A 56,647-nucleotide genomic window follows, 5' to 3' on the forward strand; every position below is an offset into this window, starting at 1 on the left:
CTGGGAGAGACGCGACGACATCCACGAAGCGTTCCTCGGCCTCGCCGTCTGCCTGATCACCCACCGTCACGTTCGACGCCTTTGTTAGGACCTCTAAGGCCTACCCGTCCGCGTCGGTCGTGGACGGACGCGGCACTCGGCCGGGCGCCGTCACAGCGCCACAGGAAATGGGAGCGGCACCACCAGGACAACGACGCACGCCCGGCCCAGGTCACGAAACAGTCGGTGCCCATGGGACTTTAGCCCTTACAGGGTGGTGGGAGGCACCTTGGACGCAAAGGCACTCCGCGGGGCGCTCGGCTGGGAGGACGACACCTGGCGCAGTACCTGGGCCAGGTCTCGGTGTATCCGGTCGGCTTCCCCGCGGACCTGGACGGGGATGTCGCCGCGTTCGGCGACGAGGCGGTCGTAGACGGGCGTCTGCTGGAACACGGTGGGGCGTTTCCCTTCAGCGGCGGTTCGGGACTGGCGCAGCATACGGGCCCGGTCGTGCCCCGGCTGGAGGCGGGCGGGTCAGGCCAGGAGGGCGGGAGCCGGCTGCACGTCGGGGGTTCGAACGGTTCGTCACACGCGGTGGCGGTACGCAGCCCCGATTCCCGCTGAGGTCCCGTCGCTGCCCGAGCCGATAGCGAAATGTCCGGAGCATCACCTTCGCCGATGGGGGGGCGACGCTGGGTCCGTCAGGTCCGCCCGGCCTGACGGACCGGGCGGGGCGGTTCGTGTCCGTTGGTTCCTACGCGGTGACCTCGCGGTAGATCTGGGCGCCGTTGACCATGTCGATGCCGACACCCGGCGTGTAGGCCCCGCGGGCCTCCTCGTCCCGGTCGTGGGGGAGGCGTGCGCGGTCGGCGCGGGCGAGCGCGGCTCGAAGGGCTGCGGCGTCGAGGTCGGTGCAGTAGGCGGGGGAGCCGGGCTCCATGCGCCAGGAGTCGGACAGCGGTCCCGCGTCGACGGCGTCGAAGCCGGTGTCATCGATCAGCTGCATCACCACCTTCTTGGCGGCCGTGTCGTCCCCGGCCGCGGGCAGGGCGATCCGGTCGGGGTGTCCCTGGGCTTGTCCCTTGGTGGCGAGGGTGAGGGAGAAGACGGTGTTCCACGCCTTGATGACGGGGCGGCCGATCTGCGTGCTGATCCAGGTGCTCTGGGCGGTGGTGTCGTCGAGGCCCTCGGCGACATATCCGCCGAGCGGATAGTAATTGGACATGTCGACGATGACCGTGGAGGCGGGTGCCTGGCGCAGGTCCCCGGCCAGCGTAGGGACGACCCCGAAGGGAACCGAGAGCACGATGACGTCGGCGTGCGCTACGGCGTCGGCGGTCGATGCTGCCGCGCGGGCGTGGAGTTCGTCGTTCAGCTCCTTCAGGGATTCCGGGCCGCGGGAGTTCGCCAGGGTGAGCGTGTGGCCGGCGCGCGAGAGTACACGGGCGAGCTCGCTTCCGATGTTCCCGGTTCCGATGACCGTGATGTCCATGGGTTCTCCTGTTCGTTTCGCCGGCCCGCTGGTGCCAGACCAGGCGGTGCCGCTTTCGGGCACCGGGCTTTGTGCGGGTCCCCGCTGCGGGAAACGGGCGTCGCCTCGCGAGGTGGCTCGGTCCAGCCCCGTGCAGTGGCGGAGTGCTTGTTCCGGGAACAGGGCTACGACGCCACCACGGTCGACCACATCGCTGAGCGGGCGGGCGTCTCCCAGCGGACCTTCTTCCGGTACGCCGGGACAAAGGAGGACCTGGTCCTGGGTGAGTTCGAACGGCAAGGCGAGCGCATGGTGGACGTCCTGCGGTCGCGTCCGGCAGCGGAAAATCCCTGGACATCCCTGCGCCACGCCTTCGAGGTGGTCGTCGCCTCTCGCGGCGAACCGTCCGATCGCGACCGGGCCAAGCTCATGTATTCGATCATCGAGTCCAGCCCAGCCCTGCGTGCCGCATACCTCGACCGGATGGACCTCATCCAGCGCGGGCTCGTCGACGTCCTTCTGGAGCGCTCCACCGGAACCGACAGCCGTGTCCTCGCCCGCGCTCTCGTCGGGGCCGCTTTCGCCGCCCTCAACGCCGTCATGGAAGCGTGCGACCCCGACAGCAACGGCCCGGACACCTTCGCCGCCGACCTCGACCACGTCCTGGCCCAACTGGAACCCACCAGCATCCGGAACTGACCCAGCGCCGACCGGGCCAAGGGGCATCACCAGCTCACGCCACCGCCAAAATCTCCGACCGGCCGGCGCACGGGGCCTTTTCCTTTCCGTATTTGCCGCATTGGGCGATCCGGCCTCGCGGGTCTATTACGACAAAAAGATTGCGCAGAGCAAGCACCACACCCAGGCCCTGCTCTGCCCCGCCGGACGGCTGGCCGACGTCTTGTTCCCGACGTTCCGCGACGGAACCTTCTACGAGCCGCAGCCGAGGGCCGCAGTCACCTGTCGGCGTACGCCTGAACGTGGATCAGCCCCGTACAGGTGAACGTGCTCAGTCGATGATGCGCTGACCCACGGGTTCTCGTCAGCCCGCAGTGGACGGCGACAGCGCCGGACGGCCGGGCACTTCTCATGCCACCTTGATGACAACCTTGCCCGAGGCGTGACCGTTCTCGACGGTGGCCAGGGCGGCCGGGGCGTCGGAGAGCGGATGGACGGCGGTGATCACGGGTGCGAGGAGCCCGTCGAGGGCCAGCCGGGCCGACCGCTCCAGGTTCTCGCGGTCGACGCGACGCTCGACGAAACGTCCACCGAGATCGGGCACGGACATGTCACCCACAGCGATGACGTTGCGGGCATCCTGGGCCAGCGGCGCGACCGTCCGCAGCGAGGTGCCGCCGACCAGGTCGACGATCCCGTCGAAGCCGTCCGGAACCAGCTCGCGTGCCGCGGCGGCGACGTCCTCGGCGGTGTAGTCGACGAACCGCACCCCGATGGCCTCGGCGTGCTCGCGCTTGGCGGTACTCCCGGTGCCGATCACGCGCAGCTCGCGGCCGATGGCCAGCCGGGCGACGGCGAGGCCGACCCCGCCCCCGACTCCGTTGACCAGGACCGTGGCACCGGCCGGGAGGCTGAGCTGGTCGAGCACGTCCACCGCGGTCGTCCCGGCTACTGGCAGCGTTGCCGCCACGGTCGCGGACAGACCCTCCGGGATGCGCGCGGTGTTCGGCGCGGACAGCACCGTCGTCTCGGCGTAGGTGCCGCCACCGGTGAGCGCGAAGCCGAAGACCGCGTCACCCACCTCAAGCCCGTTGACGTCCTCGCCCCGGGCGAGAACGGTTCCGGCTGCCTCCATGCCCAACACGCGAGGAAACGGACGCCCGCCGTCCAGCCCGTCGACCAGACCGGAGCGCAGAAGGTGGTCGAGGGGATTTACGCCGGCGACGTCGACCCGGATCAGCACCTCGCCGCGACCGGGGACAGGATCGGGACGATCGAAGTACTCCTGCACCTCGGGCCCGCCGTACCTGCCAAAACCCCATGCCTGCCCCATCTTCCGCCGCCTCTCGTACGACCGGCCCGGTGATTCCGGGCGCTGTCGCCATCCTCACCTCTGACATTGATGTGAGGGGCAACCGGCTGAGATGCAGATCACAGCATCAGGCCGACCGCGTCACCGGTTCCGGGGCCGGGGCCGGGGCCGGGGCCGTGGACAGCTTCGCCCGGTGTCGGCGGTTGCCCCTGATCAGCACGTCGAGTGCATCCCGGGTCTCGATCAGGTGCGCGATGTCGGCGTCGATCCGGTCGCGCTCGCGCATCATCGCCGTGAACGTCTCCTCGGCGACGCCCAAGTCACCCGGGACGTCCACACACGGCAGCACAGTCGCGATCACACTGCTGGACATACCCGCGTCGAACAGCTGTCGAATGAGTGACACGCGCTGGACCGCAGCATCGGAATAGTGACGCTGCCCTGCGCCGGAGCGTGAGCTGGTCAGCAGGCCCTGCTCTTCGTAGTACCGCAGTGAGCGCGGACTCACGCCCGTGCGCTTGGACAACTCGCCTATCCGCATCCCTGAGAGCCTACGCCTGCGTGCTACAGGTTCAGACCGCCGTCGAACCATGGGCGCTCGCGGACACCCCTGCAGCCGCAGAGGCGTCCTCCCGGTCCCACGACTGAGGGAGCGAACGCCACCAGGCAGGCGATCCTCGCCGCGGCTAGTACCCGCTTCACGAGCGACGGGTTCACCGCGGCCCCTTCCGGCGAGTCGCGGCCGACGCCGGCGTCGACGCGTCATTGGTGATGCAGTTCTTCCGGTCGAAGAACGAGTTGTTCGCTGCCGTGATGTCGGTTCCTGGAAAGGCACTGGAACGTTTCAGCGCTGCGTTCGCAGGGACGGACGATCACCTGGGGGAGCGCGTCGTCCGGGCCCCGGCCCGGACGAGTGGGAGACCGCCGCGGCCCGGTTCGGGCCGCACCCTCTGGTCGTCGAGGACGCCCACAAGGGGCACCAGCGGGCGAAGCCGGAGCGCTACGGCGACACGAGGAAGGCAGCGATGCAAGGCTCACCTTTCCTTGACGGGCAGGATCCACACCGCTCGTTCACTGCCAGGACGCGGCCGCCTTCGTGGGAGAAGTCGGATACGCCGAGCCGGCGGCGCATCCCGGAACGCTTGACCAGTGGCGGATCGACATGCGCCTCGACGGCCGGCACGACGAAAGCCGGCTCGAGCATTCCCAGACCAGCCTGACCAGCCTGGCGAGGAAGCGACCGCCATGCTCCTGCGCTGCATCGGCTGCGGAGTCCACCTGGGACGTTCGCCGCCACGGCGGAAGCGGCGTCACTTCACCGGGCTGCCGTCGGGGTGGGCGCCGTGCAGGCAGTGCGTGAGCACCCGGCGGCGCCCCAGGAGGTAGTCGCGGACGTACGGTGCCAGGAGGGCGCCGAGCAGGGGAGCGAGCAGGTAGACCCACAGGAACGTGTACTGGCCGGAGGCGAGCGCGGGGCCGAACTGGCGGGCGGGGTTGACGCTACCGCCGGTGAGCGTGCCCAGCAGGGCGATGGCGAGGCTGATGAGGAGGCCCACGAGGTAGGGGATGTAGCGCGCGAGCCGTGGAACTGAGAGGAACAGCCCCACGAGCAGCACGATGACGCCCATGGAGGCCGCCTCGGCCAACAGGAGCCACGCCGCCGACCAGCCCGGTGCGGGCTGCAGCGCCGCGTAGGCCACCGGCGGCCCGCTCACGGTACCGCCCCACAGACCCCGCGCCGCGAACACACCGAGCAGGGAGCCGGTGAGCTGGGCCGCGACGTACGGGGCCACCGACGTGCCCGGGAAGACCCCGAAACGCCACATCGCGAAGGAGATCGCCGGGTTCATGTGCCCGCCAGACCGCTTGCCGAGAGGACTGAGAATCAGCCCGGTGACGAGCAGGCCGACCGCCGCACCGACGACGAGCAGCTTCAGCCGGATGCCGGGGATCGCGTCGGACAGGGCGGACGGACCGACGACCCACCGCACGATGGTCGTCACGCCGAGCATCAGGAAGAAGGTCAGGAAGAACTCCTCGGAACTGTGCCGGACGAGCGAGAGGCGTGCGGTGGGGCCGTTCATGCGGTGCTCCAGATGCGCTGGGTCTGACGTCCCGGGATCACAGGACGAAGCAGGTGTCGAAGATCTCGGTGCGCGCTTCGGGGATGAATCCGCGCTGCGCGCGCCACTGGCGGTGCTGCTCGGATTCGGCGACGGCCTGGCCCAGGAGTTCGGCCTGGCGGCCGCCGGCGATGCTGGGCTTGGCGGTGGCCTGGTAGCCGCCGTAGTGGGCGACCGGGCTCCACTCCGGGCGGAGGGGAGGAAGCGCCTCGTCGAGGCCCTCGTACGCGCCGGCGGCGTAGACGATGCGGCCCCCGACGACCGTCAGCAGTGACTCGATGTGCGGGATGTCCTGCTCCGGCACGGTGAAGAAGTCGTCGGAGAGGACGGTCAGGTCGCCGTAGCAGCCGGGGCGCAGGACACCCTTGACGTCGCCCTCACCGGTCAGCTCGGCGCCGCCCCGGGTGTACATGGCCAGCGCCGTCTCACGGTCGACGAGGTTGGCCGGCGGGCGGATGGTCAGGTTGCCGACCGTCTTGCCGGAGACGAGCCAGTGCAGGGCGACCCAGGGGTTGTAGGAGGAGACGCGGGTGGCGTCCGTGCCGGCGCCCACGGTCAGGCCACGGTCCAGCATCGCCCGTACCGGTGGGGCCTGTTCGGCCGCCGTGGCGCCGTACCGCCGGACGAACGCCTCGCCCTGGAAGGACAGCCGGTTCTGGACGGACAGGGCCCCACCGAGCGCGGCGATGCGGTCCAGGCTCTGCGGGGAGACGGTCTCGGCGTGGTCGAACAGCCAACGGTTGCCGGCGGGGAAGAGTCCCTGCGCGGCGAGCTTCTCGAACACCGCGAGGTCGCGTCGGATCGTCTCGTCGTACGTGGCGTGGAGGCGAAAGCCCCAGCCGTTCTCGGTCAGCAGCCGCACCGCTTCCTCGAACTCACTTTCGTAGCTGCCCAGTTGTGGGCGAGGCTCGGTGAAGTTCTCGAAGTCGGCAGCCGCCCAGGTGAGGTTCTCACCGGCGCCGTTGAGGCGCAGCCACTCGTCGCCGTCGCCGGGCTTGATCATCTCGATCCAGCGCTTGAGGTCGGCTATCTCCTGACCGGCGGTCTGGGGGAAGAGGTGGTAGGCGATCCGCAGGGACAGCCTGCCCTCGTTGGCCAGCTCGGTGACCGTGCCGTAGTTCTCGGGGAAGTTCTGGAATCCGCCCGCGGCGTCGATGGCCGATGTCAGACCGAACCGGTTGAGTTCGCGCAGGAAGTGGACCGTTGAGGTCTTCCTGTCCTCTCCCTCCGGCAGCGGGCCCTTGGCCAGCGTCGAGTACAGGAGCATGGCGCTGGGGGCGGCCAGCAGCATGCCCGTCGGCTCACCGTCGCGGCCGCGGACGATCTGCCCGCCCTTGGGATCGGGGGAGTCCTTGGTGATTCCGGCGGCTTTGAGCGCGGCCCGATTGAGGATCGCGGACTGGTACAGGTGCAGCACGAACACGGGGGTGTCCGGTGCCGCCGCGTTCAGTTCCGCGACGGTCGGCAGCCGGCGTTCGGCGAACTGCTCGCCACTCCAGCCGCCCACCACGCGCACCCACTGCCCCCTGGGTGTACGGCCGGCCTGCTCGCGCAGCATCGAGAGTCCCTGCCGCAGCGTCGGAACACCGTCCCAGCGCAACTCGAGGACGTAGTTGAGACCACCGCGGATGACGTGCAGGTGTGAGTCGTTGAGACCGGGGACGATCCTGCGGCCGAGTGCGTCTACCACACGAGTGCGTGTGCCGATGAACGGTGTCATGTCGACGTCGTCACCGATGGCGGTGATACGGCCGTCCCGGATGGCGACGGCATCGGCCTGCGGACGGGCGGGGTCGGCGGTGTACACCTTGGCGTTGCGTACCACCAGGTCGGCGGCGACGCCGTCGACAGCGGTGGGGACGAGCCCACCGACGGGAATCGTAGACATGGGACATCTCCCGGAAAGTTGGTCAGGAAAGGGGTGGAATGGCGTGATGGCAGGTGCCGCTGCGCGAGCCGGCCCGCGGAGGAGGGGTGAACCGGCCCGATCACACGTTGCGGGGCTCTGCCTCGGGGGCGCGCCGCAGGACGAGCGCCGTGGCCATCACGCCCGAGCCGCTGAGCAGCAGGGGCCAGGCCAGCCCGTGGTGGAGGACGAGCCAGGCTCCCAGCAGAGCACCGAGGAGGACAGCGAGGACGGCCGTGACGCGGCGTCCGGCCCGTCGGTTGTCGCCGCCCGCCGGTGAGGAGTCGAAGGCCAGTCCGGTGACGGTGAGGGTGAGCACGGTCGTCGTCATGTCCGGCACTGCCAGCCTGCGCACGGTGCCGTTGCGTATACCCATCGCCACCGCAGTCAGGATGATCAGCGGGTAGCGCGCCTGGTGCGGGGCGGCGAAGGCCACCGCCGCGGCCGAGAGCAGCAGCACCGCCTCGAGGATCAGCGAGAGGCACAGCCAGCGGCGCTGGGGGAGTTCGCGCAGCGCCAGGTTCAGGCGTCCCGCGACGACCGCTCCGCCGCAGAACGCCGCGAGGGAGACCAGGGACGCGGCGAGTGAGAAGCCCGACGCCCCGGCCGCGGCGAATGCGATGATCACGACGTTGCCCGTCATGTTGGCCGTGAAGACGTGGCCGAGCCCGAGGTAACTGATCGCGTCGATGAGTCCGGTGACGACGGTCAGCGCGGTGAGAGAGACCGTCAGCCGGTCGCCGTGCGCCAGGGTTCGCCCGGGACCGCGGCTGTCGGGGGTGCTGCTCACAACGGGGTGCTCCTTCGTACGGTGCGGTGCCCTGTGTCCTTCGCCCCGGAGCGGGGCCGTGGACGAATCCGCACCCGGCGGCCGGGCCGGCGTGGTCGGCGGTCGCGGCCCTGGTCGGCGGGCCGGGGGCACCCTGTACTGCCCCCGGCCCGCCGGGTTCGGGTGGCTCAGCCGGCGGCGCCCTCGCCGAGGAAGCGCTGCGCGTAGACGAGGCCGAGGCCGTAGGCACCGTCGTGCGCCTTGACCGTCTCGACGACGGCGTCGTAGGTGTCGAAGCGGGCCCAGTCACGCTGCAGCTCCAGCAGGGCCGGGATCCAGTCGATGACGTCGGCGCCGGCCTTGGTCATGCGCTGCAGGGCGTGTTCGTGGGTCGCCGGGCTCAGACCACCGCAGGCGTCGGCGACGACGTAGACCTCGTAGCCCTGGGCCAGCGCGGACAGGGCCGGCAGCACGATGCACACCTCGGTCCACAGGCCGGCCAGGACGATCTTCTTGCGGCCCGTCGCCTTGACGGCCTCGATGACAGAGCTGTCCTCCCAGCAGTTCATCGTGGTGCGATCGATGACCGGTTCGTCGGGGAAGACCTCGGTGAGCTGGGGCAGCAGCGGACCGGAGAAGGTCTCCGACGCCACGGTCGTCAGGATGACCGGCACCTGGAACGTCTTCGCGGTCTTGGCCAGCCCGACCGTGGAGTTCATGATCGCCGTCCGCGCACTGCTGCCGACTCCGAAGAACATCTGGGGCTGGTGGTCGATGAACAGGAACACCGAGTTGTCCGGCGTCAGCAGATCCGCGCTCGGGGTCGGGGTTGCCACGATCTCGGTGCCGGTGACTTCGCGGTTCAGGCTCATGGATCTTCTCGTCTCTCGCTGTCGGAGGGGGCGCGACAACGCGTCGCACTTTGCTCCGTATTTGCTTTCGGCGAGTAGACCGGAGAGGCCGAAGTTGTGTGACACGCGCTGCCGCGACGGGCCGGTCCCACCGACTCGCCGACCGCCGCCCGCGGCAGCAGGAGCCGATGTCACGGTACGGGCGGGCCGCCGGCGCAGTGCCCCGTGCCCGGCAGTGGCTCGCTCCGTGGCCGAACCCGGTATGCGGCGGAAGAACGGACGGGAGCGCCGCGCTGCAGTGGCCGACGGCGTGACGTGTCACAGAAGCGGACCCTGTCCTGTCTCTCTGCCGCTACCTGAATTTTCAAGGAGCAAAGATCTCCGTGAGCACCGCGGCCGTCGGAACCCGTACAGGGCGTGCCGTCCGGGCAGCGGCAGCCTCCAGCAGCGTGCGCCCCGGGGACGATGACTTCCTGGTCGGCCTCGACAGCGGGTGGCTGAGGACTCGTGAGCAGGACAGGAAGCAGCACATGACCGTGAACGCGACATCGGCCGGAGAACTGCCGCAGGCGGTGTTCGATCCCGCGCGCTTGGCGGCGGTGGCGGATTCGGGGCTGCTGGACACCGGGCCGGAGGGGACGTTCGACGACATCGCGCGGCTCGCCCTGGCGGTCACCGGTGCTCGGATGGCGTTCTTCACCGTCGCCGACGGATGGCGGTCCGTCTGGAAGAGCGCGGTCGGCGTGGACCCGGCGGCCGAGCGCGGGAACGACATCCGCGACAGCCCGTGCCACCTCCTGATCGGTACTGGCAAGGAGCTCATCGCGCCGGACGCGAGAACCGACCCGCGTGTCAGGGACCTCCCCGCCGTCGACGTGCTGGGCATCGGAGCCTGGGCGGGCTATCCGGTGATCTCGCCCGGCGGACACGTACTGGGCGGGTTGTGCGTGATCGACGAGGACGCCCGGCCCTTCACCCCGCAGCAGTCTGAGGCCCTGCGCATCCTCGCGCGCTCGGTGTCCTCCGAGATCGCGTTGCGCCAGGCCCTGCGCGAGGCCCAGGCCGCGGGCAGCGCTTCGGCGGCGTTGGCCCGGACGCTGCAGGACAGCCTGCTGCCCCCCTGTCTGCCACGGGCGCCCGGCCTGGACGTGGCCGCGACGCACCTGCCGGCCGACGCCACCGGCGCCATCGGGGCCGAGGTGGTCGGCGACTTCTACGACCTGTTCGAGACCCGGGGCAGGAAATGGTCGGCGGTCATGGGCGATGTGTGCGGCAAGGGCCTCGACGCGGTAAAAGTCGCCACCCTCGCCCGGTACACCATCCGTGCCGCGGCCAATCAGCACGAGAACCCGGCCACCGTGCTGCACCGCTTGCACGACGACCTGGTCGATCAGCACGTCAGCGAACGCTTCCTGACCGCCGCCGTCGCCGTGTTCGAGCCCGGCCCCGAAGGGATCACCGGCCTCTACGCCAGCGCGGGGCACCCGCCGGCATTGATCCGCCGCGTGGACGGCACCGTGGAGGAACTGAACGCGACCGGCATCCTGCTGAGTCCTGACATCCCGGCGGCCCGGGACGACTTCGCCGACACCGCCTTCCGCCTGTGTCCCGGTGACGCTCTGCTGCTCTACAGCGACGGCATCACCGAAGCACGCGACCAGCACCGCGGCCCGCTCTTCGGCGCCGACCGCCTCGCGCGGGCGCTGGCCGCCACCCATGGCGCCGATGCCACTGAGACCCTCGACCGGCTCTGGGAAGCAGCCTCCGCCCACTCCGGCGGTCACTCCGTCGACGACACCGCCATGATGGTGCTGCGCGTCCTGCCCACCTAGGGCCCGTCGTTTGGATCATCTGTAGTTGGCCAGGGCTGCTGACTGGAGAGTCGATCGCGGTACCGATTGTGGCGTACGCGTCGGCGCGCAGGACTTCCGCAAGGGCTCATTGGACCAGTTCGATTTGGGGGTGGGACGGGTCGGCCGGGCAGGCGTGGAGCTGGAGGCTGGAGCCGCGGGCGATCCCGATCAGGGTGAAGTTCGCGGGCGGAGTGCCGAGGAGGAGTGGAGTCGGGTTGGTCCGCTCCTCCTCAGGGGCCCAGCTGTCGCTGCCGGCGTCCCATTCGAGGGTGGCGATGGTGAGGAGCGGGAGCGCCTCGGTGCCGCACTCCGGGCAGCGGCGGGGCATGGGGTCGGACAGGCCCCAGCGAGACCAGCCGCCGGTCTTCCAGCCGGGGGAAGTGGACAGTTCGCTCTCGTAGAACTCGCGCGGGCTGGCGGGGCAGGAGCCGTCCCACCGGCTCGGGTCGCCCAGCTCCTGCCGCAGCTCCTCGTCCAGCTCCATGAAGGCGGGGTACTCCGTGACACGCTCCGGTGCCAGCAGGGACGGCTCCGGGAGATAGCCCTGGGACTTGATCGCGGGTGGTTCGGGCGGCGTGTCGAGGACGTCGGTGACGGTGCTGGCGGAGCGCCAGAAGACCGCGGTGCGGGGGTGGCTGGGGTGGTCGAAGGGGCACCACAGGACCTGCAGGAGGTCGGCCCCGGGCGGGCTGAACGGGAGAGGGACGTCGCGGGCGTACAGCTGGGCGACAGGGAGCAGGGGTACCGGGTCCTCGGGCCAGGGGCGGCCCTGGAGGATCCGCTTCTCGGTGGCCAGTTCCTCGGGCGTGGGCCGGGAGGCCGGGCTGCCGAGGTGCCGCCGGCTCGTTACCGCCGCTTGGTTGGTGCGGAGGAGCCGGATGTCGTCCGGGGACAGAACCCTGCGCGTCGCACCCCTCTCGTGCGGCTCGTCGCAGTGCGGCCACGGCTCGTCGGCGGGCCACAGGAGCGGCCCGCCGACGGAGCTGTCGCGCACGGTCGGCGACCCGGGCCGCGGGTGCAGCCGGGTCGTCGTCCGCGCCAGCGGGGCCAGTTGAGGAAAGAGCGCGGTCACGTCGACTGGCCGCGGTGGGGTGGTACGGATGGCGGTCATGGCGGTGATGCTGCCAGCAGCGTCTGACAATGGGTGTACCGATCCACGTCAGGTGACACCGCACAGTTCCCTGAGTCAGCAGGCAGACCAGAGAAAGATCCCAGCACTATGGAGTCCGGCCAGGTAGATGGTCGCGGTCTTCTCGTAGCGCGTGGCGATGCCGCGCCACTGCTTCAGGCGGTTGATGCACCGTTCGACAGTGTTGCGCCGTTTATAGGTCTCGCGGTTGAGGCCGGCGGTCTCCCGCCCCGGCCGCCCCGCCGCAGCCGATGGCCACGTTGATCTGCTGGCACGGGAATCACCGCACGGATGCCGCGCTTCCTCAGGTGGTCGCGGATCGCGCGCGAGGAATATGCCTTGTCGGCCATGACTACGTCTGGCCTGGTTCGGGGCCGTCCGCGGCGACGCGGTACACGGAGGCCGGCCATGACGTCCAGGAAGGTGGGTGCATCGCCCGCTTGGCCGCCGGTCAGAATGAACGCGAGGTGACGACAGCGGCCGTCGGCAGCAAGATGGATCTTCGTTGTAAGTCCCCCGCGCGACCGGCCGATGGCGTGGTCGTGCGGCTCGGCCGCTGGAGCCCCCTTTTGCGGGCCCCAGCGGCATGCTGATGAGCGCGCACGATTGTGGAGTCCACCGAGACGACCCAGTCAAGCTCACTGTCGGCGTCGGCCTGGGCCACCAGCGCCGTGAACACCCGCTCCCAGGTGCCATCGACGGCCCACATCCGCAGCCGGTTGTAGACACCTCGCCAGTTCCCGTACCTCTCCGGCAGATGGACCCACTGCGTTCCCGTCCGGAACCTGAAGGCGATCGCGTCGATCACCTCACGGTGGTCCCGCCCACGGCCACCCCTCTTCGGCGTCCGATCCGGAAGTAACGGCTCGATCCGCGCCCACTGGGCGTCAGTCAGCGACATGTCCAGATCAACGAAACTGCCTAGCGCCTCGACCGGTGACCGTTTGCCGACCGGGTGCCAGGGACGGATGCGCAACCACAGCCTGAGCGGCGGGAGTGGTCGGCACGCCGGGTGAGCTGACCATGACCTGGGCGCCGGCGTTTCCGCTGGAGTCGTTCCCCAACTGCTCCGGGAGAACCCGGCGTTGGTGCGCTTCGTGCCGGAGTCGTCAGGGGCCGGCCGATGTCCCGTTTCACATCGAGCCAGGTGACGCCGAGTCGAGGCCCCGGTCATCGGAGTGGTACTCGCCGAAGTCCGTGGTGTGACCGGCCGAAACAGCTGTATGTGATCAGCCTGTCAAGCGATGACTCTCCGGCCCGGCGAGACTAGCGACGAAGTCGTCGACCATGGCGATCTGCACGTCCTGGGGAAACCGTCCAGGGTCGAAAAGGGATTGGACGACGAGTCCGTGGACGAAGGCGACGACGACGGCGCTCAGTTGACCCGTGTCGGCCGTCGCGGGGATCTCCCCGAGGCCACGTGCCGTCTCCAGATGAGGGCGGAAGCCGTCGCGCAACCGCGCGTATCGGTCGCCCTGTTGCGCGGCCAGCGTCTCGTCGGCGAGCGACAGGTCCCAGGAGCCGACCCAGACGCGGTTGCGGGCGGTGTCGGTCGGCGTGAGCGGCAGGATGTCGAGCAGCATGGCCCGCACGGTGGAGAGGCCGTCGGCGGGGGGAGTACGGCGCGGGCGTTCGGCCGTGTCCTGTTCCAGCAGGTCCAGCGCGTGTGTGACGAGGGCCCGCTTGCTCGGGAAGTAGTGCGTCAGCAGGCCGGTCGAGACGCCCATCTCGGCGGCGACGGCGCGCAGTGTCAAACCACCGAATCCCTTGGCGGCAAGGACGCGCCACACCGCCTCGGACACGTCCTTGCGTCGGGCTTCGTGATCTCCGGGTGCGGGGGGCGCCATGCCGCTAGCCTACATACCAAACGCTTGTTACGCACCTCCTCGCCGTGTGACCGCGGGCAGCTCCTCCGCCGGCGGCACCGGCCGTCCCGACCCGGAAGGCGGAAAGCCCATGTTCACCCACCCGCTCGACGAACGCGCACAACTGCGACCCCTGGAGCCCTGGCAGGCCCCGGAGTTCCTGGCGCACATCGACCGGGCCCGCCCCCTGGTCGACCCGTGGATCCCGTGGGCGTCCCTCACCACCGACCTGGCCTCGGCCAGGTCGACCCTCCAGCGCTACTCCGATCTCTCGTCCTCCGACAGCGGCCGCATATACGGGATATGGCTGGACGGAGTGCTCGTCGGCGGCGTCATGTTCACCCGCTTCGACGCCTCCTCGGGCGTGTGCGAGATCGGCTGCTGGTTGGAGGAGGCCGGGCAGGGCCGGGGACTGGTGACCCGCGCGTGCCGGGCACTGATCGACTGGGCCTTCACCGAGCGCGGAATGAGCAGGGTCGAGTGGTGGGTCGCCTCGGGCAACACCCGCAGCATCGCGTCCGCCCGCCGCCTGGGCATGACCCGCGACGGCGTGCTCCGGCAGCGCTACCCGTACCGGGGGGTGCGCCACGACAGCGAGGTGTGGTCGGTCCTGGCGCAGGAGTGGGCGCCGGCGGAGGTTCGGTCCACACGCGAGCCCGAGCCCGAGGCCGAGGCCGAGGCCGAGGCCGCGTCCGGCGACCAGGCGGACATCGACCGGCTGATGGGCCTGTTCATGGACTCCTTCACCAACACCGGCGGAAGGCACCCCGATCTGGACATCATCCGCGAACTCTTCGTCCCGGAGGGCCGGATCATCTCCAACATCGGGAACGACCCCGTGATCATGGATGTGGACGCGTTCATCGAACCGCGTCGCAAGATACTCACCGACGGCACGCTGACGGAGTTCTCCGAGTGGGAGGTCTCCCAGCGCACCGAGATCTTCGGATCGGTCGCGCACCGGTTCAGTGAGTACCGCAAGTCCGGCGTCCGGGACGGAGCACCTATCGACGGACACGGCCACAAGACCACCCAGTTCCTCCGGACCCGAGACGGCTGGAGGATGTCCTCCATGGCCTGGGACGACGAACCGGCCCGCCGCCCCGAGTGACGGGCGCACCCGGCTCCCCGGCCGATTCCCGGAACCGCGGGCGGCCGGGTTCCGGGTACCACGGCAGTCACATGCCGAGGACGCGGCGTACGGCTTCGCCCGCGTTCACGCTCCGTACGCGGGCCACGACGAGGACGCCCAGGGTGCGTGCGGTTGCCGCCTCACTCCCTTACGCCCTGTTGAGCGGCGGATGCCGCCCCCGTGACGGTCCGGATGGCCATGCCCCACTGGCACAGCGCGGAGACGGCGCCCACCCCAAGGCGGACGGTCTTGTCCGGGCCGTTCGTGAGCCGTACGGCGAGGCCCGACGCTCCGGTCGCGGGCAACAGGGCCGCCGTCACTCGCAGTCGGGGCTGCTCGAACCCCGTTGCGAGCGGAAGGAAAGGGAGCCCGACGACAACCGCGACCAGCGGGGGTGAGTCCCGGGGTCACGGGGTCCGCACACCACGGCGATGGCGACGATCAGCAGCCACTGGAGGCCGTTGACCTGATGGAACCGCCGATGTCGGCCGGCGGGGAACGGGCCGCCTGCCGATGAAATGAGATAGCGGCGCGCGGCGAACCTCCGTCCCACCGTGACGGCACAGCCGGCCGCCACGACCTCGACCAGGCGCGCAACGCCGTCGAATGCGCTGGTGGCCAGCAGCCGCCAGCCGAGCCCGAACAACGCGAGGAACCCCACCCCTGTTTGAACATGATCGGCACCCCCCAAGCGGAAGCGCTGCCCGCCGGCCCAAGGAATGCCGACATCTGAGGAGCCATCGCCTTGCGCCTCTTCGAACGTGTCGCGCGCGCATAGGCTGGTGCGCATGATCCCAGTGGAGGAGGAACGCCCGCGCGCCCCGCTCGCGGGGGCCTCGCGTCGGTGGGTGCGGCTGCTGCCATGGGCGGTGGCGTTCGTGCTGAGCGTCGCCCTGCTGCCCACGACCATCGTGGTCCTCACCGCCGACTACGGCCTGAACGGGGGAGTCGCCGCAGGGCTGGCCGTCGCGCAGGCCGCGCCGCTGCTGCTCGCCGTCGTACGGCCGCTGCAGGCCTGGTACGTGGTCTTCACCGCGGACGTGGCCGGCTCGCTCGTCCTGCTCACCGTCGACTTCCAGGAGCGGCTGCTGTGGCCGTTCCCGCCCATGGAGATCGTCGGATACGTCGGCCTCTGCCTCGCCCTCGGCCTGCGCGAGCCGCGCCGGACGCTGCTGCTGGTGTGGCTGGCCACAGCGGGAGCGAACGTGGCCCTGGGCTTCGCCGCGCCGCACGGTTTCAGCGCCAAGGGCCTGCTGCTCACCATCCTCGGGGGCGTCACGCTGCTGCTCGGCGGGGTGCTGCGCGAGCGGTCCGAGGTACAGCGCAGGCTGGTCGAGCAGGAGACCATCAGCGAGGCTGAGCGGGACCGTCGGACGCTGCTGGAGGAGCGCGCCCGGATCGCCCGCGAGCTGCATGATGTGGTGGCCCACCACATGTCCGTCATCACGGTGCAGGCGGACACCGCGGAGTACCGCCTCGACACGCTCCCGCAGGACGTGCGGGAGGAGTTCACCTCCATCGCGGCGACCGCGCGCCAGTCGCTCGGCGAGATGCGGCGCCTCCTCGGCGTGCTGCGCAACGAGGAGGCACGCGGCGAGCTGGTGCCCCAGCCGGGCCTGGCGCAGATCGGGCAGCTGGTGGAGGCGACGGCGCGGGCCCGCGGCCCAGTGGAGTTCACCCCCTGCGACGTCGAAGTGCCCGAGGCGGTCGGCCTGTCCGCGTACCGGATCACCCAGGAGGCCCTGGCGAACGTCGTGCGGCACGCGCCCGGTGCCCGCACACAGGTGTCCCTGTCGGTGACGGAGCCCGATCCGGAGCAGGGCGCGCGGCTCACCCTCCTGATCATCAATGGGCCCCCGCCGGAGCCGCCCGCCGAGCCCCTCGAATCGAGCGGCACCGGGCACGGCCTTGTCGGCATGCGCGAGCGCGTACGGATCATCGGCGGCACCCTCGACACGGGTCCGCTCCCGGACGGCGGCTTCCGGGTCGCCGCCCAGTTTCCCCTGACCGAAAGAGACCTGACGTGACAACGCGTGTCATCATCGTCGACGACCAGGCCATGGTGCGGGCCGGCTTCGCCGCGCTGCTGGCCGCCCAGAGCGACATCGACGTGGTGGGGGAGGCCCCCGACGGCGCCAAGGGTGTCGAACTGAGCCGGCGTACCCATCCCGACGTCGTGCTGATGGACGTCCGGATGCCGGAGATGGACGGCCTGGAGGCCGCGCGCCGCCTCCTGGACCCGCCGGCGGGGGTCACACACCGGCCGCGCGTCCTGATGCTCACCACGTTCGACGTCGACGACTACGTCTACGAGGCGCTCCGAGCAGGCGCAAGCGGGTTCCTGCTCAAGGACGCGCCGCCGGCCGACCTGATCGCGGCGGTCCGAGTGGTGGCCTCGGGCGACGCGCTGCTCGCTCCCTCGGTGACGCGGCGCCTCATCGCGGACTTCGCCAAGCAGCGTCCCACCACACGGGGCAGGCCGGCGCTGCGGCTCAAAGGGCTGACGGAACGCGAGACCGAGGTCCTCACCTTGGTCGCCCGCGGTCAGTCCAACACGGAGATCGCCCAGACCCTCGTGCTGGCAGAGCAGACGGTGAAGACGCACGTCAGCCGCATCCTCACCAAGCTCGACCTGCGCGACCGCGCACAGGCGGTGGTCTTCGCCTACGAGTCGGGGCTGGTGACCCCGGGCGACTAGGACCGCCCGGCCCCCGGCCCTCCTTCACCCCCTACCGGGGTAGCACTTCCACCTTGGCTCCCCGGTATGACGCCCGGCGCACGGCCGTCCCCGCACTCTTCACGCGTCACAGAAAGCGCGCGTAAGAGGGAGACGGGACATGAGGCTACGCAAGGGCAAGCGGCAGAAGGCGGACGACCGGCCGGAGGTCGACGACCGGCCCGGGGTTTCGGCAGCCACGCCCGGTCTCGCCGTCGAGCTGCGCGACGTCCGGCGGCAGTACGGTCGCGGGGCGGGCACGGTGCACGCCCTCTCGGGCGTCGACCTCGCCCTGCCGCGCAGCACGTTCACCGCGGTCATGGGACCGTCCGGGTCCGGCAAGTCCACCTTCCTCCAGTGTGCCGCCGGGCTGGACCGGCCGACCGCCGGATCCGTGTTCCTGGGCGGCACGGAGATCACCGGCATGAGCGAGGACGAGCTGACCGAACTGCGCCGCAGCCGCCTGGGGTTCGTCTTCCAGGCCTTCAACCTGCTGCCGTCGCTGACCGTGGAGCAGAATGTGCTGCTGCCCATGCGTCTCGCCGGGCAGCGTCAGGACCACCGCCGGGCGGCCGCGGTGCTCGCGCAGGTCGGACTGGCCGACAAGGCGGGGCGCCGGCCCGGGGAGCTCTCCGGCGGCCAGCAGCAGCGCGTGGCCGTCGCCCGAGCGCTGGTCACGTCTCCGGACGTGATCTTCGCGGACGAGCCGACGGGTGCCCTGGACACCGGCACCGCCACCGAGGTCCTCGGCTTGTTGCGGAACGCCGTCGACCAGCTCGGTGCCACCGTCGTGATGGTCACCCACGACCCGGCCGCGGCCGCCTGGGCCGACCGAGTGCTCTTCCTCGCCGACGGCCGCTTCGCCGACCGCATCGAGCGCGGTTCCGCGCAGCAGATCGCGGCGCGGATGACGGCGCTCACCGCCCGTACCGCTCCCGTGGGCGCCATGGCGGGGACGGCGGCATGAAACTGAAGCCCAACGGGCTCGCCCGCGCGGCCGTCCGCTTCAAGCCCGCCTCCTTCGCGGGGACCTTCGTCGTGCTGATGATCTCCGCACTGATCGTCTCGGCCTGCGGCATCCTGCTGGAGACCGGCCTGCGCGCGTCGGTGCCGGCGGAACGCTATGCCAAGGCGCCGGTCGTCGCGGCGGCCGACCAGTACAAGTACGTCGTCACGGGGAGCGGCGAGGACCGCGAGAAGGAAGCGGTGCCACTGCCGGACACGGCACGCGTGGACGCCGCTCTCGCGGACAAGGCCGCTCGCGCGGACGGGGTGCAGGCGGCGGTGCCCGACTTCACCTTCCCGGTGCGGGCGACAGGTGAACTGCCCGTCGAGGGTGGCGTGCTGACCGCGCACGGGTGGGGCTCGCACGCCTTCACCGGCTCCACGCTGACCGCGGGAGGCGCGCCGGCCGAGGGCGAGGTCGTGCTCGACACCGACACGGCCCGCGCCGCGAAGGCCGGGGTCGGCGACACCGTCGTGCTCCAGACCGCCGCCGGGCAGCGGGACTTTCGCGTCGCGGGCATCGCCACGGCCGGACCGGCGGACACCAGCAAGGAGGCCGGGCCCCTCGCCTGGTTCGCCGACAGCCAGGCCTCCGCACTCGCCGGCCATCCCGGCCAGGCGGACGCCATCGCCGTGCTCGCGAAGCCCGGAACCGATGTCGACGCCCTCGCCGGCTCCGTCAAGCAGGCCCTGACAGGATCCGGCGCCCAGGTGCACACCGGCGACGACCGCGGCGCCATCGAGGATCCAGGCCTCGCCTACGCCAAGGACACCCTCTTCGGTATCGGCGGCCCGTTCGGCGGGATCGCCGCCCTCGTCGCGATCTTCACCGCGGCCGGGACCGTGGCGCTGTCGGTCGGACAGCGCGCCCACGAATTCGCCCTGCTGCGTGCCATCGGAGCCACCCCGCGGCAGATCCGCCGCGCGGTCGCGTTCGAAGCCCTGCTCGTCGCGCCACTGGCCGGGATCCTCGGCGCACTGCCCGGCATCGGGCTCGCAAGCTGGTGGCTGGGGCAGTTGCAGGACCGCGGCGCGGTCCCCGAGGCCGTACCACTGCACGTCTCCGGCATGCCCCTCCTTGTCGCCGTCGGTGCCGGGCTCCTGACCGCACTCGGCGCCGGCTGGGTCGCCGGTCGCCGGCCGGCGAAGACCAAGCCGGGGCAGGCGCTCGCCGAGGCGTCGGTGGAGCGGCTGCGGCCGGGTGTCGTCCGTACCGTCCTCGGTGTGGTCGCCCTGGCCGGTGGCGCGGCGCTCACCGGCGTCGCGGCCGGTTCCACCGGTGACGGCGCCGCCGGTGCCGCCCTCGGTGTCGTCATGTCCTTCATGCTCGCCGTCGGACTGCTCGGCCCGCTGGTCGCGCGGTTGTGCACGGCCTTGTTCAGCCTGCCGCTGCGCGGTAGCGGGCCCACCGCCTGGCTCGCGGCCGCCAACTCCCGGACCAACTCCCGCCGTCTCGCCTCCGCGATCACCCCGATCGCGCTGGCCGTGGCCTTCGCCTCGACGCTCGTGTTCATGAACACGAGCGAGCGACACGTCGCTGACGAACAGCTGCGCGCGGGCATCACCGCGGACCACGTGGTCACCGGCCCGGCCGGGCTCCCGGTGGACGCGGTGCAGCGGGCGGCCCATGTGCCCGGCGTGGACGCGGCCGTCGGCCTGTTGAACGCACAGCTGCTGGTGCCGACCGGTTCCGGCGAGTTCAAGGCACTGCAGGGCACGGCGGCCCAGGGCGTCGCCGGGTCGGTGGCCGACCTCGCCGAGGTGCAGGACCTGGGCGTGACGCAGGGCAGCCTGGAGCGCGTCGGCGCCGGTCGCGTCGCCATCGGGAAGAACCTGGCGGACACGGCGGACGTCGGCATCGGTGACCGGCTTCCGCTGTACCTTCCCGACGGCACCAGGACTCGCCCGGAGGTCGTCGCGGTCTACGACCGAGGCCTCGGCCTCCCGGCAGTGACCATGGACCGCGCGTCCCTGGCCGGGCACACCACCTCCGGCTTCGACAGCACGCTGCTCGTCCGCGGCGGCACGCAGGCGTCACTCGCCGCCCTGGGCGAGGTCACCGATGCCTCCGGCTACGCCGCCGAGCAGAGTCTCGACGCCAGGACCGGCGCCTGGATGAACAACACCATGGCCGCGGTTCTCGGCGGCTTCGCTGCCGTCGCCGCCGCCAACACCCTGGTGATGACCGTCCTCGACCGCCGCCGTGAACTGGGCACCCTGCGCCTGGTCGGCTCCACCCGCCGCCAGGTCGTGCGGATGCTCGGCTGGGAGAGCCTGCTGGTGTCGGCCTCCGGCGTGCTCCTCGGCACCGCGATCGCCGCGGCCACGCTGTTCCCGATGATGAGCGGCATGACGGGGGAGGCGCCATACGCGCCCCCGCTGGTGTACGGCTCCTTCGCGGCAGCCGCCGGCGGGCTGACGCTGCTCGCGATCACGCTGCCGGCCCGTAGAGCCCTGCGCCGCTGGTCATAGCGCTCCTCGAGATCACACACCGCTACGGGGCGGGAACCCAGCACCACGCCGCGATCCCGCCCCTCGCGGTGGCGGCACAGAACGCACGGCTCCTGAACGGGGGGAGCCGCTACCGCGCCCTCGTACATCCCTACCGACCCGCGGCGCGCACTCCTGCCCCAGGCGGCAGCGCCGCGCACGAGGCCGCCGACGACCTGCCATGACGGAGAGGACACTCATGACCACAACCCTGGATCCCCCGATCCACATCGGGAAGGCCGCTGTCGGGGCCGTGGGCTTGTTGGCGCTCGCCACCGGCGCACTGGAGTCGGTGGTGACGCCGACGCTCCCGCTGCTGCAGCGCGAGCTCGACATGTCCCCGGCGCAGGGGGCGCTGCTCAGCATCGTGCTCCTCATCACCGGTGCCCTCGTCACTCCGGTCGCCGGAAAGTTCGGCGACCGCTACGGCGGGAAACGCGTCCTGACCCGGCTGATGGCGGTGGTCTCGGCCGGTGGACTGGTGTCTGCCCTGGCGCCGAATCTGCCCGTGCTGCTGCTCGGTCAGGTGCTGCAGGGGGCGATGGTGGGCGCGCTGCCGCTGTCGTTCATCGTCGTCCGCAAACACCTCCCTCAGGGAGAGGCGAAGGTGGCCATCGGTGTGGTCAGTGGCCTGTTCGTCGGGGGCGGGATGGCGGGGACGCTGTCGGCCGGGCCCGTGGCGGAGACGCTGTCCCGCCACTGGATGTTCGCGTTGCCGACGTGCGCCGTCATCGGGTCCACCCTCCTGGTGAGCAAGTTGCTGCCGCACGATCCGCCGGCCCGGTCCGGCCAGGTCCGCATGGACTGGGCCGGTCTGTTCCTCCTGAGCGGGGCGCTGACCACGCTCATGCTCGTGCTCGCGCTGGCCCCCGACGCAACCTCGCAGCCACTCGTGCTCGGCGCCCTCGTCGTGGTGTTGGCCGCCTTCGGGGCCGGATGGACAGCCGTGGAACGCCGCGCGGCCTCGCCCATGGTCGATCTGCGCATGCTCGCACGGCCGGCGATCTGGAAGGCGTGTGTGCTGACGTTCGTGATCTGCGTCGGAACGTCCATGGCGGTCTATCTCGTCCCCCAGCTGTTCGCGGTGCCCACGGACGAGTACGGCTTCGGGGCCAGTGCCACCGAGATCGGCTTCTTCCTGCTTCCCGGCGCCGTTGCCGCGTCACTGGCCGGGCCGCTCGGCGGGCTCGGGACGCGGCGGTTCGGCTCGCGCCTCGTGGTCACCGTGGGCGTCGTGACCATGGCCGTCGCCCTGACCGCCCTTGCGGCCGTGCACACCGAGCCCTGGCACCTCGTCCTCGGCAAGGCGCTGATCGCGCTGGCCAACGGCCTGTGTGTCACGGCGATGATGACCAGCACCGCCACCTCCGTCGATCAAAGCGACACCGGCATCGCCACCAGCCTGGTCCTGGTGACGCGCGTGGTCGGTTTCGCCGTGGGGGCACAGCTCGGTGGCGCCCTCCTCACCGCTGCGACCCCTTCCGCGTCGGACGTCCCCTCCGAGTCGGCCTTCTTCACCGGCTTCGTCATCGCCGGCGCAGTCACCGCGCTGGCCCTGTTGATCACCCGCACCATGAGCAAAGGAGTCAAGGAATGACCCGTAGCGACCCGACAGAAATCCGCACCAGGCCAAGGCGCACGGTTCTGATCTCCGGGGCCAGCATCGCGGGCCCCGCTCTCGCGTTCTGGCTGAACCGCGCCGGGTTCGCGGTCACCGTCGTCGAGAAGGCGGCCACGCTGCGCCGAGGCGGCTATCCCATCGACGTGCGCGGCACCGCGCTCGAGGTCGTCAGGAGGATGGGCCTCCTGCCGTACCTGAGGGAGGCGCACATCGACCTGCGGCGGCTGACGTTCCTCGAGGGCGACGGCGACACGGTGGTCTCGCTCCCCCCGCACGCCGTCTCCGGCGGCGTGGCAGGACAAGACCTGGAGGTGCGGCGCGGAGACCTGACCGACGCCCTGTACGCGGCGGTCCGCGACGATGTGGAGTTCATTTTCCATGACTCCGTCGCCACTCTCGACCAGCCCGGGCACGGAGTCGACGTCACCTTCCGCGGCGGCGGCACGCGCACGTTCGACATGGTGATCGGCGCGGACGGGGCGCACTCCCGTACACGCGAGTTGGCGTTCGGCGCCGAGGTTCCGTTCCACCGCTATCTCGGTTACTGCTTCGCCATCTTCCCCCTGCGCAACACGTTCGGGCTCTCCCACGAGACCGTCATGTGGAACACCCCGGGCAGGGCCGCGGCCCTCTACGCTGCGGGAGAGACCGACGAGGTGCATGCCTTCTTGACCTTCGCCCATCCGCAACCGCCGTTCGACGCGCTCCGCGACGCGCGATCCCAACGACAACTGCTCACACGCGTGTTCGCCGACGGCGCATGGGAGGTCCCGGGCCTGCTTGCCGCCCTGCGCGAGGCAGAGGACGTGTTCTTCGACGCGGTCAGCCAGATCCGCATGCCCCGCTGGTCCAGCGGTCGGGTCGCGCTGGTCGGTGACGCCGCATACGCGCCCTCGTTCCTGACCGGCCAGGGCACCAGCCTCGCGCTGGTCGGCGCGTACATGCTCGCCGGCTCCTTGGCCGCCGCCTCCGGAGACCATGCCGCGGGTTTCGCCGCATACGAACGCGACACCCGGGAGTTCGTGACGCTGAACCAGGAGTTGGTCGGCGAGGGCGATGCCACGCTCTTCCCGACCACGCCAGAGGCCCTGAAACAGCGCAACGACAGGCTGCGCAAGCTCAGCGCCCTGCCCTCGGTGGAGCCCCGACCGGCCCATTCGGCCCTCACCCTGCCCGAAGTCCCGCCCATGGCGTGAGACCAGGTCCAAGAGCCGCTGCGCCGCAGTTCCCTTACTCCCCGTACATAGAGGTGCGGTCGCGGTGCACTCCGAAGAGCTTGCCCCGGAGGTGGTTGCGAACTCGGCGACCGCTCGGTCACGGTATGCGGAGGCCGCCCGTCCTGTCACGAACCGTGCCGAACCGAACGCAGGCCCGCCGAGCACCCCCCGTCTCGGCGGGCCATGGTCTGTCAGCCCCAGTCGCAGCCGGTGCCGTCGCCGTCGCGGTCGAGGTGGCGGCCGTAGCCGGGCTCCCCTGCTTGAACGGGTGCGGCTCCGGCGGCGCGGGCGGCTGCACAGTTTTCGTAGTAGACGCTGCTGTCGCTGTCGCTGTCGCTGTCGCTGTCGCTGTCGCTGTTCCCGTTGCCGCCGTTGCCGCCGTTGTCGTAGGCGGGTGCGGCGGTGACGGTCTGGGTGACTTCGACTTCAACCTCGACGGTTTCCGTCACGGTGGGGGCCGGCTCGGGTTCAGCGCTGGCGGTTTCTGTGACGGTCACGGTGGGTCGAGGCTTGGCGGCGACGGTCTTGGCGTCGTCTTTCGGTTGAGTGTCGCTGGCGCCGGCTCCGATGCCGAGGAAGAAGGCGAGGGCGAGGGCGGGCCCGACGTAGCGCTTCTTCGCCCACTTCGGTGCGGGTCGTCCTGATGCCGGCGGTGTGAATGGGTTGGCCATGATCCCCCCGAGGTGATTGTTGAAGCGTTGACGGTAGCGGCAGTGTGGAGGAAATGTGAAGGTGCGGGGGAGAAGTCGTCCGTCCGTGACGGTTGAGGCCAGAGTGGCACTGGCAGTCCGGCATGCGAACGCGGCAGCGCCCGCTGTACGCGGGTGCTGCCGCGGTGCTGCGGCTCGCCGGCTTGTCAGACTTCGCGAACGTGGACGCCGCTGTCGGTGAGGGTGCCGTCATGCTGCTCGTAGTGGGACAGGGCGAGGCCGAGGCCGAAGAAGGTGGGCGCCCATTCGCCGACGAAGAGGCCCCAGCGGTCGGCGCGGTCGACGTTGACGCCGGGTTCGACCTTGAGGCTGGCGGCCCAGGCGACGACGGTGAGGCCGATGGAGGCGAAGGCGGCCAGGTAGGCGTGCTCGCTCTTGACGCCCATGTCGTGCATCTTCTTGACGATCATTGGGTGGCTCCGTTCCTGTGGGGGTCGGGGACGGAGTGCCCTCGGCGCGTGCCGGTATTCGTCTGCTCTGTCATGTTATGCGACTGGTGATCTCGTCGGAAGGGGCACAGGGCCATGAGTCGGGTGCGTCCGACGGGCGGCGGTGGCCCACACGGCATATATCTGGTGCCGTGCCCTTGATCCGCAGATCCGCCGGATGCTCGCTCGGTGCGCTTCGGCGATTTGAGTCCTGGCGTCCAGCGCCGGGCGGTGTGCGCAGTCGCGTTCCGGGAGCCGGCGCTATGCCGGCGCGGCCTGCCGGGACGGTCCGAGTGCCCGCGAGTCGTGCGGAGTGCCGATCCGGCGTCGTGGCGTGGCTGGGGCAGACGGGCGAGGTGGTTCACGTCTGGGCGTGGGGCGTGGGGCGTGGCAGCATTGGTGACCGATGTGAAGCCTTGGGTGGTTACGGACATGGCTTTGTGGTGAGACCTGTCCTATCAGGGGTTTCACGGTAGTTCTGACTCAGGTGCACCATGACAGGGGCCAACAGTGCAGGGTCTCGGTTCCGCAGTCGTGCTCGTCACCGGAGCCATGGCGTCAGGGAAGTCCACTGTTGCCCAGCTGCTGGCTGAGCGGCTTCCACGTTCTGTGCACCTGCGGGGCGACAGCTTCCGGCGGATGATCGTGTCCGGTCGCGAGGAGTTCACGCCGCAGCCGACCGTCGAGGCAACGGCTCAGCTGCGACTGCGCTACCAGGCCTCGGCTGCGGTCGCAGACCTGTACGCGCAGGCGGGATGGACCGTTGTCGTCCAAGACGTCGTTCTCGGCGAGTACTTGGATGCCTACCTTGATGCCGTGACCGCGAGGCCCTTGTATCTGGTCGTCCTTGCCCCCCGCCCCGAAGCAGTCGCAGCGCGTGAGGCCGGCCGCGACAAGGACGGCTACGGCGGCCCCTGGACGGTCGACATCCTGGATGACGTCTTACGCCGTGACACCCCGCTCCGCGGGCTCTGGCTGGACACGTCGGACCAGACACCCCACCAAACCGTGGATCAGATCCTCGCTGACCTCGCCACGGCTCGCATCGTCAGCTGAGAGAGCCCGACAGAAGGTCGTTGAGAAGACCTCATTGCCCGCCGTCAGTGGCGGCAGCGGATGACGGGCCTGGCCTGCTTCATTTCTGATGCGCAGGCAAGGGTCGGGGCGGGGGCTGTCCGTTCTTGTGTCGCTGGTAGTGGCGGGCGACGCGCACGCGGTTGCCGCAGCGGGCGGCCGAGCACCAGCGGCGGCGGGGGTGGGCGGGCAGGAAGAGCAGCACGCAGTCGTGTGCCTCGCACTCCCGGATCTTGGTCACCGCCGGATCGGCCAGAAGTTCGGCGGCAGCCTCCGCGAGCCAGGCGGCCAGACGCTGGCCTGGTGTTCCGTGGCGTCTGCGCCTGGCGGTCACCGCCGATCCGTCCCACGCCAACTCGCTGATCGCGGGTGCGGCGCGTTGCACCTCATTGAGGGCGGCCAGGTCGACAGTCGTGGGCTTCTCGCCCCGGCGTACGTGGGCGAGGGCGCGGGCGGTGTGTTCGCGTACGGCCTGGACGGCGGCCAGATCCGCGGCCGTGACCTGTTCGGGCGCTGCGTCAGGGAGGCGGTCGGCCTGGAGGGCCCACCATGTGCGCAGGTCGTCGGGGGTGGCAAGCAGGTCGCCGACGGTCGGGCGGGTGTTGACCAGGTCCAGGGCCAGCGGTTCCCCGGTCGGAGGTACAGGCGTGCTCATGCAGCTAATTCTACATCCGTGCGCTGACCCGTTAGTCTGGCTGTGCCTAACGCATGTACCGCCAATGAAGGGGTTAGATGTGTCTGCTTCAGTCGCCAGTACCGTCCACCGCCACGTGGAGGTCGACGGGGTCCGGGTCTTCTACCGCGAGTCCCTCCCCGACCGGGCCGACGCTCCCGTGCTGCTGCTTCTGCACGGTTTCCCGTCCGGGTCGCATCAGTTCCGCCGTCTCATCGACGTGCTGGGCTGCCGCCACCGGCTGATCGCGCCGGACTACCCGGGCTTTGGCCACACCCAGGTCCCGGACGGCTTCACCTACTCGTTCGACCGGCTCGCCGACATCACCGAGGGGTTCGTCCGGCAGCTCGGCCTCGACCGGTTCGTGATGTACGTGTTCGACTTCGGCGCACCGGTCGGCTTCCGTCTCGCCGAACGCCGCCCCGAGTGGATCGCGGGCCTCGTCGTGCAGAACGGCAATGCCTACGAGGACGGGCTGTCGGAGGCGGCCCGCGGCGTGCTCCTCGCGGACCCCCGGGAGCCCGGCACCGAGGCTGCGCTCGACGACCTGCTCACCTTGCCCGGCACCCGCTACCAGTACGAGGCCGGCGTCACCGACCCTGAGCTCCTCCCCCCGGACGGCTGGACCCTGGACCAGCACTTCCTGGACCAGCCGGGCCGCAAGGAAGCCCAGTTGGCGCTCTTCTTCGACTACCGCACGAACATCGACAGCTACGGACGCTGGCAGGCGTGGCTGCGTCGGCACATGCCGCCCGCCCTGATCACCTGGGGAGCCCACGACCCCTTCTTCATCGCACCCGGAGCCCACGCCTACCTCCGGGATCTGCCCGACGCTGAACTCCACCTCCTCGACACCGGACACTTCGCTCTGGAAACCCACCTGCCGGCGATCGCTCCGCTGATCGCCGATTTCCTCGACCGCACCTGGAAGTGACCGGGCCCGTCCGCCCCTGTGTGACCGCTGTACGGCGCCACCCCTGCGCCGTTGCGGGCAGCCTGCTCGCAACGGTGTCTCCGGCAGCGCGGTCAACGCGGTCGGCGGCTCCGGGCGGGAGCGGGACGCTCGATGACACCGCACTACCCCGGACCCTGATATATACCCCAGATGGGTATATGATCCGGCGCGATGGCCGACCTCGGGTCGGCGTCGACCTCACTCCGGACGACTTCCTCGCCGCGATGGACGACCACAAGGACCGCGATCCGGAGCCGGCCATTGTCGTCTCAGCGATCAAGGCCACGGTCAAGGCGCCTGGGCAAGCTCCGGCGAGCGGCCCCGGGGCGAGGGCCGGAAACCCGGGCACCGGTGACGCGCCCTGGCCCGGCCCACCGCATCATGTTCTTCCCGCCGCACCAGCGTGCCACGGGGGAGTGCGAGCGCTTGGCGTTGCCGGATCTCGGCGGGCTGTCACAGCTCTCGCGTCCCCTGCGAGCCGCCAAGGGCGTGGGCCCAGGCCAGCAGTTCGGGAGCGTCGAGCGCCGGTAACCACCCGTGGGCCCGGGTGGCGCCGTCGCCCTGTGGCCGGGGACCGACGCCCAAGACCCGCAGGCCGGCCCGGCGGGCCGCTTCCACACCGGTCAGGGAGTCCTCCACCGCCAGCGCCCGGTGCGGGGGGACATCGCAGAGCCGGGCTGCTACGGCGTACACGTCGGGGTGCGGCTTCGGGCGCACGCGGTCCCCGGTGTCGGGGACGACGAGGTGCTGGAAGTGCGCGAGCAGCCCGGCCCGTTCCAGGCTGCCTTCGACCACGACCCTCGGGCAGTTGCTGGCCACCGCCAGTGGCAACCGGTCGGAGAGCAGTCGTACGAGCCGGACCGCACCTGGCATCGTCACCGGTTCGTCGGTGACGAGTGCCAGGAAGTGGTCGAGAAGCGCGGCTGTCAGGTCCTCGGTCAGTTCGGGTTTGTGCACGGACTGCGCCATGAGCCGGCCGCAGTCCTTGTAGTGCAGACCGAGGGCCTGCTCCGCGAACCCGGGCGGTGGCTGGAGTCCGTGCTCCCTGAAGGCCCGGCTGCGAGCCTCCCGCCAGTGGCGTTCGCTGTCCATCAGGGTGCCGTCGCAGTCGAAGACGACGGCTTCGGGCGTCCAGTCGAGCAGATCGTGGTCCGAGGTGGTCACCGGGGCCTCCCATGCCTTCGCATGCACGCATGCGGTATCTCCGTATCCACAGGAAACGGAAGGATAGTTTCCGCTACGTTATTTCCGTCCAGGCAAATCGGGCAATAACCCTTTTTGGTGACTCGACGGGCGTCGGAAACGGGCGTATGGCCGGGGCGCGGCGACAGCCGTGATGCAGTTGCCGAGACCGTCAATACCGCGTGCTCGCCCATCAGTTGACACGCGTGCTCGGCTGTGCCGGGCCCGGAGCGCCTTGCGTCCATTACCACTCGCACGTGTTCGCGCTCGAAAGAACTGCGTAATTGCCCCATCAAAGTGGCTGTTTGGGCTCCGGGCGTACGCTGGCGCACTAAATTCGTGACCGGTATGAGAACAGAGCGAGGGCGGATGGAACGTTGCAAGAACGGGCGAAGGCAACTCGGAGGTCACTGCTGGAAGCGGCTGCCCAACTGTTCGCTGAACAGGGATACGCGGCCACCAGCGTCAATGACATAAGTGCAAGGTCGGGCCGGACCAGCGGCGCGGTCTACTTCCACTACACCGGCAAGGAGGGCATCGCCGTCGCCGTCGTCGAGGACCGGTTCGCCACCTGGTCTCAGCTCGCTGCACGCTACGGAGACGAGACGGTCCCCCCGCTCGAACGGCTCGTTGCCCTCAGCTATGAAATCGCCCACGACCTCGCCCGGGATCCCGTGACGCGCGCCGGTGCCCGTCTGTGGGCCGAGCGCACCTTCATCACGGCTCCCGTTCCCGACCCCTTCGCGCTGTGGACCGCCGCCGCCACGCGACTGCTCGCGCAGGCCCGCCTAGCAGGGCATATCAACGAGCGCGCCCGTCCCGCCCGCACGGCCCGGACTCTCGTGCGCGCGTTCTTCGGCCTGTGCACCCTCACTGAGGCTCTCGAGGGTACGACCGTCCTCGACGACCGCCTGACCGACTGGTGGCACCTGACCCTGCCATCCCTCCGGCCGCAACCGTCCCGCGGGAACCTCCCGGCAGGCCGGTGACGCACCCGTGCGCGTCGCTCCCGAAGTTCTGGCGGCACTGCCCACCGCCCTTGCCTCTCACCGCGCACGCCGCCCAGCGAGTTGCCCACCGGTTTCACACGGCGACCGCGCATCCGCGCCTCGCCAGGGTCGTCGCTGCCGCGCTGCTCACCGCGCCTCTCTCCAACAACTCGCCACAGCCAGCCCCTCCCGGCGCGCCGACCGCACCGGTGCGCGCACCATTCACCGAGTGGATGCGCATCGGATGGACGGTGGTGCGCACCGGATGGGCTCGGTGCGGATCACCGCACCGGTGCGCTCCCACGCGGTGCGCGCTCAGGCCGCTGCCTCACCAGTCCCGCCGGCCGCCTTACCGGTGGACCGTCGTGAGCAGCCAGCTGTGGATCCGTCAGCAAGAGTCTCTAATCACGGTGCTGGTCGGACCGTCCAGGCAGCGGCTACACGACGTGCAGGTGAGGCAGCCGTGCTCATCTCCCCAGTGAGCAGCGCGGCTCCCTGTCAGTGCCGTGCCGTAGGTTGCCTAGAGTCACGTGTTCCCGGTGAGAGGGGGATGAGGGTGCGCAGGCCTGTCGAGGATGTAGTCCACGTTCACTACGGCCAAATCTATGTCGAAAGTGATCCAGGCAGCTTCGGCCTGGACCTCCAGAAGTCTTTCGCCGGGCAGAGCGCCGGGCTGTGCGGGGCTGCGGTACCCGGCGCGCTGTGGCTGTCGACCGGGCTGCACACGGGCGGTGTCGCCTTCACCGTCGAGGTGCATGACCATGCCCCGCCGCTGGATCCGGCGTGGGAGGACGTGGTGGAGGTGTCCTTCCGACCCGTCTCGGCCGCCAGCGCTCTCGTGCAGTGGGCGGGGGAGGCATCCTGGGCCCTGGACCTGGAAGAGACGGACTACCGGGTGCGCTACTGCGCCCAGGGCATGGACGAAGCACACCGCCAGGACACCCGGCTCGACGACGAGCCACAACTGGACCGCTACCTACTGCAGTTCTGGCCCGCTCCGCCCGCACCGGACCGCCTCCTGAAACAGACCTCGGCGGCGGCCGGGTACTGGCACGACTACGCCCGATGTCAGCCGGCCCCACCCACAGCGGCCGAACGCGCCGAAGCCGAGCGCCAGGCCCGCCTCGCGCAGGAGAAAGCCGAACAAGAACGTCGGCTCGCTCACGAACGGTGGCAATGGGGCGGCCGACAGCCGAGCCATGCACTGCGCGAGGTCGGTGGCAATGTGCGCGGTCTGCTCGCCTTCGACCCCGACCTCGTCCACGCCATCGACGCCGCCACGCCCCAGGTCCAGCGGGCGACAGCGCTGCTGGCCGCGCGCCACGCCTGTGAGGCGGCCGGACTCACCGACCTCGACTGGATCGCCGCAGGCCTCACCGCCCTGGCCGAGGGCCGACCGCTACCGCCGCCCTTCGATGACTCGGCCCAGGCGTGGCGGGCGCTGGAAACGGACCCACGTGTCCCAGACAGAACCGTCGGCCGGGCCGTTCCGCCCGGGCGACCCCCCTTCGAGCCGCCCACCCGCAGCGGCACGCACACACCGGCTTCCGAGCCGATGCCGCTCCCAAGGGTCGCAGGTCCCGCGGTCGCCCAGGTGGTGCCGGCGGACGGTGCCGCACCACCGGCACCACAGTCCCGGGAGGCGGTGCCCTACGCAGTACTGGTCACGTTCGGCGAGCCGGACCCCTCCCTGCGGATGTCCCAGCCCCATATGGCTCTGCCCGCGCTGCTCGCCGCCGCCGAAGCCGACCCGCTCCAGGCGGCCCTGGACGCGGTGTACGCGGCCGTGGCCACCTACGGTGAGGACTACCGAACCCTTTTGGAAGAGATCCGGTCCGCGTGTCAGCGGATGTGAGCCAACACCGGCCGCGGCTCCGTGCCGCCGCCTGCACGACCCTGGGGCAGTCCACCCGGCCAGGAGCCGAGAGTGCTCGCGGGGGAGGAGTCTCGCGGCGTGTGGGCTGCTTTCACCGGAAAGGTAGGACAGGTGCGTTGCAGACCGTGGCCGGTTTCCGTACGCACCGGGAGTCGGCTGCCGGGACAGATGGGTTGGGTCAGGTAGCAGCCCAGTCGCGCAGTTGCCGGGCGATCCGGGCGACGCCGAGCACGCCGGAGGATGCGTCGCGTACCAGCGCGACGGCCGCCTTGGGCGGATAGTCCAGGGCGTGCGCGTTGAGGATCAGGTAGGCCTCGGTCGCGTGCCAGGCGAACGCCTCGTTCGAGTGTTCCAGGCATGGCAGCTTCGCCAAGGTCTGCAGGAGGGCGGCGGCCCTGAGGTGCAGCGATCCGTAGACATCCCGCTCCAAGGCTCGGGCGTTGACCCGGGCGACGGCCGCATAGAGCGGCCCCAGGTCGTCGACCTGCGGATCACCGTCGAGCAACTCGGCGGCGTGCAACAGGAACGTGACGTCGAGCGGGTGGAGCGCTTCCTGCTCGCTCACGCGGCGCGGCCCCGGTCCTGCTGCTGAAGATCTCCCAGCGCCTCCCGCTCGCTCGCCCGCTGCTGCGCGCCAGGATCGGTGCTATTGGGCTCGGCCGCGAACGCCGCACCGCTGCGGGCCATGGACGCCTTGAAGCCCTCCAGGAACCGCTGCTCCACCGCCGTCGCCCGGTCGTAGGCGGCCGACAGGATGTATTCCTGCATGCTGACTCCCGCCTGCTTGGCGGCCGCCGCGATGGCCGCCCGCTGTGCCGGGTCGGGAAACCGCAGATTCATCGCTTTGGGATCCGACATACCCTCGATGGTACCAGCGGTACCATCGGCTCGTCATGATGCCGCTCTCGCAGGGGCAGCCGGTACTCGCCGGGCGCGGTGGCGGATCTTGCGTGATGTCCGGTATGAACAGGGAAACCCTGGACCAAGCCGAGTGGCCGCCCTCCGTGAGATTGTCGCGAACCCGTCCCGAGGCGGTGCCACCGGCTGGCTGGGTGGCGGTGCGATCCTTCGAGGCGGAGCGGCATCTCGCTCCCCGAGCCGGACGAAGGCATTGCCATGAAGTGTCATGGTCTCGCGTCGGCAGCGGCAGTCCGGTCCGATCACCGGCCGTGTGCTGATGGGCCAGGCTGTGTTGGCGGGAGGGGGCGTGGCTGGGGGTGTGGGGCTGGCGCCGGGTGCGGGGGGTTGGGGGCGGGTGTCCAGGGGGCCGGGTTGTTAGGTGGTGGGTGTGGTGGGTGTGGTGGTGTGGGTGGTGGTGAAGATGGTGGTGTTGTTTTGGGTGCCGGTGATGGTGTGGGTGGTGTGGTGGGTGGTGTGGGTGGTGGTGGGGTGGGGGGTGATGTGGATGTGGAGGGGGGTGTGGTATTCGGCGTAGTGGTGGAAGGTGGTGTTGAGGGTGGTGGTGTAGGGGCCCGCGTTCCCGCCCTTGCTTGTGCTTTCGCTTCCGGTTCTGCTCGTGTTCACGTTGCCGTGGCTGTTGTCGTTGCTGTTGCTGTTGCTGTTGCTGTTGCTGTTGCTGTTTCCGTCGTTGTTCGCGTTGTTGTTGCTGTGGGCGTTGTGGTTGCTGTGGCCGCTGTTGCCGTTGTGGCCGCTGTGGGCGTTGCCGTGGCGGGGGTTGCCTGGGTTGTTGTGGTGGGTGGTGGTGTGGTGGGTGTGGGCTTGGTGGGCGGCTTCGAGGAGGAGGATGCCGGGGTAGTGGTCGGTGGTGTGTTCGAAGAGGATGGGGTGGTGGGGGTCGGGGGTGAGGAGGTAGGTGTGGGGGTGGGGGGTGGTGGTGAGGACGGTGTCGGTGGGGTGGTTGCGGCCGGTGTGGGTGGGGGGGATGAGGTGGGGGTTGGTGGGGCGGGTGGTGGGGGGTGGGGTGGTGTGGGGGCGGAGGCGTTGGTAGGTGCGGGGGGTGATGCAGGTGAAGCGGCCGCTTCCGGTGGCGGTGAGGTGGTGGTTGTGGTGGATGTTGATGTGCATGGTGAATTCGGTGAGGCGTTTGCCTTTGTGGGTGGTGTGGGGGGTGGTGGCGTCGAGGGTGAGTTCGGTGGGGTGTTGGCGGGGGTGGTGGGTGGTGTGGGGGGTGGGGTGGGGGTGGGTGGTGATGTTGAGTTCCCAGAGGAGGAAGTGGTGGTCGAGGGGGACGTTGAATTGGGTGTGGGCGAGGTAGAGGCCGGCTTGGCGGATGGTTTCTGCGGCTTGGAGGGGGTCGTGGTGGGTGGGGTGGGTGGTGAAGAAGGTGTGGGTGCGGGGCCATTGGGCGGTGAGGTGGAAGTGGTTGTCGGTGAGGCGTTGGCCTGAGGTGAGGAAGACTTCGGCGTGGCTGGCGCGGTGGACGTATTGGCGGGGGACGGTGGTGGTGAGCGGGGGTGTGGGGGTGGGGGTTGTGGGGGTGTGGGCTGCGGCGGTGAGGGCGGGGGTGGCGGTGGTCGGGGTGGTCGGGGTGTGGGGGGTTGTCGCGGTGGCGGTGGCGGGGGTGGCCGGGGTGCTGGGGGCTTGTCTTTGGCGGGGGAGGGTGGGCTGGTCCTGGTGGGTTGTCAGGGGTGTCATGTCTCTTGCCTCTCCACGTGGTTGTGCTGGTGGGTGATGGGCTCAAGAGTTCGGCGGAGCCATAAGATACAGACTCACCGGTTTTCTTTTCAAGGCGCTTCGGGGGCTTTCGCGGGGCGTGTTGTGCGGGGGTGGGCGGGGGCGGGAAACGGGGGGATCTCTTCCGCCGGCGGGTGGCCTGGCGGGGGTGTCGGCGGGGGTGCCCGGGTGGGGGTGGGTGGGGGTCCGGGGCCCGGTATTAAGCGGTGGGAGGGCTTCCGGGGGCGGGGTGCGGGGTGGGTGGTGCGGGTGGTCGTCTTCCGGTTGTGCGGGGTGGGGGCGGGTGGGCGGGGGTGGCTGGTTATGGGTGGGTGAAGCGGTGGGCGGGGTTCCGTGGGCGGGGGTGTTGCCGGGGGTGTGCGGGGTGGATTCTGGCCTTTTTCCGCCGTTGATTAAACCGGGTGAGCGGTTTTATTTTTGGGGGGTTGTTGTCGGGGACCCCCTTTTTTCTGTCGCTGCTTCGGTGCGGGGGTCTGGCGCAGGGGGAGTGACCATGGACACGGACACGGGCGTGATGCAGGACCCGCAGGACCCGCAGGGGCCGCGGGGGCCGCGGGAGTCGCAGGGTCTGCGGGAGTCGCAGGTGTGGGAGGGCGCGGGCGGGCGGCACGCGGACCGGGCCGGGCGCCGGGTGGAGGCGCGGGGCGGGCCGGCCGGGGGTCGGGGCGTGGGCGTGCCCGGCACGGGCGGGCAGGACGTGCAGTGCGTTCCGGCCGGTGTGGTGCCGGCCGTGGGTGCACCGGTGCAGGCGGTGCGGTGCGGCGTGAGCGTTCCGGCTGGGGGTGCACCGGTGCAGGCGGTGCAGGCCGGCCCGGGTAGGGCGGCGGGCGTGAGTGCGCAGGTCGCGGATGCGGATGCGGATGTGCCGGGCGGAGATGGTCCGGTGCGAGTGGTGCAGTCCGACGCGGGCGTGCCGGCGGGCGTGGGTGGTCCGGGTGTGGGTGGTCCGGTGACGGCTGCGCTGGGTGCCGTTCCGGCTGGGGGTGCACCGGTGGAGGCCGTGCAGGCCGGCCCGGGTAGGCCGGCGGGCGTGAGTGCGCAGGTCGCGAATGCGGATGCGGATGTGCAGGGCGTGGGGGCTGCGCCGGGTGTGGGTGCGGGGCGGGGTGGGGTCGCGCCGGGCGCGGTGGGTGTGGTGGGTGGGGGGTTGGGGGGTGGTGGGTGTCCGTTTGTGTTTGATGCGTTGGGTGGGGATGTGCAGGGGGAGGCGGCGCGGTTGCGGGAGCGGGGTGTGGTGACGGCTGGGGTGTTGCCGGGGGGTGTGGGTGCGTGGGTGGTGACGGGGCAGCGGGAGATCAGGCAGTTGCTGACGGATGAGCGGGTGTCGAAGGATGCGTACCGGCATTGGCCGGCGTTTCGTCAGGGGCGGGTGGCGCGGTCGTGGCCGTTGGCGATCTGGGTGTCGGTGCGGAACATGGTGACCGCGTACGGGCAGGATCACGCGCGGTTGCGCAGGCTGGTGGCGTCGGCGTTCACGGCGCGGCGGGTGGAGTTGCTGCGGGGGCGGGTGGAGGAGATCTGTGCGGGGCTGCTGGAGGAGCTGGCGGGCCGGGCAGAGCAGGGGGTGGTGGATGTGCGGCGGGAGTTCGCGTGTGTGCTGCCGATGCGGGTGCTGACGGAGCTGTTCGGTATTCCGGTCGTCTACCGGGAGCGGTTGCGGCGGATCATTCTGGGGTTCTTCGACACGTCGGTGTCGCTGGCCGGTGCGCAGGCCAACGCCGCGGATCTGTATCAGATGATGGATGATCTGGTGGCGTGCAAGCGCCGGGTGCCGGGGGACGATCTGACCAGTGCGCTGATCGCGGTGCGCGACGAGGACGGTTCGCGGCTCAGTGAGCGGGAGCTGGTGGACAATCTGATCCTGCTCTACACGGCCGGCTATGAGACGACGGTCAATCTCCTGGACAACACGATCGCGCTGCTGCTGGGCCACCGCGACCAGCTGGAGCTGGTGCGTTCGGGTGCGGCGGGCTTCGACGACGCGGTGGAGGAGGCGCTGCGCCTGGAGGCGCCGGGCGCGAACGGGATCCTGCGCTATGCGGTCGCCGATCTCGAGGTGGGGGGTGTCGCCGTGTCGGCGGGTGATCCGCTGGTGATCTCGTTCGCGGGGGCGGGGCGTGATCCGGAGGTGCACGGCCCGGACGCGGACCGCTACGACGTCACCCGCGCCACGCGCCGGGCTCACCTGTCGTTCGGGCACGGGACGCACTACTGCATCGGTGCTCCGCTGGCCCGGATGGAGGCCCAGATCGCGCTGAGCGGGCTGTTCGCCCGGTTCCCGCAGCTGCGGCTGGCGGTGGACTACGACAAGCTGCGCCCGCTGCAGTCGTTCATCTCCAACGGCCATCGTGAGCTGCCGGTGCTGCTGGGTCCTGCGGCGGATGCCGGGGCGGGGATGCGGGAGGGGCGGGCGGGACAGCGGCCGGCGGCGCCCTGTGCCCGGGCGGCGACCGCCTGACGGGAAGGAAGCAGGGGGCAGGGCCAGGGCCGCGGCAAAGACGTGCCCCGCGGCCGGCCCTGGCCCTCAGACCCTCCCGCATCCCTTCCCCCCTCCGGCCTTCGAGGCCTCCGGGTCCGAGGCCTTCGGGTCCGAGGCGTTCGGGTTCTCCGGCCTTCGAGGCCTCCGGGTCCGAGGCCTTCGGGTCCGAGGCGTTCGGGTTCTCCGGCCTTCGGGGCCGGAGGCTTTCGGGGCCGGAGGCTTTCGGGGGTGGAGGCGTTCGGGGGTGGAGGCGTTCGGGGGTGGAGGCTTTCGGGTCTTTGCCCTGAGGGGAATTGGTGGATGCCTGCCCGGGGCTGTTCCCTTCTCTGCTTGTCTGGTCTTTGGACTGTGCAGCGGCTGAGGGTTGAGGGGTTGGGGGCGGTTTTCGGTCATGGGGGGTGGGGGTGTGGTGGTGGGTGGTGACTGGCGGGCGGACCGGGTCGGGGCTGCGCTGAGGGGTGAGAACCCGACGGTGCTGCGGCGGCTGGCGGCGGGGTTCGCGGTGATCGGGGATGTGCAGTTCCTGCCGGGTTACTCGGTTCTGCTCGTGGACGAGCCGGGTGTGCAGCGGCTGTCGGATCTGCCGAGGGTGAAGCGGCTGGCGTTCCTGTCGGACATGGACCGTCTGGGTGAAGCGGTCGAGGGTGTCTGCCGGCGGATGGATCCGGCGTTCCGGCGGGTCAATCTGGAGATCCTGGGGAACAGGGAGCCGTTCTTGCATGCGCATGTCTGGCCGCGGTTCGAGTGGGAGCCGGCCGATGTGGTGGGTGCGCCGGTGTGGCTGTATCCGCGTGAGCGGTGGAGTCAGGAGCGCTTCCGGCTCGGTCCGCAGCATGACGTGCTGCGGGACGCGCTCGGCGGTGAACTGGACCGGCTGGGTCCGGTGGCCTGACGTTCCCGGCCCGCCGCGCCGGCTTGCCGGTCTCACCAACTGGTCCGGCGGTAGGGGCCCTTCCCTGCCCTGGCCCGTCCGGGCCCGCGCCCCTTCACCCCCCACCGGGCCTCGGCGGGCCGGCGGGTCGGTGGGCCGGCGCGCGGACCCCGGGGGAGGGGGGCGGGTGCCTGCCGTGCTTGCGGTGGGGTTGCTCCCGGCCCGGCCGGCGTATCCGGTGTGGTGGGTGTCCGGGGCCGTCACGGAAAACAGGGGGCTCTTTTGAGCCGGGCGCCTTGAGGGCGGTCAGTTTCGGGCGGGCCGGGGCGCGGGTCCGGGTGCCGGGTCCGGCCGTTGAGGTGGCGGTGCGGTGCACTCGTCCTGTCCAGAGGGGTGTTGGCGGGGCCGGCACCGGATGCAGTACGCCGTCCTCCGTCCGATGCCCTCGTCTTCCCCGCTCCGGGTTCCCGGTCGGTCCGGACCTGCTCCGATTCCTGCTCCGATTCCTGTTCCTGTTCCGGCCGGGTCCGGTGCCCGGTGGCGCCCGGCCTGTCGCTGTTTCGGCCAGGCCGGCTGCCACCGGAACTGCGCACCCGCAGCCGCCCGCCGCCGGGGCACTCCACCGCGCAGGCGCCGCCTCTTGGCCCTCTGCGGGCCCGGGGGGACGGTGCTCGTGGTGGGGTGTTTGGTGCTGGGGGTTTGTGGTGCTGTGTGGGGGGTTCGGTGGGTCTTGCTGGGGGGTGGGGTGGTTGCCGGTCAGCCGAATCCGCACGTCCGGTTGTGAAAGCGCGGTGTGTGGTGCGGGGTGGCCGGTGCGGCGGCTTGCTGCTGTGACCAGTAATGCGGGGGGCCGGCGGGGGCGGGCGGGCGTGAAGCGATGGTGGAAGTCCGGTCGTACTGACACGTGCTGGCTTGCTAAAATACGGACTCCCTGGTTTTGTTTTGGTCAAGGAACGGCGGGGCTCGCACGTTCCTGGGGCAAAGACCGTCGGGAGGTTCCGTGGCTCGGCAGGAACGAGCGATCCGCACCCAGTTGTCGATCCTGAAGGCCGCGGCCGAGGTGTTCGACTCCCATGGCTATGAGGCCGCCACCATCGGGGAGATCCTCAAGCGGGCGGGGGTGACCAAGGGGGCGCTGTACTTCCACTTCCCTTCCAAGCAGGCGCTGGCGGAGGGGGTGCTGGAGCAGCAGTTCTCCGTGATCAGGGTGCAGCCCGCCGCCTGCCGGCTCCAGGAGTTCGTGGACACGGGCCTGACCGTGGCCTACCGCATGCGCCGGGATCCGCTGGTGAGCGCGGTGGCCCGGCTGAGTCTGGAACAGGAACTGCGCGCCGAGTACGGCTCGTCGGCGATCGGGCAGTGGATCGGGGCCTCCCAGACGCTGCTGGCGGCCGCCAAGGAACAGGGCGAGCTCCTTCCGCACGTGCAGCCCGCCGAGAGCGCCTGGCTGTTCTCCGCGGCCTGGACCGGCACCCAGCTGTACTCGCAGATCCTGGCCGGCCGCGAGGACCTGGAGGAACGGGTGGTGGCCCTCTTCCGGCACCTGCTGCCCAGCATCGCCGTGCCCGCCGTCCTCAGCAGCCTGGACATCACCACCGAACGCGCCGCGCGCCTCGGCACCGCCAGCGACGCACTGCTGGAGGAGACGGCCGGCAGCGCCCACGAGCGCGAACGCCTGCCGGAGACGGCGGCGGCACCCGCCTGAACCCCGCCCCCCGCACGCGTCTGGCACCCCCGGGCCCTTCCCGGGGGCTGCCGCGGTTGGCGGCAAGAGCGTGCGGCGGCACCGGAGAACGCCCTGCGAGGGGCCGGGCCTGCGAGGGGCGGGGCCTGCGGGAACCGTGCTCGTCTCCGCCTGCCTGCCTGCCTGCCTGCCTGCCTGCCCGCCCGCCGGCCGGCCGGCCGCGGGTACGCCTGCGGGGGCCCGGGCGGGAGGGCGGATGCATCCGATCCGGGGTGCCGGGCCCCGAAGCTGCGGCAGCCCGGCGGTGCAGGGCCGACACCGCGACGGGGAGGGCGGGGTGGGTGCCCGTCACCTCGGCGGGACGGCCGGGGCCGGGTGGCCGGCGTGAACGCCTCGCAGGCGGGAGCCGTGGGCCGGGGCCCGGTCTGCCGCCGCGGTAGGTGTCACCAGCGCGCCCGGGCCCCGGGCCCCGGTCCGCTGGGCTGATGAGTGCTGCGGGCGGACATGAGGCGTTCCGCTTTGCCGGGCGGGGCAGGGGCCACCTCGAGCGGCGACGCCCCATGCCCTGCCCGGGCGCCGCCAAGTGCGGCGCCCGGGCATCGTCGTGCCGCCGGCATCGGCACCCGAGGGCCGCTCACCGGTACCCGCACGCCTCCGTCCCCGTGCCCGCGCGCCGACGGCCGGCCCGGCCGGGCGCCACCGTCGGCGGGCCGCAGCCGGCCCTCACGGAGCCCTGAGCGCCCGGACGGCGGACAATCGCCCACCTCACCCGCCCGGCTCCGCCCGGGCGGCGCGTGACGCCGTGGCAAGGGCAGGGCGACCGGCGACGGCGAAGACGGAGGCGGACCGGGGGAGGGGTGAGGTGGAGGGTGCGGGAGCAGGGGCGGGCGTGCGTAACGTCCCGCCGTTCCCGCCGGGTTCACCGCGGCGCCCACGGCGCAAACGGGCCGGGGGCCGGCCCGCACGATGCCCCGGGCGGCAGCCGGACCCGCAGGCCCGGCCACCGCCCAGGGCCCCCAGCCCCGCCCCCCGTCCCGGGGCCGACCCGCCCCGCGCCCCAAAAACCCGGCCTCCCGGCCACGGCCCCGGCCCCGGCCTTCCGGCCCCGGCCCCGGCCTTCCGGCCCCGGCCCCGGCCTTCCGGCCCCGGCCCCGGCCTTCCGGCCCCGGCCCCGGCCTCCCGGCCACGGCCTCCGCCCGCGGGTGGGCCGTGCCGTGTCGCCGCACGGGCCCGCCGCACGGGTCTGCCGCACGGGCCCGCCGCACGGTGCCGCACGGCCGGCCGCTCACGGGACGCTCGCGGGCTGTGTGAGGGCCGCACCGTGGTCCTGCGGCCGGCAGGGCGGCGGGGCGGGAGGGCGGTGGGTGGGGCGGGGCGGGGGCAAGGGGTGTGGGGTGTTCCTCGACCGGTACGTGAGTGCTCCTGTAGCGGTCTGCCGGACGGTGGCCCGAGGTCGGAAGGAGCGGACATGGGGCAACCGGAGAGCGCACTGCGGATCGTGCGCGGTGTGGCCGGCGAGGAGGAACTGGCCGCCGTCACCGTCGTGCTGTGCGCGGTGCTGGCCGCCCGGCGCGAGGACGGCGCCGGCGATGCGCCCGGTGCGCCGCCGGGCGGCGCGGCCGGGCCGGCGGCGGACGTCCCGCCGTGGCAGCCGGAGCGCTCCGCCGCGTCCTACCGCTCGCCCTACAACTGGCGCTAGGGCCGCCACCGCGCCGGCACCGGGTGCCGGCAGGCACGTTCATGGCTGATTCATGCGCGCAATCCCCACCCCCACTAAAAACCGCACGGACGGTTCGTTACGCTGGGGGTGGTCCGGCTGCGCCATGACGGAAGGGAGGCATCGTGACAGTCCTCAATGACGTTCCCCAGGTGTCCGCGCCGCTTTCGGGTGCGCAGGGCCGCGTGGCGGAGCTGCACGCGGTCCGGGCCCAGGCGCTGGCCGGGCCGGGGGAGAAGGCGACGGCGGCGCAGCACGCCAAGGGCAAGCTGACCGCGCGGGAGCGCATCGACCTGCTGCTGGACCCGGGTTCCTTCCAGGAGGTGGAGCAGCTGCGCCGGCACCGGGCGAGCGGGTTCGGGCTGGAGGCGAAGAAGCCGTACACCGACGGTGTCGTCACCGGCTGGGGCACGGTGGAGGGCCGCACCGTCTTCGTCTACGCGCACGACTTCAGGATCTTCGGCGGTGCGCTGGGCGAGGCCCACGCCACGAAGATCCACAAGATCATGGACATGGCCCTCGCGGCCGGTGCGCCGCTGGTCTCCCTCAACGACGGGGCGGGCGCCCGTATCCAGGAGGGCGTCTCGGCGCTGGCCGGCTACGGCGGCATCTTCCAGCGCAACACCAAGGCCTCGGGCGTCATCCCGCAGATCAGCGTGATGCTGGGCCCGTGCGCGGGCGGCGCGGCCTACAGCCCGGCGCTGACGGACTTCGTGTTCATGGTCCGCGACACCTCGCAGATGTTCATCACCGGCCCCGACGTGGTCAAGGCCGTCACCGGTGAGGAGATCACGCAGAACGGCCTGGGCGGCGCCGACGTGCACGCCGAGACCTCCGGCGTGGCGCACTTCGCCTACGACGACGAGGAGACCTGCCTCGCCGAGGTCCGCTACCTGCTGTCCCTGCTCCCGCAGAACAACCGGGAGTACCCGCCCTGCGCGCCGGGCTCGGATCCGGCCGACCGGCGCTGCGAGACGCTGCTGGACCTGGTCCCCGCCGACGGCAGCCGCCCCTACGACATGGGCGAGGTCATCGGGGAGATCGTCGACGACGGCGAGTTCCTGGAGGTCCACGAGCGCTGGGCCCGCAACATCATCTGCGCCCTGGGGCGCCTGGGCGGCCAGGCGGTGGGCATCATCGCCAACCAGCCCATGGCCCTGGCCGGCGTCCTGGACATCGAGGCGTCCGAGAAGGCCGCCCGTTTCGTGCAGATGTGCGACGCCTTCAACCTCCCCGTCGTCACCCTCGTGGACGTGCCCGGCTTCCTGCCCGGCGTCGACCAGGAGCACGGCGGCATCATCCGCCACGGCGCCAAGCTGCTGTACGCGTACTGCAACGCCACCGTGCCCCGCATCTCGCTGATCCTGCGCAAGGCCTACGGCGGCGCCTACATCGTCATGGACTCCCAGTCCACCGGCGCCGACCTCACCTTCGCCTGGCCGGCCAACGAGATCGCGGTGATGGGCGCCGAGGGCGCCGCCGGCGTCATCTTCCGCCGCCAGATCGCCGCCGCCGAGGACCCCGAGGCCATGCGCCAGAAGATGGTCAAGGAGTACAAGGCCGAGCTCATGCACCCCTACTACGCGGCCGAACGCGGCCTGGTCGACGACGTCATCGATCCCGCCGAGACCCGCGAGGTGCTCATCAGGTCCCTGGCGATGCTCCGCACCAAGCACGCCGACGTGCCGTCCCGGAAGCACGGCAACCCACCGCAGTGACGGAGCAGAAGATGGTCAGACAGGAACGTGCAGTGCGCACCCGCGAGGCGCTCATCCACTCGGCGGCCGAGGTCTTCCACCACGAAGGCTTCACCGCCGCCTCGCTCACCCTGATCAGTTCCAGGGCGGGCGTGAGCAACGGCGCACTGCACTTCCACTTCGCCAGCAAGGCGATCCTGGCCGACGCGGTCGAGGCGAGCGCGGCGGCCGTCCTGCAGACCATCACCACCCGCGGCAGGAAGACCCCCGCCACCGTGCAGCGCCTGGTCGACGCCACCCACGAACTCGCCTGCCGCCTGCAGCAGGACGTGGTCCTGCGGGCCGGCTTCGAACTGAGCGGGGAGGCCGGCCGGGTGGCCCGCACCGACCTGCGGCTGCGCTGGCACACCTGGGTACGGGCCATGGTCGAGAGCGCCGCCCGCCACGGGGAACTGCGCGAGAACGTGGCCCGGGAGGGCGTGGTGGCCGCCGTGGTCGCCGTCACCGTCGGCTTCGAGGTCCTGGGCACCCGCGACGACGTGTGGCTCTCACGGGCCACCGTCGCCCAGTTCTGGCGCCTCCTGCTGCCCGCACTCGTCCCCGCCCCCCTCCTGCCCGCCCTCGAAGCCGGCGGCTCCGCGCCCCGCTGACGCCCACCCCACCCCCCCTCCCCGCCCCCTCACCGCCCCGCAGCCCGGTGTCCGGCGGCCCGGTGTCCGGCGGCCCCGTGTCCGGCCCTGCCCGGCGCCCGCGGCCCCGCCCGCCCGCCCCGGGGGCGCCGCCCGGCCCGCCCCCCGGTGCAGCCCTGCCCGCGACCCGCCGCACCCGCCGGAACGCTGCCCCACCCCGCCCGACAGAGACCGCACGGTCTGTTATCAGGCGCCTGTCGGCGGGGCAACACCGCCACAACTCGCCCATACCCGTCCTGAAGGGGGCTTCTGCCGGTCCGGGAGTCCCCGTGGCCCCGGGCCGGATCCGGCGGAGTTTTTCGGCCAACGTCTCCCTTCGCTGGACAGGACGTGTTTTGGCCCCCCGGTGGCGCATCGTCGGCGGTCCGCCTGACGAGACCGCCTGCTCACGAAAGGGTCACGGGCAGGTGTTCGATCAGTGACTGACCGGATCCCGGCGGTAACCGGGCGCCCCGCTGAGCCCGCATTGACAAACCGACTGTGCTGTTTTTTTATCGGGTCTGGAGCCGCGTACCGGTTCCCGGTCACCGGGCGACGCAGCAGCGGACCACCCGGCCTGCGGTCTGACTCATGGGGGAAACGTGGACGTCGAAGTGCTGGGAACACTGTCGGTGCGCGAGCACGGGGTGCCGGTCGTGCCGACCGCCCCCAAACCGCGCCAGGTCTTGGCCCTGCTCGCCCTCAACGCCGACCAGGTGGTCCCCGTCAGCGCGCTCATCGACGAGCTGTGGGGCCAGCGCCCCCCGCGCAGCGCACGCACCACCCTGCAGACCTACGTGCTGCAGCTGCGCGAGCTGATCGCCGAGGCCCTCGCCCACGGACCCGACGAGCGCTGCACCGCCAAGGACATCCTGGCCACCGTCCCGGGCGGCTACCGCCTGCACACCCGCGGCGGCCACGTCGACTACCGGGAGTTCGACCAGCGCGCCGGAGCCGGCTACCGGGCCATGGACGCCGAGGACTACGCCGGCGCCGCCCGCCGGCTCGCCGACGCCCTGTCCCTGTGGAACGGCCACGCCCTGACCGACATCCAGGCCGGCCTCCTCATCGACACCGAGATCAAGCGCCTGGAAGAGGCCCGGCTGTGCGCACTGGACCAGCGCATCGAGGCCGACCTGCGCCTGGGCCGCCACCGCGAACTGCTGTCGGAACTGACGGTGCTGGTCAGCCAGTACCGCATGCACGAGAGCCTGCACGGACAGTTCATGCTGGCCCTGCACCGCTCCGGCCGGCGCGGCGAGGCCCTCAACGCCTACCAGCGCCTGCGCAGCACCCTCGTAAACGAACTGGGCCTGGAACCCTCCGCCGCTCTCAGCCGCCTGCAGCGCTCCATCCTCGTCGCCCGCCCCGAAGCCCCGGCCACCGCCACCGCCGCCCCTGCCGCCGGCACCGCCACCGGCACCGGGACAGCCACCGGCAGCCGGCTCGTCACCCGCTGACCCCCCGGGCCTCCCAGGCCCCCGGGCCTCCCGGGCCTCACAGGCCCCCGGGCCTCACAGGCCCCCGGGCCTCACAGGCCCCCGGGCCTCACAGGCCCCCGGGCCTCACAGGCCCCCGGGCCTCACAGGCCCCCGGGCCTCACAGGCCCCCGGGCCCACAGGCCCACAGGCCCCCGGGCCTCCCGGGCCCCAACAGCCCCCGGCGCAACGGGCTTTCGGTCCCGGGCCTTCCCGGCCTCACGTCCCCTACGGGTGGGCCGGGAGCCCGCAGACCGACGCCCCTGCCGGCGGCCAGGACCGCAGGGCTCCACGGGCGGCCGGGGCAGGCCCCCGCACACCACGTACCACCAGGGCCCCAGGGTCCACGGCTCCGCCAGGCCGCCAGTACTGACAGGATCATCGCTCCACCGGGGCCACCGGGGCCACCGGGGCCCCCGGGGGCACGGCTCCGCCAGGCCGCCAGTACTGACAGGGTCACCGCTCCAGCAGGCCACCGGGGTCCCGCAGGGCCCATGGCTCCAGCAGGCCACCGGCGTTCACCGGATCACGGCTGAAACGGCGCCGGCGCCCGCCGGGTCACGCCTCGCGCGGGCCGGACAGGCTCACGGGTTGCGGGCCGGCTCGTGGGCCGTGAGGCGGGCGAGGCGGGCCGACAGCTCGCCCTGTTCCCGGCGCAGCAGCTCCACCTGCCGGCGCACCCGGGCCAGTTCCGCGCCCAGCGCCCCCGCCCCCTCGGCCTCCGCCGGAGGCGGTGCCGGCGCCGGTGCCGCGTCGGCGGGGCCCGGCGGGTGCAGGGCCGCCTCCCGGCACCCGCGCAGCACCGCACCCGGCGCCACCCCCAGGTCACGGGCCAGCCGCCGGCGCGCCCGGTCGTAGGTGCCCAGCGCCTCCGCCCGCCGCCCCGCACCCAGCAGCGCCGCCATCAACTGTTCGTAGAACCGCTCCCGCAGCGGATGAACGGCCACCAGCTCCTGCAGCTCCCCGGTGATCTCCGCACCGCGGTTGGCCCGCAGACTGGCGTCGAACAGCAGCTCCCACGCCAGCAGCCGGCTCTCCTCCCACAGCGCCGCACCCGCCGAGCACACCGGCCCCTGCCCGCAGCCGTGCAGGGCAGGCCCCCGCCACAGCGCCAGAGCCTGCCGCAGCACATCCGCCGCCCGGCCCGGCGCCCTCGCCGCCAGCGTCCCCGCCCGCGCGGCCAGCCGCTCGAAACGCTGCGCGTCGGTGGCCGCGGACCCCAGCCGCAGGACGTAACCCGGCGGGCACGTCTGCACCCACCCCCCGGCCGGCGCCCCGCACGGGGACACGGGCGCCGCCAGCAGCCGCCGCAGCCGCGCCACATGGGCCTGCAGCGCGTTGGCGGCGTTCGCCGGGGGACACGCACCCCACAGCTCCTCCACCAGGCGCTCGCTGGGCACCACCTGGCCGGCCCGCACGATCAGCGCACCCAGCAGCGCCCGCTGCTTGGCGCCGGCGGGAACGATCCGCGCACCGGCCCGCTCGCCGTGAATCTGAACCGGCCCAAGAATCCGAAACTCCATCTCGCCCTTGCCCGGGAAACACCTCCGCCGCACCCGCCGACCCGGGGGCGCGGCCCTGATATTTCCCTCACGAATAGCAGATGCACTTCCTTGTGCCCGGACAGTAGCCGACCCCCGTTTTCGGCGCACGATTCCCCAGCCGCCCGCAAACCGGCATGGAAAAATCCTCGAGCAGCCACCCGCCACCCGCCACCGCCACCCGCCACCCGCCACCGCCACCCGCCACCCGCCACCCGGAGCGCCCCGCCCGCCCCCGGCGGGCGAGACGCCCGCAGCACCGCGGGGCACCCCGCCCCGCACCCCCACCGCACCGGCCGCCCCGCCCGCACCCCCGGCCACTCCCGCCCGCACCCCGGCCGCCCCCGGCCCGCACCCCCTGGCGCCCCCGCACGGCCCGGGCCCGGCACGAAAAAGGAAGCGCCCGCCGCACGGCCGTATACCGGGTGGCCGGAACGCTTTTACGTCGCCACTTGCCGTGCGGAACGAGACATACTCGAGCCGCTCTCGCGCCCCGGTGCAAGAAACGTCCGGTTCCTCTTGCCGCAGAGTGGCGGGAATGACACGGGAACGCGGAACGCGACAGTATCTAAACGCTCTATCAACGGCTCAGAACCGACCGCCCTGACAACTTGCGGAGGGAATCGTGAAAATACAAGTCCTGGGTGCGTTGAACGCCGAATTCAATGGAATCTCGGTCGTGCCCACCGCAGGCAAGCCCCGGCAGATCCTGTCGCTGCTCGCCCTGTGCCCCGGCCGGGTCGTACCGGTCCCCACCCTCATGGAGGAGATCTGGGGCACCGAACTGCCGCAGAGCTCGATGACCACCCTGCAGACCTACATCCTCCAGCTGCGCCGCCTGCTGGGCACCGCCATGGGCCCGGACGTGCCGGGCTCGGCCAAGGACGTCCTCGCCACCCGCTACGGCGGCTACCTGCTGCAGGTACCCGCCGAGGCGGTCGACGCCTTCCAGTACGAACGCCTCGTCCAGGAAGGACGCCAGGCCTTCGAGGACGGCGAGGACGAACGCGCCGCGGCGGTGCTGCGCACGGCCCTGGACCTGTGGGACGGGCCCGCCCTGGTCGACGTACGGGTGGGACCCATCCTGGAGATCGAGGTGATGCGCCTGGAACAGAGCCGCCTGGTCACCCGCGAACGCCGCATCGACGCCGAACTGCGCCTGGGCCGGCACGTGGAGCTCATCGCCGAACTCACCGACCTGGTCGCCCGCCACCCCCAGCACGAAGGACTGCACTCCCAGGCGATGGTGGCCCTGTACCGCTCGGGGCGCCAGGCCGCCGCACTCGACGTCTACCGCAGACTGCGCCAGCGTCTCATCGAGGAACTCGGCGTCGAACCCTCCCCGCAACTGCAGCGGCTGCACCAGGCGATGCTCGCCGTCGACCCGCAGCTGGACGTCGCCGCCGGAGCCCGCCGCTCCTCGACGTTCGACCTGTACGCGGCATGACACCCCGTCCGCCGCGCACGGCACGGCCCGCCGGCCGCCCCCGGACCGCCCGGGGCGCCGGGTCGAGCGCCGCACGAGCCGCCGGGGCGAGGCTCACCCCGCACCCCGGCCCCCACCCGCTCCCGCTGCCGGGCCCGCAAGCGGGGGCGGGCCCGGCAGCCGCAGCGGGCCCGGGCCCGGGGGCGGGGGCGGGGGCGGGGGAGAGGCAGGAACCGGACAGCACACCCCACCCCACCGTGCCCGCACCCCACCGCACCGTGCACGCACCCCACCGAACCGTGCCCGCATCCCACCGCACCGTGCCCGGGCCCCGCCCGCCGCACCCCGGGCCCGGCCGCTCACGAGGAAGGCGACGGATGGCTTCGAGTTCCAAGGCCCGCCAGGAAGGGCCCGCCCGGGTCACCCTGGCCTGCCTCGCCCACGCCGGCGCCGGCGTGGCCAGCTACCGCGGCTGGGGCACAGCGGTCGGCGACGGCGTCGACGTGCACGCCCTGCCGCTGCCCGGCCGCGAGGCCCGCCGCCGCGAGCCCCGCCTGAGCGGCCGCACCGAACTGCTGGCCGACCTGATGCCCGGCCTGCTCGCCACCGCCCGCCGCGGCCCCTACGCCCTGTACGGGCACAGCATGGGCGCCCTGGTCGGCTACACCCTCACCCGGGCCCTGGCCGACGCCGGCGCGCCGCCGCTGTTCCTGGCGGTGGGCGCCTGCCCGCCCCCGCACACCACCACCGCCCTGGTCGACGGCGCGGACCTGCCCGACGAGGACCTGCTGCCCCTGCTCGACAGCATCGGCTCGCTGCCGCCGGGCGCCTCCGCCTCCCCCGGCGGGCTGTGGCGGCGTACCTTCCTGCCCGTCCTGCGCGACGACCTGCGCCTGGCCAAGTCCCTGCGCAACGCCGCCCTGGACCCGGTCACCGGAGGCCCCGTGGACGTCCCCGTCCTCGTCTTCGCCGGCAGCGACGACCCGCTGGCCGCCCCCGCCGCACTGCGGCACTGGCAGCAGTGGACCACCGACCTGATCGAACTGCACACCGTCGCCGGCGGCCACTTCTTCGCCAGCTCCCCGGGCCTGGCCCGGCACGTGGGCCGCGCCTGCCGCGCCCACAGCAGCGCCGCCGCGGCCGGAGGCGGCCGGTGAGACGCGTCGTGATCACCGGCATCGGAGTCGTCGCCCCGGGCGGGGTGGGCACCCGGAACTTCTGGAACCTGCTCACCGACGGCCGCACCGCCACCCGCCCCCTGACCCTCTTCGACGCCTCCGCCTACCGCTCCCGCATCGCCGCCGAGGTCGACTTCGACGCCGCCGCCCACGGCTTCGCCTTCGCCGACACCGAACACCTGGACCGCATCACCCAGTTCGCGCTCGTCGCCGCCCGCGAAGCCCTCACCGACAGCGGCGCGGGCGACCACCTCGCCCGCGACCCGCTGCGCTGCGCGGTCAGCCTGGGCACCGCGATCGGCTGCACCACCGCCCTGGCCACCCAGTACGCCGTCCTCAGCGACTGCGGCAACACCACCGACCTCGACCACACCGCGGCCGCCGCGTCCCTCTACGACTACTTCGTCCCCAGCTCGCTTGCGGCCGCCCTCGCCCGCGACTGCGGCGCCCAGGGACCCGTCGGCCTCGTCTCCAGCGGCTGCACCTCCGGCCTGGACGCCGTCGCCCACGGCGCCGACCTCATCCGCGAGGGCAGCACCGACCTGGCCGTCGTCGGCGGCGCCGAAGCACCCATCGCCCCCATCACCATGGCCTGCTTCGACCGCATCCGCCTCACCAGCAGCCGCAACGACGACCCCGCCACCGCCAGCCGCCCCTTCGACCGCACCCGCGACGGCTTCGTCCTGGGCGAAGGCGCGGCCGTCCTGGTCCTGGAGGAACAGGAACACGCCCGCCGGCGCGGCGCCGCCCCCTACGCCGAACTGGCCGCCACCGCCGCCCACAGCAGCGCCCACCACATGACCGCACTGCGCCCCGGCGCCCAGGAGATGGCCGCCGCCATCCGCGCCGCACTGGACCGCGCACGGCTCAACCCCGCCGACATCGACTACATCAGCGCCCACGGCGCCGGCACCCGCCACAACGACCGCCACGAGACCCACGCCTTCAAAGCCGGCCTGGGCCACCACGCCCACCGGGTGCCCGTCAGCTCCATCAAATCGATGATCGGCCACGCCCTGGGCGCCGCCGGCGCCCTCGACCTGGCCTCCGGCGCCCTGGCCATCCGCCACGGCGTCGTCCCCCCCACCGCCAACCTCCACGAACCCGACCCCACCTGCGACCTGGACTACACCCCGCTCATCGCCCGCCAGCAGCGCACCCACACCGTCCTGAGCGTCGCCAGCGGATTCGGCGGCTTCCACACCGCCGCCGTCCTCACCCGCCCCCACCTGGGGCAGGCGGCATGAACCACGCCCCCGGCCCCCGCCCGCACCGTACCGGCCCGCCCCGCCCCCACCAGGTACTGGTCACCGGCATCGGCATCGTGGCCCCCAACGGCCTGGGCGCCCCCGCCTACTGGGACGCCCTGCTCACCGGCCGCAGCGGCATCGGCCCCCTCACCCGCTTCGACGCCTCCTCCTACCCCGTGCGCATCGCCGGCGAGATCACCGCCTTCACCGACGCCGACCACATCCCCAGCACCCTGCTGCCCTCCACCGACCGCAGCACCCGCCTGGCCCTGGCCGCCGCCCGCGAAGCCCTCGACGACGCCGGCACCGACCCCGACGACCAGGCCCTGCACCAGGCCGGGGTCATGACCGCCAGCTCCGCCGGCGGCGCCGAGTACGGACAACGCGGCCTGGCCGCCCTGTGGAGCAAGGGCGCCGCACACGTCAGCGTCTACCAGTCCTTCGCCTCCTTCCACGCCGCCGCCCCCGCCCAGATCTCCATCCGCCACCGGCTGCGCGGCCACGGCTCCGCCCTCATCAGCGAACAGGCCGGCGGCATCGACGCCCTCGCCCGCGCCCGCCGCCACATCCAGGGCGGCGCCCCCCTCATGGTCACCGGCGGCATCGACTCGACCCTGTGCCCCTGGGGCTGGGCCGCCCACCTCGCCGACGGCCGCCTCAGCCCCCACCCCGACCCCGCCCGCGCCTACCGGCCCTTCGACACCGACGCCGACGGCCACACCGTCGGTGAAGGCGGCGCCCTGCTGGTCCTGGAGGACGCACGCCGCGCCCGCCGCCGCGGCGCCACCGGCTACGGCACCGTCGCCGGCTGCGCCGCCACCTTCGACGGCCCCGGCCGGCCCCGCCTGCGCGAAGCCGCCGAACTCGCCCTCGCCCAGGCCGGCCTGACCCCCGCACAGATCGGCGTCGTCTTCGCCGACGGCGCCGGCGAACGCGCCGCCGACCGCACCGAGAGCCACGCCCTGACCACCCTGTTCGGGCCCTACGGCGTCCCCGTCACCGTGCCCAAGACGATGACCGGACGCCTGGGCGCCGGAGGCGCCGCCCTGGACCTGGCCACCGCCCTGCTCACTCTGGCCGCAAGGATCGTGCCGCCCACCACCGGCACCGCACACCTCGCCGACGACTGCCCCCTGGACCTCGTCACCACCCCCCGCCCCCTGCCCCACCTGAAGACCGCCCTCGTCCTGGCCCGCGGACGCGGCGGCTTCAACTCCGCCGCCGTACTCCAAGCCCCCACCCCCTGACTCCCAACCCCCAACCCCCAACCCCCGGCCCCCCGGCCCAACGTCCTCCGGCCCAACGTCCTCCGGCCCAACGTCCTCCGGGCCACCGCACCGGCGGCGGGCCCTCGGGAGCCCTGGAGGGGCAGGCCGCACGGGGCCCGGGAGCGGCCCGCACGGGGCCCGCGGCCGGGGGCTAGGCCGCGCCGCGGTCCCTGCCGGAGCGGCGGCCGCCCAGCTCACGGGCCAGCCGCCGCTCCAACGGCGTCAACGGCACATCACCGCGCACCCGTTCGGGATGACCCGGCGGCGGCTGCTGCCACACCTCCCGCGGGCGCACCTCCTCATAGGGCGCCGTCTCCCCGCCGATGCACAGCCGCCCGTAGGTGACCAGCCCCTCCCACAGACCGCGCACGAACCGGCGCGGACGAAAGCGCCGACGAAAGAACCCCACCCCGCCACCTCCCTGTCCCACCGCATCCCCCGTGACCGGCGCGCCGCCCCCCGGGGGAGGGGACGGGCGGCGCACCACCGGCCGCCACCGTCCGCCCGCCCCCTCAAGCGCTCCCCGCGCGCCACTGGAGCAGGAGCACCGGCACACCCCCCGCCCCGCGCGGCCCGCGCGGCGACCTGCTCCAGAGGGATTCGAGCCGGGCCCGGGCCGATCCCGAGCGGTTCCGGACAGGGTCGACGAAGAGCCGCAGCACAACGGGCCGCCGCGCCCGCCCCCGCAGGACCGCGGCATGCGCGGTCGGCCAGGGACCCGGCACGGCGGCGACGCCTTGGACGACGGAGGGTGTGGACGATGCCGGATGCGCGAGTGCACCGCAGTGCCTGTGAAGTGAACGTTCCGGCCCCGGCCGGAGTGCTGTACGGCCTGATAGCGGACGCCACCGTGTGGCCGCTGTTCTTCTCCCCGTGCCTGCACGTCGAACAGCTCGACTTCGACGGCACCCGCGAGAGACTGCGCATGTGGGCACTGGCCGGCGACCGCGTCAGCTCCTGGGTCTCCCACCGGCACCTGGACGTGGCGGCCCACCGCGTCCGCTTCCGCCAGGAACTGCCCTCACGCCCCATCGAGTCGATGAGCGGCACATGGAGCGTGCACACGGCCGGCGAAGTCAGCCGGGTACGCCTGGAACACGCCTTCACCGTCACCGGCGACGACCCCGCCCACGCCGCCTGGGCCCTGCAGGTCACCCGCGCCAACAGCCGCGCCCAGCTCGACGGCCTGGCCCGCCTCGCCCAGCGCTGGACCCACCTGGACGACCTCACCCTCACCTTCGAGGACACCGTCAGGATCAAAGCACCCGCCGAGCTGGTCCTGGACTTCCTCTACCGCGCCGGGGACTGGCCCCAGGAACTGGCCTACACCCGCCCGGTGAGCGTGCTGGAGGACACCCCCGGCATCCAGACCCTCGCCCTGGACGGCCACGCCGCCACCGGCACCCGCGCCGTACGCATCAGCTTCCCCGGCGCCGGCCGCCTCGTGCACAAGCACCTGCACCCCCGCACCCCCCTGGCCGCCTACACCGGCGAATGGTCCCTGGACCCCCACCCCGCCGGAGTGGACGTGAGCGTGCGCCACAACGTGCTGCTCAGCGACGACGCCACCGGCCCCGACACCGCCCGCCGCGTGCAGGACGAACTGTCCCGCACCGCACGGCACGTCCTCGAACACGCCACCCGCCACGCCAGCGGCGCGGTAAGGGCCCTGTGACCGCCCCGGCCGGCCCGGCCCCCACCGGCACCGCAGACCGCACCCCCCACCCCGGCCCCCTCCCGCCCCCCGCACCCGCACCCGCACCCGCGCCTGCCGGTGCCCGGCACGGCTCGGCGCCGGCACACGACAAGGGCGAACCCGCCCGCGCCGCCCGGCTGGAGGCCGCCCTCGGCGACCCCTTCGACCCCCGAAACCCGAACGGACACCTGGCCCTGGTCCGCGCCGACGACGCCCGCCACAGCCCCCACGCCACCGAGGCCCTGCTCGCCCGCCACCGGCTCAGCGCCGAATTCGTCCCCCACGACCTCGGCGGCCGCCTCACCGACCTCGAACAACTCGCCCGCGTGCTGCGCCCCCTCTTCCGCCGCGACCTCGCCGCCGGCTACGGCTTCGGCGTCACCTCCCTGTTCGCCGCCTCCTCGGTGTGGACCGCCGGCGACCCGGCCCAGCGCACCGCCCTGGCCGGCGTCCTGCTCGGCGGCGGCCGCGCCGCGATCGTGCACCGCGAGGTCGCCCACGCCAACGCCATCCTGCGCCGCGAGGTCGCCGCCACCCCCGCCCCCGGCGGCGGCCACCTCCTCAACGGCAGCAAGGACGCGGTCATGAACGCCGACCGCACCGACACCTTCGTCGTCTACGCCCGCACCTCCCCGGGCCACGGACCCCACAGCCACTCCGTGTTCCTGCTGACCGGACCACCCGAGCGCGGCCAGGTCCAGCGCCTTCCCCGCGTCCAGATGCCCGGCATGCGCGGAGCCCGCTTCTCGGGCCTGCGCCTGAGCGACGTGCACCTGCCCGACAGCGCCCTGGTCGGCACCCCGGGCCAGGGCATCACCCTGGCCCTGCGCAGCTTCCAGATCAGCCACTGCCTCATCCCCGGCACCGTCCTGGCCGGCGTCGACGGCGTCCTGCGCCTGGCCGTCCGCGCCGCCACCGAGCACCGCCCCGGCCACCAGCCCGCCCGCCGCTGGCACAAAGCCCTCAGCGGAGTCTTCGCGGACCTGCTGGCCTGCGACGCCATGGCCGTCACCGCCCTGCGCGCTCTCAGCCTCGCCCCCAAAGACGCCTACCTCCTGGCCGCCGCCGTCAAATACACCATGCCCGACCTGCTGCGCGAGGACCTGGAGGAACTCGCCGCCGTCCTGGGCGCCCGCGGCTACGACCGCGGACCGCTGTACGGCGGCTTCCAGAAACTGGCCCGGGACCTGCCCGTGGCCGGCCTGGGACACTCCGGAACAGCCGTCTGCCAGGCCGTCCTGGTCCCGCAACTGGCCGCCCTGGCCCGCACCGCCTGGTTCCGCTCCGCCGAAGGGCCCGCCGAGCTCTTCACCCCCGGCGCGCCCCTGCCGCCCCTGGACCACACCCGGCTCACCCACTCGGGCACCGGCGACCTCCTGGCCGCCACCCTCATCGCCGCCGCCGAACGCCTCAGCACCCACAGCGCCGGGCCCCTGCACACCACCCTGGCCACCCTCGCCCGCACCCTCGTGGCGGAACTGCGCACCCTGCGCGACCGCTGCGCCCAGCTGCCCGCCTCCAGCACCGCCGTCGACCCCCTGGCCTGCGCCCTGGCCGACCGCTACGCCCTGCTGCTGTCCGCCGCCGCCTGCCTGGGCGTCTTCGAGGGCCAAACCGGCCACGACACCTTCCTCGCCGACCCCGCCTGGGCGGTCCTCGCCCTCAGCCGCATCGCCCGCCGGCTCGGCGCCCCGGTACCCGACCTGCCGCCCCAGGCCCAGCAGACCGTCCTGGCCGAAGCCCTGGACCGCTGCCGCCACGGACACAGTCTCGACCTGTACGCCACCGCCCTGGCCCACTGAACACCCCACCCCCCACCCGCACTTCACGCACCCCGGCCGCCACCGGCCGGGGAGCCGGCCGCACGGCCGGCCGCCCCGGCCCAGCCCGAGGCGGCCGGCGCGAGCACTCACACGCAGGGAGACGACGATGGACCGGGTCACGTGCGCCGTGCCCCTCCACGTGCCACGGCCCACCGGGCCCTGGCCCGGGGTACGGGAGAACCTCGCCACCCTCGGCAACGCGCTGGTCTGCACGACCTGGAGCGAATGGCTGCCCAGCGTGCTCACCACCCGGCGCCTGCCGCAACTGCTCGGCGCCGACTGGCCCCGCTACCGCCGCACCCCCGACGCGGCGGTCCGCTACCGCTTCGCCGCCTCCCGGCTGCTGATCAAGAACACCGCCGCCGCCGCCCTGGCCGTCCCGCCCGAACACCTCGACCTCGCCTACCGGCTGGGCGGACGCCCCTACCTGCGCGGCTTCGACCAGATCGAACTGAGCCTGAGCCACACCGGCGACCTGATCGCCGTCGGCCTCAGCCGCACCGGCCGCATCGGCGTGGACGTCGAGCCCGCCCAGCGCCCCCTGCGCCTGGACCTGCTCCAGCGCCAGGTCCTCACCCCCGCCGAGGCACGGGAACTGGACCTGCTGCCCGCCGGCCGACGCGCCGCCCGCGTCCTGCGCCTGTGGACCCAGAAAGAGGCCTACAGCAAAGCCCTCGGCCAGGGACTGCGCCTGGGCTTCAAGGAGTTCGGCTTCAGCGGCGGCCGGCTGTGCGCCCCCGACGGCACCCCCGTCACGGGCGGCGAATGGGGCTTCGCCACCTACCCCGTCATGGACCGCTACCTGCTCAGCGTCGCCTGCCACGACGCCGGCCTCAGCACCGCCGACGACACCTCCGCCACCACCATGCTCGACGAGGGCTTCCTCGCCGCCATGACCGACACCGCCCCACCCGACTGACCCCCGCCCCCCACCCACCCGCCACCCCCGGCCACCACCCCACACCGCCCCCGCCGGGCCCACCACCCCCGCCGCCTCGCACCCCCGGCCGGGACCAGCACCCAGAGCGCTCAACACCCCGCCGCGCAGCACCGTCGGACTCACCCCCGCAGGCCGCCCAACACCCGTAGGCGGCCCCACACCCGCAGGCCGCCCGGCAATCCGGTCCCCGGCCCCCGGCCGGTCCCCGGCCCCCGGCCGGTCCCCGGCCCCCGGCCGGTCCCCGGCCCCCGGCCGGTCCCCGGCCCCCGGCCGGTCCCCGGCCCCCGGCCGGT

47 protein-coding genes and 2 pseudogenes are annotated in these 56,647 nt (G+C 72.1%); 28 read left to right on the top strand and 21 right to left on the bottom strand.

Annotated features, from left to right (window positions below; translation table 11 throughout):
* Positions 1-246: 246 nt before the first annotated feature.
* Both ACGF5T_RS33005 and ACGF5T_RS33010 read right to left on the bottom strand, forming a co-directional pair.
* Entirely contained in the window at positions 247-432 is a 186-nt protein-coding gene (locus ACGF5T_RS33005; RefSeq protein ID WP_361019556.1) for a hypothetical protein, read from the bottom strand.
* A gap of 301 nt (positions 433-733) precedes the next feature.
* Complete coding sequence (locus ACGF5T_RS33010) at positions 734-1,471, bottom strand: NAD(P)-binding domain-containing protein (protein WP_366769361.1); 738 nt, start codon at positions 1,469-1,471, stop codon at positions 734-736.
* 147 nt (positions 1,472-1,618) lie between these two features.
* On the opposite strand from ACGF5T_RS33010, the gene ACGF5T_RS33015 reads away from it, so the two are divergent.
* Together ACGF5T_RS33015 and ACGF5T_RS33020 are read left to right on the top strand one after the other, a co-directional pair.
* The gene (locus ACGF5T_RS33015) at positions 1,619-2,149 is read left to right on the top strand and encodes a TetR family transcriptional regulator (protein ID WP_366769360.1); all 531 of its coding nucleotides are present in this window, start codon (positions 1,619-1,621) and stop codon (positions 2,147-2,149) included.
* 70 nt (positions 2,150-2,219) lie between these two features.
* Positions 2,220-2,453 (top strand): annotated as a pseudogene (locus ACGF5T_RS33020) (hypothetical protein); the annotation flags it as partial.
* Between the two features lie 84 nt (positions 2,454-2,537).
* Here the strand turns inward: ACGF5T_RS33020 and ACGF5T_RS33025 are convergent.
* The 6 genes from ACGF5T_RS33025 to ACGF5T_RS33050 all read right to left on the bottom strand — a co-directional run bounded on the left by ACGF5T_RS33025 (position 2,538) and on the right by ACGF5T_RS33050 (position 9,110).
* Entirely contained in the window at positions 2,538-3,461 is a 924-nt protein-coding gene (locus tag ACGF5T_RS33025; protein ID WP_366769359.1) for an NADP-dependent oxidoreductase, read from the bottom strand.
* A gap of 106 nt (positions 3,462-3,567) precedes the next feature.
* On the bottom strand, positions 3,568-3,981 hold the full coding sequence (locus ACGF5T_RS33030; RefSeq protein WP_366769358.1) for a MerR family transcriptional regulator: 414 nt from the start codon (positions 3,979-3,981) through the stop codon (positions 3,568-3,570).
* A gap of 769 nt (positions 3,982-4,750) precedes the next feature.
* Positions 4,751-5,524 carry an aquaporin gene (locus ACGF5T_RS33035; RefSeq protein ID WP_366769357.1) on the bottom strand — a complete coding sequence of 258 codons (774 nt, stop codon included), beginning with the start codon at positions 5,522-5,524 and terminating at the stop codon, positions 4,751-4,753.
* Between the two features lie 37 nt (positions 5,525-5,561).
* Complete coding sequence (locus tag ACGF5T_RS33040) at positions 5,562-7,451, bottom strand: amidohydrolase (RefSeq protein ID WP_366769356.1); 1,890 nt, start codon at positions 7,449-7,451, stop codon at positions 5,562-5,564.
* 100 nt (positions 7,452-7,551) lie between these two features.
* A complete protein-coding gene (locus tag ACGF5T_RS33045; RefSeq protein WP_356609881.1) occupies positions 7,552-8,259 on the bottom strand; it encodes a YoaK family protein in 708 nt (235 codons plus the stop codon).
* 167 nt (positions 8,260-8,426) lie between these two features.
* On the bottom strand, positions 8,427-9,110 hold the full coding sequence (locus ACGF5T_RS33050; protein WP_361019544.1) for a hydrolase: 684 nt from the start codon (positions 9,108-9,110) through the stop codon (positions 8,427-8,429).
* 509 nt (positions 9,111-9,619) lie between these two features.
* Between ACGF5T_RS33050 and ACGF5T_RS33055 the strand changes: the two genes are divergently transcribed.
* Positions 9,620-10,921 (top strand): GAF domain-containing SpoIIE family protein phosphatase, encoded by a 1,302-nt coding sequence (locus tag ACGF5T_RS33055; protein ID WP_366769355.1) that lies wholly within the window; start codon positions 9,620-9,622, stop codon positions 10,919-10,921.
* Between the two features lie 106 nt (positions 10,922-11,027).
* Here the strand turns inward: ACGF5T_RS33055 and ACGF5T_RS33060 are convergent, their stop codons facing one another.
* The 3 genes and pseudogenes from ACGF5T_RS33060 to ACGF5T_RS33070 all read right to left on the bottom strand — a co-directional run bounded on the left by ACGF5T_RS33060 (position 11,028) and on the right by ACGF5T_RS33070 (position 13,918).
* Positions 11,028-12,053 carry a hypothetical protein gene (locus ACGF5T_RS33060; RefSeq protein WP_356609875.1) on the bottom strand — a complete coding sequence of 342 codons (1,026 nt, stop codon included), beginning with the start codon at positions 12,051-12,053 and terminating at the stop codon, positions 11,028-11,030.
* A 75-nt stretch (positions 12,054-12,128) separates the two neighbouring features.
* Positions 12,129-12,972 (bottom strand): annotated as a pseudogene (locus tag ACGF5T_RS33065) (IS5 family transposase).
* Between the two features lie 328 nt (positions 12,973-13,300).
* Positions 13,301-13,918 (bottom strand): TetR/AcrR family transcriptional regulator, encoded by a 618-nt coding sequence (locus ACGF5T_RS33070; RefSeq protein WP_366769171.1) that lies wholly within the window; start codon positions 13,916-13,918, stop codon positions 13,301-13,303.
* 109 nt (positions 13,919-14,027) lie between these two features.
* Here ACGF5T_RS33070 and ACGF5T_RS33075 point away from each other — a divergent pair, with 109 nt between their 5' ends.
* Positions 14,028-15,047: a GNAT family protein gene (locus ACGF5T_RS33075; RefSeq protein WP_366769169.1), complete on the top strand. Its 1,020-nt coding sequence runs from the start codon at positions 14,028-14,030 to the stop codon at positions 15,045-15,047.
* 337 nt (positions 15,048-15,384) lie between these two features.
* Here ACGF5T_RS33075 and ACGF5T_RS33080 read toward each other — a convergent pair whose 3' ends face one another.
* Complete coding sequence (locus ACGF5T_RS33080) at positions 15,385-15,858, bottom strand: hypothetical protein (protein ID WP_366769168.1); 474 nt, start codon at positions 15,856-15,858, stop codon at positions 15,385-15,387.
* Here ACGF5T_RS33080 and ACGF5T_RS33085 point away from each other — a divergent pair.
* The 6 genes from ACGF5T_RS33085 (at position 15,857) to ACGF5T_RS33110 (ending at position 24,096) form a co-directional block, all read left to right on the top strand.
* Positions 15,857-17,095 carry a histidine kinase gene (locus ACGF5T_RS33085; RefSeq protein WP_366769167.1) on the top strand — a complete coding sequence of 413 codons (1,239 nt, stop codon included), beginning with the start codon at positions 15,857-15,859 and terminating at the stop codon, positions 17,093-17,095. The two genes, ACGF5T_RS33080 and ACGF5T_RS33085, sit on opposite strands and share 2 nt — an antisense overlap.
* Positions 17,092-17,766: a response regulator transcription factor gene (locus ACGF5T_RS33090; protein WP_361019529.1), complete on the top strand. Its 675-nt coding sequence runs from the start codon at positions 17,092-17,094 to the stop codon at positions 17,764-17,766. The genes ACGF5T_RS33085 and ACGF5T_RS33090 overlap by 4 nt, the downstream gene beginning before the upstream one ends.
* Before the next feature lie 139 nt (positions 17,767-17,905).
* Positions 17,906-18,751, top strand: a complete 846-nt coding sequence (locus tag ACGF5T_RS33095) for an ABC transporter ATP-binding protein (RefSeq protein WP_366769166.1) — start codon at positions 17,906-17,908, stop codon at positions 18,749-18,751.
* A complete protein-coding gene (locus ACGF5T_RS33100; RefSeq protein WP_366769165.1) occupies positions 18,748-21,261 on the top strand; it encodes an FtsX-like permease family protein in 2,514 nt (837 codons plus the stop codon). The genes ACGF5T_RS33095 and ACGF5T_RS33100 overlap by 4 nt, the downstream gene beginning before the upstream one ends.
* A 217-nt stretch (positions 21,262-21,478) precedes the next feature.
* Positions 21,479-22,876 carry an MFS transporter gene (locus ACGF5T_RS33105; RefSeq protein ID WP_361019520.1) on the top strand — a complete coding sequence of 466 codons (1,398 nt, stop codon included), beginning with the start codon at positions 21,479-21,481 and terminating at the stop codon, positions 22,874-22,876.
* Positions 22,873-24,096, top strand: a complete 1,224-nt coding sequence (locus ACGF5T_RS33110; RefSeq protein WP_361019517.1) for an FAD-dependent monooxygenase — start codon at positions 22,873-22,875, stop codon at positions 24,094-24,096. Before ACGF5T_RS33105 ends, ACGF5T_RS33110 begins: the two co-directional genes overlap by 4 nt.
* Positions 24,097-24,308: 212 nt before the next feature.
* Here ACGF5T_RS33110 and ACGF5T_RS33115 read toward each other — a convergent pair whose 3' ends face one another.
* Together ACGF5T_RS33115 and ACGF5T_RS33120 are read right to left on the bottom strand one after the other, a co-directional pair.
* Positions 24,309-24,788 carry an excalibur calcium-binding domain-containing protein gene (locus ACGF5T_RS33115; RefSeq protein ID WP_366769164.1) on the bottom strand — a complete coding sequence of 160 codons (480 nt, stop codon included), beginning with the start codon at positions 24,786-24,788 and terminating at the stop codon, positions 24,309-24,311.
* 185 nt (positions 24,789-24,973) lie between these two features.
* Positions 24,974-25,237, bottom strand: coding sequence for a hypothetical protein (locus ACGF5T_RS33120; protein ID WP_356609856.1), 264 nt, complete (start codon positions 25,235-25,237; stop codon positions 24,974-24,976).
* A gap of 528 nt (positions 25,238-25,765) precedes the next feature.
* On the opposite strand from ACGF5T_RS33120, the gene ACGF5T_RS33125 reads away from it, so the two are divergent.
* On the top strand, positions 25,766-26,311 hold the full coding sequence (locus ACGF5T_RS33125; protein ID WP_356609854.1) for an AAA family ATPase: 546 nt from the start codon (positions 25,766-25,768) through the stop codon (positions 26,309-26,311).
* A gap of 79 nt (positions 26,312-26,390) precedes the next feature.
* On the opposite strand, the gene ACGF5T_RS33130 is transcribed toward ACGF5T_RS33125, so the two are convergent.
* A complete protein-coding gene (locus ACGF5T_RS33130; protein ID WP_356609852.1) occupies positions 26,391-26,984 on the bottom strand; it encodes an ABATE domain-containing protein in 594 nt (197 codons plus the stop codon).
* Positions 26,985-27,063: 79 nt separating this feature from the next.
* Here ACGF5T_RS33130 and ACGF5T_RS33135 point away from each other — a divergent pair, with 79 nt between their 5' ends.
* Positions 27,064-27,936, top strand: a complete 873-nt coding sequence (locus tag ACGF5T_RS33135) for an alpha/beta fold hydrolase (protein ID WP_392890163.1) — start codon at positions 27,064-27,066, stop codon at positions 27,934-27,936.
* A 474-nt stretch (positions 27,937-28,410) separates the two neighbouring features.
* On the opposite strand, the gene ACGF5T_RS33140 is transcribed toward ACGF5T_RS33135, so the two are convergent.
* The gene (locus ACGF5T_RS33140; RefSeq protein ID WP_366769162.1) at positions 28,411-29,121 is read right to left on the bottom strand and encodes an HAD family phosphatase; all 711 of its coding nucleotides are present in this window, start codon (positions 29,119-29,121) and stop codon (positions 28,411-28,413) included.
* A gap of 395 nt (positions 29,122-29,516) precedes the next feature.
* Between ACGF5T_RS33140 and ACGF5T_RS33145 the strand changes: the two genes are divergently transcribed.
* On the top strand, positions 29,517-30,128 hold the full coding sequence (locus tag ACGF5T_RS33145) for a ScbR family autoregulator-binding transcription factor (RefSeq protein WP_356609846.1): 612 nt from the start codon (positions 29,517-29,519) through the stop codon (positions 30,126-30,128).
* A 550-nt stretch (positions 30,129-30,678) separates the two neighbouring features.
* Positions 30,679-31,983 carry a hypothetical protein gene (locus ACGF5T_RS33150; RefSeq protein ID WP_366769161.1) on the top strand — a complete coding sequence of 435 codons (1,305 nt, stop codon included), beginning with the start codon at positions 30,679-30,681 and terminating at the stop codon, positions 31,981-31,983.
* Positions 31,984-32,182: 199 nt separating this feature from the next.
* Here the strand turns inward: ACGF5T_RS33150 and ACGF5T_RS33155 are convergent, their stop codons facing one another.
* The 3 genes from ACGF5T_RS33155 to ACGF5T_RS33165 form a co-directional block, all read right to left on the bottom strand.
* Positions 32,183-32,569: a fic family toxin-antitoxin system, toxin component gene (locus ACGF5T_RS33155; protein WP_361019499.1), complete on the bottom strand. Its 387-nt coding sequence runs from the start codon at positions 32,567-32,569 to the stop codon at positions 32,183-32,185.
* The gene (locus tag ACGF5T_RS33160; RefSeq protein ID WP_356609840.1) at positions 32,566-32,862 is read right to left on the bottom strand and encodes a DUF1778 domain-containing protein; all 297 of its coding nucleotides are present in this window, start codon (positions 32,860-32,862) and stop codon (positions 32,566-32,568) included. Before ACGF5T_RS33160 ends, ACGF5T_RS33155 begins: the two co-directional genes overlap by 4 nt.
* A gap of 417 nt (positions 32,863-33,279) precedes the next feature.
* A complete protein-coding gene (locus tag ACGF5T_RS33165; protein ID WP_392890166.1) occupies positions 33,280-34,599 on the bottom strand; it encodes a ScbA/BarX family gamma-butyrolactone biosynthesis protein in 1,320 nt (439 codons plus the stop codon).
* A gap of 532 nt (positions 34,600-35,131) precedes the next feature.
* Between ACGF5T_RS33165 and ACGF5T_RS33170 the strand changes: the two genes are divergently transcribed.
* The 7 genes from ACGF5T_RS33170 (at position 35,132) to ACGF5T_RS33200 (ending at position 45,214) form a co-directional block, all read left to right on the top strand.
* Entirely contained in the window at positions 35,132-37,096 is a 1,965-nt protein-coding gene (locus ACGF5T_RS33170; protein WP_366768376.1) for a cytochrome P450, read from the top strand.
* Positions 37,097-37,529: 433 nt separating this feature from the next.
* Entirely contained in the window at positions 37,530-38,009 is a 480-nt protein-coding gene (locus ACGF5T_RS33175) for a diadenosine tetraphosphate hydrolase (RefSeq protein WP_361019161.1), read from the top strand.
* Positions 38,010-38,988: 979 nt separating this feature from the next.
* Positions 38,989-39,693, top strand: a complete 705-nt coding sequence (locus tag ACGF5T_RS33180) for a ScbR family autoregulator-binding transcription factor (protein WP_366768375.1) — start codon at positions 38,989-38,991, stop codon at positions 39,691-39,693.
* 1,447 nt (positions 39,694-41,140) lie between these two features.
* A complete protein-coding gene (locus tag ACGF5T_RS33185; protein ID WP_361019116.1) occupies positions 41,141-41,371 on the top strand; it encodes a hypothetical protein in 231 nt (76 codons plus the stop codon).
* Positions 41,372-41,514: 143 nt separating this feature from the next.
* Positions 41,515-43,107: an acyl-CoA carboxylase subunit beta gene (locus tag ACGF5T_RS33190; RefSeq protein ID WP_356612503.1), complete on the top strand. Its 1,593-nt coding sequence runs from the start codon at positions 41,515-41,517 to the stop codon at positions 43,105-43,107.
* A gap of 11 nt (positions 43,108-43,118) precedes the next feature.
* Positions 43,119-43,736 carry a ScbR family autoregulator-binding transcription factor gene (locus ACGF5T_RS33195; RefSeq protein WP_366768374.1) on the top strand — a complete coding sequence of 206 codons (618 nt, stop codon included), beginning with the start codon at positions 43,119-43,121 and terminating at the stop codon, positions 43,734-43,736.
* A gap of 620 nt (positions 43,737-44,356) precedes the next feature.
* Positions 44,357-45,214 (top strand): AfsR/SARP family transcriptional regulator, encoded by an 858-nt coding sequence (locus tag ACGF5T_RS33200; RefSeq protein WP_356612499.1) that lies wholly within the window; start codon positions 44,357-44,359, stop codon positions 45,212-45,214.
* Positions 45,215-45,816: 602 nt separating this feature from the next.
* Here the strand turns inward: ACGF5T_RS33200 and ACGF5T_RS33205 are convergent.
* Positions 45,817-46,755 carry an AfsR/SARP family transcriptional regulator gene (locus ACGF5T_RS33205; protein ID WP_366768373.1) on the bottom strand — a complete coding sequence of 313 codons (939 nt, stop codon included), beginning with the start codon at positions 46,753-46,755 and terminating at the stop codon, positions 45,817-45,819.
* A 643-nt stretch (positions 46,756-47,398) separates the two neighbouring features.
* Between ACGF5T_RS33205 and ACGF5T_RS33210 the strand changes: the two genes are divergently transcribed.
* The 4 genes from ACGF5T_RS33210 (at position 47,399) to ACGF5T_RS33225 (ending at position 51,874) form a co-directional block, all read left to right on the top strand.
* Positions 47,399-48,220 carry an AfsR/SARP family transcriptional regulator gene (locus tag ACGF5T_RS33210; protein ID WP_356612497.1) on the top strand — a complete coding sequence of 274 codons (822 nt, stop codon included), beginning with the start codon at positions 47,399-47,401 and terminating at the stop codon, positions 48,218-48,220.
* A 356-nt stretch (positions 48,221-48,576) separates the two neighbouring features.
* Entirely contained in the window at positions 48,577-49,356 is a 780-nt protein-coding gene (locus ACGF5T_RS33215) for an alpha/beta fold hydrolase (RefSeq protein ID WP_356612496.1), read from the top strand.
* Positions 49,353-50,624 carry a beta-ketoacyl-[acyl-carrier-protein] synthase family protein gene (locus ACGF5T_RS33220; RefSeq protein ID WP_366768372.1) on the top strand — a complete coding sequence of 424 codons (1,272 nt, stop codon included), beginning with the start codon at positions 49,353-49,355 and terminating at the stop codon, positions 50,622-50,624. The genes ACGF5T_RS33215 and ACGF5T_RS33220 overlap by 4 nt, the downstream gene beginning before the upstream one ends.
* The gene (locus ACGF5T_RS33225; RefSeq protein ID WP_366768371.1) at positions 50,621-51,874 is read left to right on the top strand and encodes a beta-ketoacyl synthase N-terminal-like domain-containing protein; all 1,254 of its coding nucleotides are present in this window, start codon (positions 50,621-50,623) and stop codon (positions 51,872-51,874) included. Before ACGF5T_RS33220 ends, ACGF5T_RS33225 begins: the two co-directional genes overlap by 4 nt.
* Before the next feature lie 172 nt (positions 51,875-52,046).
* Here ACGF5T_RS33225 and ACGF5T_RS33230 read toward each other — a convergent pair whose 3' ends face one another.
* Complete coding sequence (locus ACGF5T_RS33230) at positions 52,047-52,304, bottom strand: DUF6059 family protein (protein WP_356612492.1); 258 nt, start codon at positions 52,302-52,304, stop codon at positions 52,047-52,049.
* Between the two features lie 351 nt (positions 52,305-52,655).
* Here ACGF5T_RS33230 and ACGF5T_RS33235 point away from each other — a divergent pair, with 351 nt between their 5' ends.
* The 3 genes from ACGF5T_RS33235 to ACGF5T_RS33245 all read left to right on the top strand — a co-directional run bounded on the left by ACGF5T_RS33235 (position 52,656) and on the right by ACGF5T_RS33245 (position 56,333).
* The gene (locus tag ACGF5T_RS33235) at positions 52,656-53,570 is read left to right on the top strand and encodes an SRPBCC family protein (protein WP_356612490.1); all 915 of its coding nucleotides are present in this window, start codon (positions 52,656-52,658) and stop codon (positions 53,568-53,570) included.
* The gene (locus ACGF5T_RS33240) at positions 53,567-55,393 is read left to right on the top strand and encodes an acyl-CoA dehydrogenase (protein WP_366768370.1); all 1,827 of its coding nucleotides are present in this window, start codon (positions 53,567-53,569) and stop codon (positions 55,391-55,393) included. The genes ACGF5T_RS33235 and ACGF5T_RS33240 overlap by 4 nt, the downstream gene beginning before the upstream one ends.
* 127 nt (positions 55,394-55,520) lie before the next feature.
* Positions 55,521-56,333 (top strand): 4'-phosphopantetheinyl transferase superfamily protein, encoded by an 813-nt coding sequence (locus tag ACGF5T_RS33245; protein ID WP_356612487.1) that lies wholly within the window; start codon positions 55,521-55,523, stop codon positions 56,331-56,333.
* Positions 56,334-56,647 lie beyond the last annotated feature (314 nt).

Source organism: Streptomyces sp. NPDC047853 (genome assembly GCF_043204535.1).
In the GTDB taxonomy this organism is placed as follows: domain Bacteria; phylum Actinomycetota; class Actinomycetes; order Streptomycetales; family Streptomycetaceae; genus Streptomyces.

Bases quoted from the DNA above. Each gene is read 5' to 3' on its own strand.
- ACGF5T_RS33010 (WP_366769361.1), bottom strand. From the start codon at position 1,471: ATGGACATCACGGTCATCGGAACCGGGAACATCGGAAGCGAGCTCGCC.
- ACGF5T_RS33025 (WP_366769359.1), bottom strand. From the start codon at position 3,461: ATGGGGCAGGCATGGGGTTTTGGCAGGTACGGCGGGCCCGAGGTGCAG.
- ACGF5T_RS33030 (WP_366769358.1), bottom strand. From the start codon at position 3,981: ATGCGGATAGGCGAGTTGTCCAAGCGCACGGGCGTGAGTCCGCGCTCA.
- ACGF5T_RS33035 (WP_366769357.1), bottom strand. From the start codon at position 5,524: ATGAACGGCCCCACCGCACGCCTCTCGCTCGTCCGGCACAGTTCCGAG.
- ACGF5T_RS33040 (WP_366769356.1), bottom strand. From the start codon at position 7,451: ATGTCTACGATTCCCGTCGGTGGGCTCGTCCCCACCGCTGTCGACGGC.
- ACGF5T_RS33050 (WP_361019544.1), bottom strand. From the start codon at position 9,110: ATGAGCCTGAACCGCGAAGTCACCGGCACCGAGATCGTGGCAACCCCG.
- ACGF5T_RS33055 (WP_366769355.1), top strand. From the start codon at position 9,620: ATGACCGTGAACGCGACATCGGCCGGAGAACTGCCGCAGGCGGTGTTC.
- ACGF5T_RS33060 (WP_356609875.1), bottom strand. From the start codon at position 12,053: ATGACCGCCATCCGTACCACCCCACCGCGGCCAGTCGACGTGACCGCG.
- ACGF5T_RS33070 (WP_366769171.1), bottom strand. From the start codon at position 13,918: ATGGCGCCCCCCGCACCCGGAGATCACGAAGCCCGACGCAAGGACGTG.
- ACGF5T_RS33075 (WP_366769169.1), top strand. From the start codon at position 14,028: ATGTTCACCCACCCGCTCGACGAACGCGCACAACTGCGACCCCTGGAG.
- ACGF5T_RS33085 (WP_366769167.1), top strand. From the start codon at position 15,857: ATGATCCCAGTGGAGGAGGAACGCCCGCGCGCCCCGCTCGCGGGGGCC.
- ACGF5T_RS33080 (WP_366769168.1), bottom strand. From the start codon at position 15,858: ATGCGCACCAGCCTATGCGCGCGCGACACGTTCGAAGAGGCGCAAGGC.
- ACGF5T_RS33095 (WP_366769166.1), top strand. From the start codon at position 17,906: ATGAGGCTACGCAAGGGCAAGCGGCAGAAGGCGGACGACCGGCCGGAG.
- ACGF5T_RS33100 (WP_366769165.1), top strand. From the start codon at position 18,748: ATGAAACTGAAGCCCAACGGGCTCGCCCGCGCGGCCGTCCGCTTCAAG.
- ACGF5T_RS33105 (WP_361019520.1), top strand. From the start codon at position 21,479: ATGACCACAACCCTGGATCCCCCGATCCACATCGGGAAGGCCGCTGTC.
- ACGF5T_RS33110 (WP_361019517.1), top strand. From the start codon at position 22,873: ATGACCCGTAGCGACCCGACAGAAATCCGCACCAGGCCAAGGCGCACG.
- ACGF5T_RS33115 (WP_366769164.1), bottom strand. From the start codon at position 24,788: ATGGCCAACCCATTCACACCGCCGGCATCAGGACGACCCGCACCGAAG.
- ACGF5T_RS33120 (WP_356609856.1), bottom strand. From the start codon at position 25,237: ATGATCGTCAAGAAGATGCACGACATGGGCGTCAAGAGCGAGCACGCC.
- ACGF5T_RS33130 (WP_356609852.1), bottom strand. From the start codon at position 26,984: ATGAGCACGCCTGTACCTCCGACCGGGGAACCGCTGGCCCTGGACCTG.
- ACGF5T_RS33150 (WP_366769161.1), top strand. From the start codon at position 30,679: ATGAGGGTGCGCAGGCCTGTCGAGGATGTAGTCCACGTTCACTACGGC.
- ACGF5T_RS33160 (WP_356609840.1), bottom strand. From the start codon at position 32,862: ATGTCGGATCCCAAAGCGATGAATCTGCGGTTTCCCGACCCGGCACAG.
- ACGF5T_RS33165 (WP_392890166.1), bottom strand. From the start codon at position 34,599: ATGACACCCCTGACAACCCACCAGGACCAGCCCACCCTCCCCCGCCAA.
- ACGF5T_RS33170 (WP_366768376.1), top strand. From the start codon at position 35,132: ATGGACACGGACACGGGCGTGATGCAGGACCCGCAGGACCCGCAGGGG.
- ACGF5T_RS33185 (WP_361019116.1), top strand. From the start codon at position 41,141: ATGGGGCAACCGGAGAGCGCACTGCGGATCGTGCGCGGTGTGGCCGGC.
- ACGF5T_RS33195 (WP_366768374.1), top strand. From the start codon at position 43,119: ATGGTCAGACAGGAACGTGCAGTGCGCACCCGCGAGGCGCTCATCCAC.
- ACGF5T_RS33205 (WP_366768373.1), bottom strand. From the start codon at position 46,755: ATGGAGTTTCGGATTCTTGGGCCGGTTCAGATTCACGGCGAGCGGGCC.
- ACGF5T_RS33215 (WP_356612496.1), top strand. From the start codon at position 48,577: ATGGCTTCGAGTTCCAAGGCCCGCCAGGAAGGGCCCGCCCGGGTCACC.
- ACGF5T_RS33225 (WP_366768371.1), top strand. From the start codon at position 50,621: ATGAACCACGCCCCCGGCCCCCGCCCGCACCGTACCGGCCCGCCCCGC.
- ACGF5T_RS33235 (WP_356612490.1), top strand. From the start codon at position 52,656: ATGCCGGATGCGCGAGTGCACCGCAGTGCCTGTGAAGTGAACGTTCCG.
- ACGF5T_RS33245 (WP_356612487.1), top strand. From the start codon at position 55,521: ATGGACCGGGTCACGTGCGCCGTGCCCCTCCACGTGCCACGGCCCACC.